Raw genomic sequence first — 57,671 nt, forward strand, 5'->3', positions numbered from 1 at the left:
AAATCCCGCAAGCAGATTTCAATATCATTGGCTTTATTAATATGCTCTTGGTTTTCGATGTCAAAAATATCTTTTGTCGTAATAATCAATGGACCTTTTTTGTCATTTTTATCAGAAACAGGTATTATTTCTTCCGCCATTGGAATTAAAGTTGGGTCTATTTCTATTGGTAAATAGAGCATCCAGCCGGCACTTAAACGATCTGGGAAGACTTGTTTTCTTTTTATTCTATATGCATTGTTTTCTACCATAATATAAGGCGAATTATGAGTGGAAATCAGAAAGTTAATAAAGTTGATTAATCGTGATAACTGAAATTCATTTTCTTTAATAGATATATGAAAATCTATTTGGGTTTGTCCTAACCGATCTCGACGATAATTCATATAACAAATTGAACATGAGTGGTCATCATCTTCACCATCCCAAATCCCTTTAATAACTATAGGATTTTCTTCTGTATAATCTTCTTCGAACTCTTTTATTGCTTCTTTTGTTGCTCCTTGCTGATCAAAAGCAATATGTTGTAAAGATTCTTGACGAGTATCTCCTGGTAAATACCAAGTTTTATGGCGTCCAAAAAATATATCTACTTGTTGTGTAATTTTATATAAATCGGTAAGAACTATTGTTGGAGTTAATGGTTCTTTCCAATCTGTATATAATTTCATATTTAGTGATAACGTAGTCATTTATTTTCACCCTTGCTTAAATGTTAGTTAGGTCGTTTAATTGGATAACTGCTTTGCTTGCCATAGTTATATCTCTGTTATCAGAGGTAATATTTGTAGATCCCGCAAGCAGATTTCAATATCATTGGCTTTATTAATATGCTCTTGGTTTTCGATGTCAAAAATATCTTTTGTCGTAATAATCAATGGACCTTTTTTGTCATTTTTATCAGAAACAGGTATTATTTCTTCTGCCATTGGGACTAAAGTCGGGTCTATTTCTATTGGTAAATAGAGCATCCAGCCGGCACTTAAACGATCTGGAAAGACCTGTTTTCTTTTTATTCTATAATTATTAGTTTCTACCATAATATAAGGTGAATTATGGCTAAAAACCAGAAAATTGATAAAATCAATCAACTTAAGAAAGTGAAACTCTTTTTCTTTAATGGATATATTAATCTCTATTTTTGTTTGGCCTTGTCTTTCAACATGATAATTAAAGTAACTAATTGAACATGCTTGCCCATCCTCACCTCCATCCCAGACACCTGATATAACTGTAGGATCTTCTTCTGTATAATTTTCTTTAAAGTCGCTTATACATTCGTCTGTTATTCCTCTATCATCAAACGCTATCCGAGTTAATGCTTCTTCGCGGCTATTTCCGCCTAAGTACCATATTTTAGAGTATCCAAAGAAGATATCTTCTAATTGTTTTACGATTTTATAGGTATCATTAACTGCAATATCTGGAGTTAATGGATTTTTCCAATCTGTATATATTTCTATATCTAAAGATAAAGTAGTCATTAATTTTTCCTATTAGAAATTACTTGGTTAACAAGGGGGTGTGAAATACTTTAATATTGGAATAAATAGATGATTTTTCTAAATAGGTTAAGTCGTTTAAACGGATTACAGCTCTGTTTATCATATTTATAACTCTGTCATCAATGGTAATATTTGTAGGTCCCGCAAGCAGGTTTCAATATCATTGGCTTTATTAATATGCTCTTGGTTTTCAATATCAAAGATATATTTTGTCGTAATAATCAATGAGCCTTTTTTGTCATTTTTATCAGAAATAGATATTATTTTTTCCGCCATTGGGACTAAAGTCGGATCTATTTCAATTGGTAAGTAGAGCATCCAACCGGCATAAACCCTATCTGGAAAAACTTGTTTTTGTTTTAGCGAGTAACCTCTTATATCTACTAAAACAAATGGAGATTTACAATTAGATATTAAATTTTTAATGAATACTATGAATTTCTCAAAGCTAACATCTTCTTTTTTAAGACTAATGTTAATTGATATATTGGTTTTCCCTAACCGAATAGGATTATTATAAATTTCATCTTCGCTTGTATATAAAATACTATTATTGTCTTCATCATTTCCATCTGATAAAAATTTAACAATAAGTTTAGACTTTTCATCAAAAGTTGCTTCAAAATGTTTTAATGCGTACTCAGTAGGTCCATTTTCATCAAATGCTCGGTACAACAATCTCTCTTCTAAAGAATTCTCAGGTAAATGCCAACCACTTTGCTTATTTGATAATTTATTTACTTGTTGCACCACCGGATATAAATCATTCAATGCCTCTTTAGGTGTTATGCTCTCGTTTAGATCGTGAAATAGCTCTATTCTTGGGTATATTATTGTCATATCTTTACCTTTTTACGCAAAATTAATATAATCAAAAAACTATCAAATCACAGTATTAAATAATTTAATGTTATTAAATTTAGTAAATGCTCTAGAGAAATACGCATAAATTAGGTCGTTTAATCGGATTACGGCTCTGTTTGTCATATTTATAACTCTGTCATCAATGGTAGTATTTGTAAATCCCGTAAACATATTTCAATATCATTGGCTTTATTGATATGCTCCTGGTTTTCAATATCAAAAATATCTTTTGTCGTAATAATCAATGAGCCTTTTTTGTCATTTTTATCAGAAATAGATATTATTTCTTCTGCCATTGGAACTAAAGTCGGATCTATTTCAATTGGTAAGTAGAGCATCCAACCTGCACTTATTCTGTCTGGGAAAATTTGTTTTTGATTTAATCTATAGCCTCTAGTATCTATCATAATAAATGGAGAATATCTATGAGAAACTAAATGTTTAATAAAATCGATAAAGTTTTTAGTGTTGAATTTTTCTTTTTCAAGTGCAAGGTTAATAGATATATTAGTTTTCCCCAATCTATTATGGTTGGAATGAATATCATCTTGGCCAATATATGTAATATTATTTTCTAATTTTCCACTTTCAGAGTTATCAATTATAGGATTATCAAATAGTGACACTATAATAGATCTTCCGCCATCCTCATAAATTCCCCTGAATTCTTTTAAAGCATACTCAGTAATGCCATTTTCATTAAATACGTTATTTTCTCTAATTTCTTCTTCACTATATCTAGGTAAATGCCAACCACTTGAATTATTACTGAGGTTATTGATGTGGTTCATTAACTGATACGTATCGGCCAACGCTAATTCCGGTGTGATGGCTTCTCTAAGATCATAAAATAATTTTATTCTTGGGTGTATAATGAACATATTTCAATTCTCCTATAAGTTATTCTGGTTATTAAGACATCATAGTATTAAAAGTTTTAATATTGAGATATGGAGAAAAAGCCTCTTTAAAATATGAATAAGATACAGGTTGTAGAAAATGCCAGTGAGATTTTGGAATGTTATTTAATGCGATACATACTTCGTTTTGTTTTCTGGCTTGCTTCAACATACTATCGTATCCAGATAGTTTTTTCTTACCTAACTTTACCTTACGATAAAAACCATTAGGTTCCCCATTTTTAAAAAATTGATCGTAATTCGCCTTAGCTTCAAGAAATAAGCATTGTGCAGGTTTCCAACCATCAAAATTTGTATCCATGCATAACCAAGTTTCAATTAGGTTTAATTCAGGATTGTATATTGTCCCGGCAATTTTTGTTTGGTAGGCAATGGTTATTTCTGAATACGATGTGGTTTTTTCCCAAACCATCGTAACGTTGCCAATTGCCGGACATTTCTCACATTCGGTACGGGACGAAGCAATTGTTTGTGTATCCGCTTTTGCCTTGTCTTGTTCACCTTCTTTATCTTTGGTGCTTTCCATCACACCAACGGCGGCTAATCCTGTTGCACAAGCAGCCAGTGTCCATTCAGCCGCAGCTAAAAGAGCAGGAGCCGCTGGCGCAAGAAGTGGTAATGGCATGTCAATTTCTCCTTTTCAATAAATTATCCATAACCCGCAAATAATCACGGTATTGTTGTTCCGGGTTATCTCCGGTGTTCAACATATTTTGGATTGCTGGCGAGCCGTGAAAATCACGGTTAAACGCAACGAAATATAAATAAGAGCGGATCAATGCTTCATCCTTGAACCCCATCTCAACCAAGTCCAGATAAGCCTTCTTTAATCGTTCGTGCAGGCTATGTTCGCTTTCATTTTCGACTAACCCACTGTGCTCAGCCAGAATACGTTGTCGGATCTGGGTCACATAAGCCTCATCTTCCGCATCAATAAATTTAGCGACCTGCTCCTTGCTGAGTTTTATCATCGTTAGGCCCCTTTTACGAAATGATCATTATTATCAAAAGAATACACCCACTCATGAATACCGTCAGTGAGTGCCGACAATTGCTCTGGGCTGAAAATATCCCGGATTTGATGCAAGATGCGGGGATCGTAAAAACGCAGCAATGCTGTTTCCCCCGTTTCCAGCTCAACATTCAGGTAGTTTTCAAGGTGACGGGTTAGTTTGTCCAAAGATAGCGTGGTGTGTAGCCAGGACACCGAAGGTGCAACCTTTTCCAGCGCAGATAACTTTTCTTCCCATGATTTCGCATAAGCCATATCAAACAACCACGGCCCCGCGAACGCAATTTTGGCATCCGGGTATTGCCGGAACAGGGGATTATTCGTGCCGACGATATACTTAATCTCCTCAGCAAAATGACGTTCATACTGTAGGCCGCTGACTAAGGCATACCATTTCATTTCGGGATGTATTTCTCTGTATTCACTCCATTTTTTCTGTAATTCCGGTGTCATGACTGCCCCCTGATAACCATTGCCGTGCCATCCTGTTCTGCTTTCAGCAGACAGGTCAGACAGATTTCTTTCAACGGCACCGTCAGGGCTTTTTCTGCCTGTATGACACTTGTCTGTTTCAGTTTATCCAGCCTATCCGGTAGCTTGCCACCCCAACCTGAGCCGCTGCCGGGTGCTCCACTGCCAAAGTTAATACTCGCACTGCTGGTAATACCGCCAGCATCGATTTTAAGGAAGTGCCCGGCGGCCTGTAGGGTCAGTTCACTGCCGGCATCAATCACGACTTTAGCACCGGAACTTAGGTGAATTTCATTACCGCTTTGAGTTAACAGGGCGTCATCTGCTTTGATATGGAGTTTTTGCCCCGTAGATAGGGAAATGTCATTTCCCGTCTGTACGCGGTATTCATTATCAATGCGTAAATGGGCATCATGTTTAATATGATGTGTCCGGTTATGCCCAATATTATGGGTTTCATCATTCAGAACCTGCGTATTCATATCCCGTTGAGCATGAATAAACACTTCTTCACTGCCGTTTGCGTCCTCAAAACGTAATTCGTTAAAGCCGTTACCTTTATGCGTCTTGGTTCTGAACGTGGTGCGCGTCTTTTCCGCGGGTAAATTCAACGGCGGGCGGTTAAGGCCGTTGTAAGTACATCCGGTAATAATAGGCCGGTCAATATCGCCGTTGAGATAGGAGATAATCACTTCCTGACCTACTCGCGGTGTTGCCAGAAAACCAAATCCGTTGCCATTCCACCCTTGTGCAACCCGCACCCAGCAAGAAGCTTGGTCGTCAGGCGCATCATAACGGTTCCAGTGAAAATGAACGCGAACCGCGCCATCTTTGTTGACGTAAATTTCTTCAGTGCCGGGCCCGACAACCGTTGCAACTTCGTCGCCGTCGGCCAATGGTTTATAGCGGTATGGCGGACGCCAATCGTTGCGGCCTGGAATGAACTGGGTGTGTGAATTCAGGGTAGTGCCGGTTCCGTTATCGCCTAAAACGGCGGGGACATGCCCGGTATGTTGGGAAGAGACGACTTGCCAGCGGTCATTCATGGCGTCAATCGGGTGGTTGGTCAATGTAAAGATTCTGCCGGGCATTAACCGAATACAATTACTGTCCGCTTGCCCTGATTTGCTATCAACACGCAAAGCCTATTTCAAGCATAGGATGGCGGTAAAAGGCCATATTCTGCTTGAAATAGGGGGAGTTGATTCAAGTACGGGTGCTCAGTGCTTCATTGTCTTACAAACTACCCGGTTGACGTGGCGGATTGCGGCCTGACATATTGGTCGTCGCGCTGCGGATATTTTGACCCATTATATCAATGCTAGCCTGAAATGGTGGGAATGGCAGCGTAATGCCATGCTTATGAAATTCTTGCAGAATAAGCTGGTGTACTTCATGGCGAACAGGCATGCGATGCCCCATTTCAGCGGCATAAATACGTAATTCAAATATCTGAATACCGTGTTGAAGATCAACCAGATAGGCTTCGGGTGCCGGGTTATCAAGGATAAGAGTGCTGCGTTTAGCGGCGGTTAACAGGATTTGGGTGACCTCTTCACAGCTAGCTTCTGCCGGTGCAGGAATTGTCAGTACAACACGAGTGATGGTGTCAGATAATGACCAGTTAATAAACTGTTCAGTAATAAAGGCTTTGTTAGGAACAATGATCTCTTTTCTGTCCCAGTCTGACAGGGTTGTTGCTCGGGTATTGATCTTGGTGATGCTGCCGGTCAGGTTGCGAATAGTCACGGTATCGCCGATACGGATCGGTTTTTCAAACAGTATCATCAGGCCGGAAACAATATTGGCGAAGATTTCCTGTAAGCCAAAGCCTAATCCAACCCCTAGCGCAGCAACAAGCCATTGTAATTTTGACCATTCAATACCAATCAGAGAGAAACCCACTAGACCACCAATCAAAGTAATGGTGTATTTGGTGAGTGTGGTGATGGCAAAGCCGGTACCGGGTGTAAGTTCCAAATGCTGTAGTAAGGCCAACTCAAGTAGTGCGGGTAGGTTACGTACCAGTTGAGTGGTGACAATAATCACCAAGATAGCAATCAAGACAGAACCTACGGTGATGGGTTGAACAGTCTCTACATTGTTTATTGTCGTGGTGACATCCCACAGTCGAATATTTTCTAGAAACGAGAAGGCGGAATGAAGTTCTGACCAGAGCCAAATGAGTGAAACCAAGGCAAGCAGAGTCAGAATTGAACGGACCAATCCCAATGACTGAGCGCTGATGGCATCCAGATCAATAATGGGTTCCTCAACTTCAATGGCACCTTCGATACTGCTTGAACTCGTTGAGTCATCCTCGCTTTTGGCCCGTTGAGCCAGAATTTCTGCTCGCCGTTGTTTGGCCCGGTCAAAGGCGATCCGGCGTCGCTGAATCAGCATCCAACGACGGATAATATGGTAAATAACTAGCAGGAAGAACCAGATAGCAACGGAAGTTTCTAAACGCCCTAGCAATGCTTGTGATGTGCTGAAATATCCCAGTATGGAAGCTAGCGCGGCGACTATCGGCGCAGAGAGTAAAATCCACCAGAGAGCGGTATTGATAACATTTTCACCGTAGCCATGTTTATCCAGATAGAGCGGGATTTTTGCCCGTTTCAGGCTATGAGTGATCAGGCTTAAGGAGACGCACAGGATGAGAAAGCAGAGTCTGCCGAGTGTGGAAGCAAATTCTCGATCACTGTAATGTTCAAAAGTTATCAATGCCATGACCAACGGCACAATGGCGAAGATAGATAGCTGATAGAATCGTAAAGCCCGTTTGACGCGTTCTTCCGGCCAACGGAAATGGGCAATGAATAATCCATTTGGATGGGCGAAGGTGGCGCTTAGCATGAAGATCCATAGTACGGGCGTCGTAGCGCTGACGCCATAACCGATAGCCGTCGCCATAGGGTACTGCCAGGCGCTTTGTAATCCATAGCCAATTGCGGACCAGAGCATTGGCAAAGGTAACGCGACCACAACCGACCAGAATACGGTACGTAAAGTGAGGGAAAAGTGATCATAGGTGACTTTGCCGATACGGTTACTCGCGCGTTCAAGGAATGCGTGATAATGGCGGAGAGAGCCGATGCTGAATATAACCAGGAATAGTGTACCAAACAGATACAGCAGCGTATCCTGAGTGGTCAGCATGACGATCAGGGCACCGCTTAACTGGGAGAAAGTATCCAGTGATAATAGACGAGTCAGATCCTGTACAACATTGATTGGGTAATTGAGCGAAACGGGATTAACATCCGCGACCCAGAATAGATAACGGTGTGTGGCTTCTTTAACTTCTGTTAGCGCATCATTTAGCTGACTGGTAGCGACTTTCAGTTTGGTCAATTCAAGGATTTCACTGTCATAGCCAGATAATAATGAATTGAGTAATTCTTTGCGGGTGCGGGTAAGAGAATCATAAATCCGCTCTTGTTCGGCAGTTAACGCAACGTTGCTTTGCTGTACGGGTTTTGTGTCTTTTTGTAACTGATCCAGCATGTCTTCGTATTTCAGGCGATCAACCCTGAATTTGACAATATTCCGATCAAGTTGCTGTGGTTTAGACATGTCAGGCAAGCGGGCAAGTTGAGTTTGGAGCGCTTCTCCAAGCGTTGTGGAACCACCGAGCCATTGTGCTTGTTCACGAATGGTATTCAATGCTTGCCGGACCTGAATGATATCACTGGCCGCTTGTCGCTGCTTTGAGCCGATGATATTCATTCGCTGTGCTTGCTGATTTAATTCCTGAGATAAATTCCGGTTCAGTTGTAATTCATCAAGCAGAAATTTTGGTAGCTGATCACTCTGTTCCGCCAGCATCTCGGTATGTTCTAAGGCTAATTCTGCTTTTTGCTGGCGTTGTGCGTTAAGTTGGCTGCGAAGTTGTTGCAGCTCAAGATCAAGTCGATGATAGCGCTTTTTGAACAGTTCAACCCGCATACGGGAAATTTCCTGCCGATTGTTAGCGGAAAGTTGAGCTATTTCCAGTTCATTGACTGTTGCTTTGTGGGCATTGACTTCGGCTTGAGCTAAGGCAAATTGAGCTTCTGCTAATGGAGTGGATGGTGTTCCTAACGATTGCAGGCGAGAGGATGCATCAGTTAGCAGGCGTCGCGCTTCTGATTGTTGTTGCGGTAATAGTACGAGAGAATCGCTGATTTCCCGTCCTTTGTCCTGCTCTTGCTGTAATTGTCCCGCTTGTTCTAGCAACCGACTGCTGACTTGAATGATCTGTTGCTCAATGTTTGCAATGGGTTGGTTAGCAGGAATTGGACGGGGAGTATCACTTTCAGAGAGTAATTTTTGACGAAGTTCTTTCGTGATTTTAGGAAAATCATCAATGGCAGTCTGATATTTCTGTGTTCTGTCATTAGCAGATTTAGTATCAGCAATCCAATTGAGAGCGCCTTGTAACGCCTGAGCAACTTCTGCATCCTGCGGGTTTTTGCTGGATTCGATTTGTTTCAGTTCTTGTTTGAGCTGGTTCTCATCAAGCGGAATCGCAGCAAAAACCGGGCTAATAATGATCAGGCTAAGCAGTAAGCTGATAATCAGGCGCACGATAAAGGGCTCTCCTCGGAAAGGGGTTAGCTTATGTTGTCAGTAGGTTCTTCGGACAAAATAGCTTGGGCTAACAGTTCACCCATGCGGGTGGTTGAGCCACTGCTTAAATGCCCGGCTAACTGTATCTGATTTGGTGCAAACAGGTTAATGACGGTAGAACCCAATTTGAAACGCCCCATTTCTTCACCTTTCTTGAAAGAAATTGCGCCAGTTGCACCGGCTTCGGGGTAAGTCCAACGTTTGATAATGCCTTCCCGTGGTGGTGTAACCGTACCACACCAAGCCATTTCAATACTGCCGACGATAGTTGCACCAACCAGAATCTGTATCATTGGCCCAAATTGAGTATCAAACAGACAGATAACTCTTTCATTACGAGCGAACAGATTTGGCACATTGGCGGCAGTCAATGGATTGACAGAGAATAGATCTCCAGGGACATAGATCATCTCTTTCAGTAATCCATCGCAAGGCATATGTACACGGTGATAATCTTTAGGTGATAAGTAAGTCGTTACAAACTGCCCATCACGGAATATCTCTGCCAATTGATGATTACCGGCGAGTAGAGCTTCAAGCGTGTAGTGATGTCCTTTGGCTTGAAGGAGCTGGTATGTTCGGATATTGCCTAACTGACTGATAGTACCATCAGCAGGTAGCGCTAATTGGTGTTCATTGCTGACAATTGGGCGAATATCATCTTTTAATGGGCGGATAAAGAACTCATTAAATGTGGTGTATGCTGAGAACTCGGGCGCTTTCGCTTCATTCATATTCACTTTATAAACACGGGCAAACGCCTTGATTGCCAGTTGAGTCAACCAGCCAGCTTTTTTGTTAGCAAACCAGCCTGCAAGGTGAGTTATTCCCTGTTTAGGCAGTAAATAATGCAACCTGATTTTGATGTTATCCAGCACGTCAACCTCTTGGATTCTATTGGCAAAATTAGACAAAAGGGGGTATTGTACCCGTCCTTTCATTTGATGTCAGTTAGCTATCGTGATCTGTAAAAGTTTTGCGTGGTTTAATTTGATCCATACTGTCGAGAATACGGTGATAATTCTCAAAGCGTTCTTGAGTTATTTCGTTATCTTCCACTGCCTTCCGTAACGCACATTCTGGATCGTCCCGATGTTTACAATCACGGAATTTACAACCGCCCAGATAATCACGGAATTCGATAAAACCTTGAGTTATCTGCTCTGGTGTTAAGTGCCACAGGCCAAACTCCCGAACACCGGGAGAATCAATAACATCACCGCCATGTGGAAAATGATAAAGACGGGACGTTGTTGTGGTGTGCTGACCTAAACCGGAAACATCTGAAACCTGATTGACCAGAATCTCTGCTTCATCTTCTGGCAGGAGTGTATTGAGTAAACTTGATTTACCTACACCAGACTGACCGGCAAAAATAGTGATTCGACCTGCGAGCATTTTCGTTAATTCTTCCATACCTTCGCCGGTATGGTTTGAGAGTTTCAATACTCTGTAACCAATGTTGTGGTATGTGGACATGATTTCGTTGACCCATTCACGGCTTTCTTCGTCCAGCAGATCAATTTTATTCAATACGATCAATGGTTCAATGCCCAGTGTTTCACAGGCGACAAGATAGCGATCAATAATATTGAGTGACAGTTCAGGAAGAATCGCTGATACAACCACTATCTGGTTAATATTGGCGGCGATAGGTTTAATACCATCATAATAGTCAGGCCGTGTGAGTACGGAAGTACGCTCGTGAACGGCTTCAACAATACCATTTACTTTAACATCTGCTTGTGTTTGCAGCGCAGGACGCCATACCACCCGATCGCCGGTTACCAATGAGCGGATAGTTCTGCGAATATTACAACGTTGTATAGAACCGTCTTCTGCCTCGACATCAGCATGTTGGCCGAAACGGCTGATAACGAGCCCTTCCTGAGGTTCACCTAACTGGCTATCATCCATTTCAGGTTTATTATCCTGTTTTTTCAGCCTGCGCTGATGATTTGCCTGTACCCGCCGTTGCTGGCCTTTGGATAGTTTATGTTTAGCCACCGAACCTCACTTGTTCCACATTTATACCCGTCATCTTTCAAGTTGCCTCTTTGTTGGCTGCACTCACTCACCCCGGTCACATAGTTACCTATGCTCCCGAGGATTCGCTCTCTTGCCGTCGCGATGCATCTTGAAATCCATAGGGTATATCGCTGTTATTGCTTAAAAGCGCTATGATACACCATTAATAAGAACTATCTCTCCAATCTAGGATATAACATGTCAAAAAGTGAGCACAATCTTATCTGGATAGATCTGGAAATGACGGGCTTAGATCCAGAGCGGGATCGCATTATTGAAATTGCGACAATTGTCACCGATGCAAATCTGAATATCCTGGCGGAAGGGCCAGTCATTGCGGTTCATCAGTCTGATGAACAACTTGCTCTGATGGATAAATGGAATGTGCGCACTCATACGGGCAGTGGGCTGGTTGAACGTGTTAAAGCAAGTAAAATTGATGATCGTGAGGCAGAGAAGGCGACGATTGAATTTTTGGAAAAATGGGTTCCGGCAGGTGCTTCTCCTATTTGTGGTAACAGCGTTAGTCAGGATCGGCGTTTCTTGTTCCGCTATATGCCAGAGTTGGAAGCTTATTTTCATTACCGCTACTTGGATGTCAGTACACTTAAAGAATTAGCCCGTCGCTGGAAGCCGGAAATCCTTGCTGGGTTTAAGAAACAGAATACTCATCAGGCGCTGGATGATATCCGTGAATCAGTTGCTGAGTTAGCCTATTATCGGGAACATTTTATTCAACTGTGAGTCAGAAAGTTTTATTTTCTGTTGGCATGATAACGCCAGCTCGGCGTGGCGATTAATCAATCTGTTCTGGCGTTTAAATCGTCATTTGACCGAAAAGTTTGTTTTTTTGCGTTGAAAGGCTTGCGGGCGCAACGATTTCTCGTATAATGCGCACCCCATACCGATGATGAATTTCATAAGGTATGGATGGCATACTAAAAGGTATGCGGGAATAGCTCAGTTGGTAGAGCACGACCTTGCCAAGGTCGGGGTCGCGAGTTCGAGTCTCGTTTCCCGCTCCAAATTTTGATTTGGAATCAGTATGTTGTTCATGGTTGTTATTAGCCAGTCAGTGACGCGGGAATAGCTCAGTTGGTAGAGCACAACCTTGCCAAGGTTGGGGTCGCGAGTTCGAGTCTCGTTTCCCGCTCCAAGTTTAGATTCGCAATTGATTTCTTGGGATTGATATATTATTTCAGGTGATCACCAGTCAGTAATGCGGGAATAGCTCAGTTGGTAGAGCACGACCTTGCCAAGGTCGGGGTCGCGAGTTCGAGTCTCGTTTCCCGCTCCAATCCTCAGAATTTAGGTAGTCAATAAAGTCTGAAAATGATTTAAAATCAAAGTATTAAAATTTTATTAATCCAAGGATGCCATTCACATCTCCTTAATTACTATGTACTTTAAGTACATCACTTTTCCAAATAAGTATATCGTCATGTTACCTGTACCTATTCTTATACCTCGTCCATGCATTGGCTTTCCTTGCCCGGTTTAGACTCTTGATATTTTCCGATCTACACATTTGAAATATTAAAGATTAGCGAGGTTTATCATTACGAATGAACCACATAGCGTTGAATTAGGGCTTACTGGTAGGGGAAACCCAGAGATGGGTTCTTTAAGTCCCCGTTTAGTAAAAGCTGAATGAACATCCACATGTGCTTTAACTCCTACTAACATGTGGGCTGTTACCTAATACAGCAGAGGGTGTTTATATTATTAGCCTAATAAGTTTGTGAGTATTGAAAACATAAAGGTTACTTATATAAATCCTGAATATTATTTTCACCAAAAAACTCAGCTAATTGATATAAAGCATTAGAAGAAAGCTCTTGAGTAAATAAAAGGGAAAGATTGGTTTTTGCTCTTGAACAAGAAACATAAAATAGGTTTCTATTCTTTTCATAAATATCTTGTTTATCTATAGGTACATTATTTGTCCTAGACCAAATTAAAAAATTATCCCAATTATACTTATTCCAACCTCTGCCTAAAACAATCAGAACATTTTCATACTCTTCTCCTTTGACACCATGTTGTGTACTAAATGGTGTTAAATTATCAATATAATTAAGCGCATTAATCACTTCTTGATAATTAATTACAGACATGTTTTTATATGTTTTTTGATTTGTTGATAATTCTGTTTCATTTAAATCCAATTGTGATTTTATTAAAATATGTGTTTGTTCTAATTCATCTGGCAATTTGGGGAATGGAACAGGTTGATTTATAAGTGTATCTATAACATCAAAAATAGTTTTTTCTCTTGATTCTAATAACAATTGCAAATAGTTATTTAGTTTTTCTTTATCTCTATTGCTTTTCATTGGAGGAGTAAAATAATTATCTTGAATTGCAAACATTTCTCCATATCGTTTATTTTGATATGCTAAACAAACAGGTTCTAGTACACTAGAGAAAAAATTTATAAATTTATTATTCTTTTTTAATAAATCATCTGGATATTTAAAGCACTTTAATAAATTGTGGTAACTACCATATTTAGAAATAATGTTGTTTGTTAACAATAAAATTTTTGTATTTTCTGTATCATCAAAATTCCAATTTAATTTTTCCTTTATCATTTCTAAAGCATTAGTCGCTTCTTGTTCAGGTAAGTCATTAGTCCAATGTCCTCCACCAGTACCATCACGTCTTTTTCCGTTAAAATTATTAGTATGAAAAATATTGATTATTCCAGATCTATTATTATTACCAAATTGTCCTAAGTCTGGCCTTATATTATTTAAAACATTTATAATCAATCCATTGGAACGAAAATTAGATTGTTTGTCGATTTTAGTTATGTATGATGATTTTATTTCACCTATACCATCATCATATATTTTTTGCCATGAATCCCCATAAAAACCTATTGTAGGTGATATGTTATTGTTTTCTATTTCAGATATTAAAGCTTCTACTAAATACTTATTAGTATCCTGATATTCATCAATTAAGATAAAAGGATAGGCAGATCTTAATATAATTCTAAATTTTTCTCTTTTTAAAAGAAGTGTAGAAAAAGAAATAATATCATCATGATGTAAAATAATTAATTTATTCTTAGGGTCAACAATTCTATTTGCCATGATAGTATATTGAATAGAGTAATCTTTTATATTTTCAATACTCCAGGAAGAAGGGAAATTACTATCATTAAAAGTGGCATATTTTGAATCCCAACGTTTTCTCCAATCCGGGGAATTAATAACGTAATGTTTAAGTTCTTTTTGAAAGGGTTGAATTACTGACCAAAAAAAACTATGAATTGTATTGACCAAAACTATAGGGTTAAATTTTATTTTGCTTTCAATATTATCCTTTGATCTATTGGTATATGTTATACATGCTATTTTTTTCCTGTTCTTTTATATTCATTCTCATTATTTTCTATAAGAAATTTTAATGTTTCGATCAGTGCATATGTTTTTCCTGCACCAGCTCCAGCTTCCAATACAAAGGATTCATGTTGAGTTATCTTTTTATAAACTTCTTCTTGAGCCTTTTGAGCTGCAATTTCGGCATCAGTCGTTGTCATGATGAACTCCTTGTTGTTCTAACCAAGTCAGGCCCTCTTTAATATATTTTGGAATATTCCAGTTATCTTTTTTGAATGCATATTCAAAAGCTAAGGCTATTTTTTTCTTACTATTTAAATTCTGTGTTTTATTCCAGATTATTTCTTCTAATTTAACAACATCTGTTTCGTTAATATTTAATAAATCCAAGTTAGCAAGCATTAAGGCAGATTCAAAGCTACGACCACATGGTAAATCCTCTTTTTCTGGAATTTGATAAGTTATTTTTTTATATCCGTTTATTTTCTCTTCTGATTTACATTTAATTAGTGAACTTGGTGAATAACCATTATATTTTAGTTTGGTATTATTTTTAAACCAATTTTTTATACAATAGTTTGAAGTGCTTTTTCCTTTACTGACACAACAAGTTTTTCCGGCAGAATTAATTGAATCCAAATCGGTAATAATTAATGCTGGAATTTGTAAAAAATCTATTAAATTGTAAAAAGTATCTGCATGTACCCCACCAATTTCTAAAGTAGCAATATATTGACTTGAAAGAAAACTTTGTTTTTTTTCTTCTTCAAAAAGTTTGACCAATTTGGGAAATAAAATTCTTTCTGTGCTTCCTTCAACTAAAACTAGTTTGTCGGCAAAAAATAAATCACAAACTGTTAATGTTAAATATTGCCTTAGGAAATCAAGGTTTTTAGATGATTCAGAAAAGAGGCTTAAATCTTTAATAATTGTTTTTCTGTTTATATTTGTATCGTTAACAGATTTAAAATAACGAATGTTTTGAAAATTCTCTTTATTAGCGATATGAGGTGAATGTGTTGTAATTATAAATTGCACAGGCCATTTTTCGTTTTTTAAATATTCTTTCTCTAATTCTTCTTTATAGGAAAACAACATTTTTATAAATGTTTCTTGCATTTGAGGATGAAAATAAGCTTCAGGTTCTTCTATAAAAATAATATTTATATCGGAATGTTTGTCATTAAATTTATGATCTTGTATATATTCAACTAATTTAATGCTGATAAGTAATAAATTTCTCCTACCTAAGCCATTATAATGTTCTGGTAATTTCATTCCACAATTACCCTGCAAGTAATTCATACTTAAGTGAGGGGAAAAATTATTAATATTTAACTGTACGTCAACGGTAATCTCTTCTGTATGATCAGAGCCTAGAAAAGCGATTTTTGGGATCATTTTGTCTATTTCTTGTTGAGAAATTTGAGTTAATTTCCCTTGTGTAATATTAAGTTCTTTTGCTAAAGCACTTTTCGACTTCTCTGATTCGGGTCTTTTAGTTATCAAGGATTTTATGACACTACCAATAGAATCTTTTTCACTGCTTTGATAATCACCTAAAGAACGTTGAGCTGAAATAAAATAACCACATATTAAACTTGATAATTTACTAAAGTCTAATGATCTTATATCTAATTTGTCATTAGGATTAATAGTAACAATGCTCCATGAATAATATTTTTGAATTAATTCAGATAATGAATCTAGAAAAGTAGCCTTAGCTTCTTTATCCTGTTTTGCAATGTTTTTTAGATTGCTTATAAACTCCAGTAAGTTATCAGAACTAGGAATATTATATGAGGCTTTTATTTTTGCTAATGTTGTTTCTGCCTCAATATCAATAAGAAAAGGTAACAAAGAAACAGGATAGTCATCTTGGTTATCAGAGTAGTCAATCACTAAATCGATAGTAATTTGAGGGAATATAGAAAGAATTCTATCAACAGATATTTCTTTTTGACAGAAAGCTATTTTCTTAAATATTTCGATGCAGCTAATAGAAAAATCACATAAAGTTAATTTTTTAGGTGTTTTATCAGAAAAGACATAGCCTAATAGATGGGTGAAAGAAGTTTTTCCACTATTGTTTCTACCAACAATTAGAGTGATATTTTTCTCTAACTTAATAGAAATGTCCTCCAATAAGCGGAAGTTTTTTATTGCAATTTCCGATAAATACACTATTTTCACTCCTTTATCTATTTTGTCTTACTGATAATCCTATCAACTGCTTTTCGAGTAGTCTCCACAATATTAGCGATATTTTCAATAGAAATGTTTTTATTAAGAAATGCTGTTAGCATTGGCGGTTCTAATTTTTGTCTTCTTTTTTGTTCTAATCTGGCTTTTTCTTTAGCCTCGTATTTTTACCGGTTGATCTCTTATTACAGATCAGGATGCCTCCGATGACGAGAGCACCGCCGATGAACATTGGGAATGTTAATTTCTCGTCTAATAGTACTGCGCCGAGCAATACTGCGGTCAAAGGGTTAAGCGCAATGAATACGCCAGAGCGAGTGGAACCAATTCTTTGGATTCCGTCGTAATACCAGATGTAGGCCACCGCTGAACCTATTGCACCAAGATAAAGTAAGCTGGAGAGATCAGTCATGGGTAATGCATGTATTGCGGATAAACTCATTTGACCTGTGAAAATGGCCGTTACAGTTAGCATGATAGCGCCTGCCAGGATGGAGTATGTAACGGTGTGTAGCGGGCCGATTTGGCTCACAATGTTCTTGCAGAAGACGCTATAAGCAACCCAGCTTAAAACACAGCCAAATATCAAAGTGTCGCCCAACCAGTTACCTTCTTCTCCAACCGTCAGTTGTGGCGTTTTGCTAAAAATCACGATCATTGCACCAAGCAGACAAAGAATAATTCCCAGTATTTTCAATGATGATTGTTTTTCCTTATAAAAGAAATATGAAAAAATCGCCATTACTGCTGGATTCAGTGCCACGATAAGTGAAGCTCTGGATGCGGTTGTGTGATGCAGACCATAAAAGAAGAAAAGGTTGTAGGCGTATATTCCGCAAAGGCCAAGTCCAATGATTTTCAATAGTTGGGATAGATTAATCTTGACGAACATTTTTCCTGATAAAACGAGGAAAATAATTAGCGTCATGCCCGCAAGAATAAATCTGAGGCTTGCTGATAACAAGGGCGGTGTCTCGACAGAAATATATCGACCTGCAACAAATGTTCCGCCCCAGATGATAGCCACAAGAGACAGCTTGATATAGGTTGAGTAGTTGTTGACCGACTGCGTTGATGCGTGGTTGCTTTTCATGTTTGTCAATGTCGCAATTTATAGGGTGGAAGAGGCTTTCAAGGCGGCGTATTCCATCGTCTGTTCCAATATTTCACGTTGAGCGCGGCTACCTCCCAATAATGGCCATTTCTCATGGCTGAGACGAAGTTTATTTAGACACTCCTCATAGTGCCTGGATGTAAATAATAAGATCGCTTTAAGGACGTCTATCCCTGTGGAATGTGTGTCTGGTTCGATGCCAAATCCATCACTTTCCGCGATTAACTTTTCAATAAGAAAAGACTGATTTGTCGCAGAAAAAGCGAGTGCTGCATGTATCTTATGGAAGTAAGAGGTGGATGAGCTGATGCTGCCTGTCCAAAGAACGGCAAGACGTTCCCATATTGGTTGGAAGTTAGTGTCAGCAGATTTGAGCCTGAGTTGCCACAGGAATTCTACAGCGTCCAAATCTTGTTTAGCAAATGGATTGTCTTTTAGCGCATATAATTCATCAAAAGCTTGCAATGCCAGCGTGATCTCATCGGATCGTTCATACGCAATGGCGAGATGCCAGTATACATGCATTCCCATTCCGGCATTGGTTATCCAATGTTCTTTGCAGTTGGTCAAGAAGTGGCAAAGTTCTTTCCAGCGACCTAGCTCATGCAGGGCATGTGCGACAGCATGAATGCCATAGATATTGTCCGGCATTAATTTAACAGATTTAAAACCAACCTCTAAGGCATCATCAAAACATTGAGCTTCACAAAGGACGAATGATTTTATGGAAAGATAATATGGATAGAGGTAGTGAGTGCCAGGAATGTGTTCGTCGCAATAAAGCAGAAGAGACCTCAAGTTGGTTGTTTTGCCAGTGCAGAAATCAAGCATGTGAATAAAGAAGAGCGCGACAATATCCGATGGGTATGCTCGAATATGTTGGGTCAGAAGCGATCTCGCGTTATCGTAATCAAATTTCACCCATGCGCTGAATGCCTTATGGATAAGGCAAAGCTCAGGGAGAGAAAGGTCGTGTTCGTTCATTTGAGTTAATGTGATTTTGAATTTATAAAGTTCTTTCATCTCGCAAGAGGTGATTGCATCAAATCCCATCAGGAGTTTTTTGTAAGTTCGCTGAGTGTCATTCATTGGAATAAATTCGTCTGAAAATCCACGGAGGGATAAGAACGTGCTGTTTATTTCCGGCCATATGGAAGATGAACCATCAGAAAGCCATTGGTAACTCATAAAATCCCCTTTTTTAATTAATTATGGTTTGGAAACTCTGTTGAGCGTTTGGCGAGCATGCCTCGCCTACTGTTTTATATCCGCATTGCATATACTTATTCAGATGTATGATCATGCGGAAATGAGTGATTACTCAAGGGGGAGATAATGACTTTAACTCAGCTCGAAATTTTTGCTGTTGTTGCTGAACGGAAGGGCTTTACCTTAGCTGCGGCCCAGCTCAAGATATCTCAGTCTGGGGTTTCCCATGCCATCAGACTCCTTGAACAAGAGCTTGGCGTAGAGCTGCTACATCGGCATCAGGGAGTTGTCGAACTGACAGATATAGGAGAAAGTTTGCTACAAAAAGCCCAGGCCATTCTTGGTCTGGCTGAGACCATGCGGCAAGAGGCCGCGGATGCTCGGGGGATGAAACGAGGTACGTTGCGAATCGGGTCGTTTGGACCGACTTCATCCTTGTGGCTGCTGCCAACGGTACTGGCCGATTATCGCAGGCTTTACCCCGGCATTCAGGTCCATATTGATGAGGGACCAGATAGACAGGTAGTGCAATGGCTTATGGATAGGCGAGTGGATGTGGGATTTGTGACCTTGCCGGAAGATCAATTCGATACTTATCCGATTCTTGAAGACCAAATGGTGGCTTTATTGCCGGTAGATCACCCTTTAGTATTGCAGGATACGGTGACGTTGAAAGATCTGTGTGTTGGACCATTCGCGTTGACAGAAGCGGGATCGGCTGAACTGGTTTCCAGACTTTTTTTATCGGCAAGATTGCGACCTAATATTCGCTATCGGACGTCTCAATTGTTAAGTACTTTGGCTGCGGTTGAACGTGGGGATGCGGTGACGATTGTTGCCGAGTCATCTCTGCCGCCGACTCGTGATGTTCACTATGTCAAGAAAGCGCTGAATCCAAAAGTGAAACGACATGTCGGGTTGGCTGTGTTTGATGAACGTCAATCGTCACCGGCCGCTAAAGCATTTATCGCATTGGCGACTAAAAAGTTTCGCGTGATGAGTTCGGCTGTCTCCTTGGCTTTCAGGGAGCTCGTTGACCTGAGGCCATGAGGCTTCAGGTCGGGTTGCTTAATACTGAAAATCAACTTTGATCATATTGTAATGGGACGGGTAAACGGGGTAAGTACCTCCGTTGAGAATCCCACTAATTCTAAAGGAACCTCTGGCATCATAGCCGCTAAAGGCATTTGTAGAGCCATTTAGGTTACCGGAGACATCCAGGCACGACGATGGGGTGGATGAATATGGTGAGGTGTGACAAATGTGGAAAGTCTGAGTTGTCGCACCATTGTTATATAAACCGATATTCCAAGATACTGTCGTGATAGTTGCCTTTGTCGGTACCGAAGAGGGTGTGTTAAAGAAATTTGAGTTGGTGTAACCGGCAGCATAAACACTTGGGGCTCGGCTCGTTTGTGACCAAGTGCTGGTAGTGGCAAAGGCGATCTGAGCCGTTGTTAACGCTAGAAAACCTACTGCAATTTTGGTAAATCTTTTCATTCTTCAATCCTCATTGCTAGTGAGTTATCTTACTGTTATTTGCATGCAACCGTTGCGCGACATTCAATATGATTGGCGCACATGAAAATTGCTTGCTTATTGATTCCTATGGTTGTTCAAATCTTCCTTGATCGAATAAAAAGAATCTCACTGGAATAACAGTGGATCAAGCGAAGTCTTTGGCTGAATGTCTGAATCTGTGCGCTAGCTTCATCGACATTGTGTGATGTTTATGCCTAAAGGGGTATTGTTTGGTTGTGGATTTTTTGTCTTTCTCGACATTGGTAGTCGTGTATTTCGATTGTGTTTAGTTCATCGTGTAGTATTTATAGGGATGAAGAAAGTACTATTCTTTAATTGCAAAATATTTTTTCAACTTCTGCTTGCCAAATGTTTTTGGGTAGTACATAATGCACTCCTTTCGTCAATGAGGTATGGGAAAAATATCTTTTGAATCAATGAATTAGCTGATATTCAAAGAATTTATCTCCCGCTCCAAGTTTCTTCTTCAGTAGTTGTACTCACTTATTTTAGATTTGATTTTTGGGTTATATCTTCATAGTACAGATTTCTATTTCTTATCCACAGCTCGGAAGCTTGTTTCTCAGTAAATAAGTATGATGCTTTAGAATTATCACACAGACTTATCCACAGGCTGTTGCGTCTGAATTTTTCTGATTTTGAATGTTATAAAATAAGTATTCCTTTTGTAACTCGTTGATAGTTTTTCGGAATGATCCTTTGTTAAGAAATGTCATACTGATCACTTGCGCTTTTTTTGAGCATTGATCAACAAGGGGTTTTTATTTTATTCACAGGAAAATTATCTGAATCTTTTTATACGTTATAAAGATGGCTAATAATTAAGCATCTCTGGGCAAGCCTTTGGTTATTGCTCTAATAAGTCGTTTCTGTTGTGGTGTTTGTACATTAATAGTATTCGTTTTACGGCGAATGATTTGCTGTTCAATAGCCCAATGAATATGTTCATCTAGCATGGTGTTTAATCCGAGTTTTTGTTGCAGAGCCAGAACGATATCGTACTGATACGGTGCATTTCCTAAAGCAACAGTAATATTACGTAGCCAGCGTAAATAACCGATGCGACGAATTGCAGAACCTTCCGTTATTCGTAAGAATTTATCTTCATTCCAATTGAACAAGTCCAATAGCTTTGGTGTATGTAATGTTGCACGAGGGCTGAAATCATCTTCATCTGTCAATTGGGAAAAACGATTCCAAGGACAAATAATCTGGCAGTCATCACAACCGTAAATACGATTTCCCATCAGGGGACGAAATTCCTCAGGAATAATGCCTTCTAACTCAATGGTGAGGTAGGAAATACAACGGCGGGCATCAATAATATAAGGGGCGATAATTGCACCGGTTGGGCAGGTTGTCATGCAGGCGACACAGCGTCCACACTGTTCTTCTTGTGGAGGATCTATCGGCAGGGGAAGATTAATCAGCAACTCCCCGAGGAAAAACCATGAACCAGCTTCTCTATTAAGGATAAGTGAGTGTTTGCCAACCCAACCTAATCCGGCTTTGGCGGCGAGTGAGCGTTCCATTATGGGGGCGGAATCAACAAAAGGTCGAAAATTAAGGACTCCCTGATATGCGAAGTCATGGCAATAGTTTTGGATCTGTTCCCCGAGTTTCTTAAGACGTTGGCGTAGCAGTTTGTGATAATCTCTTCCCAAGGCATAACGGCTGATATAACCGAGTTCAGCGTCGTTTAGTGTGCTGGCAAAAGAAGCTTTAGCAGGGAGGTAATTCATTCTTACGCTAATAACCCTCAATGTCCCTGGCAAAAGTTCATCCGGGCGAGCACGCATCATGCCGTGGCGTTTCATCCATGCCATTTCCCCGTGATATTGTTTATCCAGCCATTCCTGAAGTTTTGGCTCTTCTACTGATAAATCAGTATCACAAATGCCAACTTGTTGGAAACCAAGAGAAAGACCCCATTGTTTGATGTTGGTGGCTAAAAGGTTAAGATCGAGAGGCGTTGTCATGGTGGAGATCGGTTTATACTGCAAGGCGTTGCAGTGTAGCATAATTTGTTTCAGGCCAAAAATAGTGGATTTGATAATGAAACTGAGCAGAAGATGTTAAATGTTGATAATAGAAGTGTGTTAGGGTTATCGTTTTGGCTGATGAATTAATAAAATAACAGATATTATTCGATGAAAGAACTTGTTTTATCACTTAAAGATGAAGATGCGACAGTTTCTCTTGGGAGCGCGGTTGCTGCTGCCTGTAATAGTGGTAGTGTAATTTATTTATATGGTGATTTGGGGGCTGGTAAGACTACGTTTAGCCGTGGTTTTTTGCACTCCTTAGGTCATAAAGGGCATGTAAAAAGCCCAACTTATACTTTGGTTGAGCCTTATGCTTTAACACCGAGGTCGGTTTACCATTTCGATCTTTACCGATTGGCAGATCCGGAAGAGTTGGAATTTATGGGAATACGTGATTATTTCCATCAAGATGCTATTTGTCTGGTGGAATGGCCTCAGCAAGGAGAAGGGGTGTTACCGGATGCAGATCTTGAATTACATTTGAGTTACCAGCCAGAAGGGCGACAGGCACATTTTATTGCTTTGTCTAAATATGGTGAGAGCCTGTTAGATAATTTGAAATATTTATAAGAGATCACCTGACCATGACGCGTCCTTTAGTCGCAAAAATGATAAAGAAATGGCAAGTCAGTTTTATGGTAATGTGCTGGCTGTTTATTATGATAAGCAGTTTAGTGGTAACAACGGCAACAGCGGCGACTTTATCCGATATTCACGTCAGTAACAGCATAAATGAATCTAAAGTGACGATGGTTTTTTCAGGTGATCGCCCTAACTACAGTTTTTTCTCATTGCATTCGCCAGAGCGTTTAGTGGTAGATATCCATCAATCAGAAAAAATTGTTGGTTTACCTATGCATCTACCGGGGCAGGATTTAGTAAGGAAAATCCGTTCCAGCCAATCACCTGATCGACAAAAAAAACGAATTGTATTTGAACTAAATAATAAAGTTAAAGTCAATTCTATAGTACAGCAGTCGGGTAGTGAATATCGGGTGATTTTTACCCTACGGGCTTCTGGGGTATCGACGAGTAAGCCTGTTTTTAGGGAGAGTTCACAAATAGCCACAAGTAAGTCATCACTTACTAACAACAAATTGCAGACGACAAAGCAGACTGCTTTGCAAGCAACTTCCAAGGGCAGTCAGCGAGTGGTTGTTGCTATTGATGCAGGACATGGTGGTCAAGACCCCGGTGCGATTGGGCAACGTGGATTGAAAGAAAAGAATGTGACTATCAGTGTGGCACGCAAACTTGAGGCACTGTTACGTAATGATCCTATGTTCAAACCTGTTCTGACCCGTAACGGAGACTATTTTATTTCTGTTGCTGGTCGTTCTGAGGTTGCGCGTAAACATAGCGCGAATATGTTGGTTTCTATTCATGCAGATGCTGCCCCTAATCGTAGTGCGCGTGGTGCTTCTGTCTGGGTGTTGTCAAACAAGCGTGCAAACAGTGAATTGGGTAATTGGCTTGAGCAGCATGAGAAACAGTCTGAGTTACTGGGCGGCGCAGGGGATGCATTGGCAAATGGTGCCGATCCCTACCTAAGTCAGGCGGTGCTGGATCTGCAATTTGGCCACTCCCAACGGGTGGGTTATAACGTTGCAGTACAGGTTATCAGTGAGTTGCGCAAAGTCGGCTTATTACATAAACGTTCACCAGAGCATGCCAGCTTAGGTGTGTTACGTTCACCGGATATTCCTTCAATCTTAGTGGAAACGGGATTTATCAGTAACTCAGCAGAAGAAGCATTACTTGGTTCCAATGATTTTCAGGATAAGCTGGCAAACGCTATCCATCGGGGGCTGCGCAACTATTTTCTAGCGAATCCATTACAGGCGGCACCTAAAACAGCCAAAAAGTAAAGGTTAAATATGGCGATTAAGATCCTACCTCCTCAATTAGCAAACCAAATTGCGGCTGGCGAAGTCGTAGAACGTCCTGCATCAGTAGTAAAAGAGTTGGTGGAGAATAGCCTTGATGCTGGCGCTAGCCGTATTGATATTGAAATTGAGCGCGGTGGGGTAAAACTTATTCGTGTCCGTGATAATGGCTGTGGCATTAACCATCAAGATCTTGCGCTAGCGTTGGCTCGTCATGCTACCAGTAAGATTGCTACACTCGATGATTTGGAAGCCATTATTAGTATGGGATTCCGTGGGGAGGCGCTGGCGAGTATCAGCTCAGTTTCGCGTCTGACATTGACTTCCCGTACGGAAGAACAGCATGAGGCTTGGCAAGCCTATGCGGAAGGGCGGGATATGGCGGTGACGGTGAAGCCGGCGGCACATCCGGTAGGCAGTACTGTCGAAGTGCTGGATCTGTTTTATAACACACCCGCGCGGCGCAAATTTCTGCGAACAGAAAAAACAGAATTTGGTCATATTGATGAAGTTGTCAGACGTATTGCACTGGCGCGTTTGGATGTATTAATCAATTTGCATCATAACGGTAAATTAGTGCGCCAATACCGGCCAGCGAAAGATGAATCACAATACGAGCGGCGGTTAGCCTCCATTTGCGGTACCGCTTTTATGCAACGGGCACTTTCTCTTTCCTGGCAGCATGACGATTTATCGATTAAAGGATGGGTTGTTGACCCGATGAATGCTGAGGTGAGTGGCGATATTCAATATTGTTATGTAAACGGACGTATGATGCGTGATCGCTTAATTAATCATGCTATCCGTCAGGCTTATCAAGATTTGCTCCGAGGAGAACAACAGCCTGCTTATGTTTTATATTTGGAGGTTGATCCGCATCAGGTCGATGTGAATGTGCATCCCGCTAAGCATGAAGTTCGCTTCCATCAAGCTCGTTTGGTTCATGATTTTATCTATCAAGGTGTAACGGCCGTATTAAAACAGCGCGGAAGCGGCGCTGAATTGGATCTGGCTTGTTGTGAACCTGCTCCGGCATGGGAGCCGGAAAACCGTCCATCAGCGGGGGAAAACCATTTTTCCCGGCAAAACAATGCTACATCCACGACAACATCGTCACCGAAAGAGGTTTTGTCAAGTAAAGGGAGTGCAGGGAGCTCTCGCGGTGGTGAAAATCGCCAATATCATGGAGACCATTATCAGAAACGTCAGGGTGAGGTGTATCAGAAACTGATGCAATCTGTTCCTGAATCCGAAGAGAAAAGGGAGCTGTTTCCGGCAAGAATCGCTCCGGTTATGGCAAAAAAGGTTACTTCGGCACCTATTCAGGCTAAAAATAGCAGCCATAGTTTTGGTAAGGTATTGAGTATATATTCATCGTGCTATGCTCTGATTGAATCTCCATTGGGAATTGGGTTGTTATCTTTGCCGGTAGCTGAATGTTGGTTAAGGCGAGCACAGTTAACACCAACAGAGCAAGGGCTGAAATCGCAGCCACTGTTGATACCGCTGAAACTCGCTCTTAGCAAAGAGGAAGCTGATACTTTAAATCGTTACAGTGACTTATTGGGTTCTTTTGGGATTGAAGCCTCTATATCTCATGGAAAAGCTACCCTACGTGCGGTATCGTTACCATTACGTCAACAAAATCTGCCTAAATTAATTCCTGAGTTGCTAGGTTATTTAGCACAACAGCCATCAGTATCGACAGAACAGGTTGTAACTTGGCTTGCTCGTCATATCGGCAGTGAATATGAAACGTGGAATGTTGCGCAGGCGGTACAGTTATTAGCTGATGTTGAGCGTCTTTGCCCACAACTGGTAAAATCTCCACCAGATGGGTTATTACAATTAATTGATTTACAAGCAGTGGTGGCATCTCTTACTCATGAGTGATCAGAAAACTCAACATCTACCAATGGCAATTTTTGTTATGGGGCCGACGGCCTCGGGCAAAACAGCTTTATCTATCGCTTTACGCCAGCATCTTCCGGTGGAACTGATCAGCGTTGATTCTGCACTGATTTATCGTGGCATGGATATAGGCACCGCTAAACCAACAACCGAAGAGCAAGCGTTGGCACCTCATCGTTTAATCGATATTCTGGACCCTTCTCAGCCTTATTCTGCTGCTGATTTCCGTCGTGATGCATTGAAGGAAATGGCAGAAATTACCGCTTCTGGTCGTATTCCTCTGCTGGTTGGAGGAACGATGCTCTATTTCAAGGCGTTACTTGAAGGTTTATCGCCTTTGCCTTCTGCTGATCCAGTTATTCGGATGCAAATAGAACAGCAAGCGGTAGAACAGGGATGGGATGCATTGCATCAGCAATTACAGAAGATTGATCCGGTAGCGGCGTTAAGAATTCATCCTAATGATCCACAGAGGCTTTCTCGGGCACTGGAAGTTTTTCTTATTTCAGGTAAGACTCTCACTGAATTGACTAAATTGTCAGGAGAATCGTTGCCTTATCGTGTTCATCAATTTGCTATTGCACCGGTGAAACGTGAGATCCTTCATCAACGTATCGAAGCGCGTTTTCATCAAATGCTTGAATCAGGGTTTGAAGAGGAAGTTAAAGCACTTTATGCTCGTCATGATTTGCATGTGGATTTACCTTCTATTCGTTGTGTTGGTTATCGTCAGATGTGGTCTTATCTTTCCGGCGAAATTGACTATGATGAAATGATTTATCGCGGTATTTGTGCGACGCGCCAGTTGGCAAAGCGTCAGATAACTTGGCTCAGAGGTTGGAAGCCGGTTCATTGGTTGGATAGTTCTCAACCAGAGCAAGCTTTAAGCACAGTTATGCAGGTTGTTAGTGCATAGGTTTATTGATTGTGTACAATTGATGAGTACCAAAGCGCAATTTTTGAGTAGTTCATTTTTTCGAACCTTTAGGTTCTTAGTTAAAAACAACAAAATAAGGAAAATATAGAATGGCTAAGGGGCAATCTTTGCAAGATCCGTTCCTGAACGCATTGCGGCGTGAAAGGGTCCCGGTTTCTATTTATTTGGTTAACGGCATCAAATTGCAGGGTCAGATTGAATCTTTTGACCAGTTTGTCATTTTACTGAAAAATACGGTTAGCCAGATGGTTTATAAACATGCCATCTCTACTGTTGTACCTTCCCGCCCAGTTTCTCATCACAGTAGCAATACAAGTGTTGGAGCGAGCGTAGGTAATTATCATTCTGGTGGCGTTTCTGCTCCGGCAGCACAACAGGAAAGTGATGGTACTGAATAAGCTTGAGAGCGGTAATAGAATGAAGAAAAACATAGGTAGGGGGTTTTACCTATGTTTTTTCCTGTAGTTTTTTACTCAGCCTGAGAGGTCGCACCTTTGTTTGAACGTTATGAAGGCGGCGAACAAGCCGTTGTGGTGCATGTTTTTTTCTCGCAGGATAAAGACACAGATAATCTCAGTGAGTTTGAATCACTGGTAACTTCTGCTGGTGTAGTTCCTGTGCAAATTGTCACGGGGAGCAGGAAAGCCCCTCATCCGAAATATTTTGTTGGAGAAGGTAAGGCGGAAGAGATTGCTGAGGCGGTGCAGGCTAGTGGTGCTGATGTTGTGTTGTTTAATCATGCACTCAGTCCTGCACAGGAACGCAATCTTGAGCGGCTCTGTCAGTGTCGAGTTATCGACCGCACCGGTGTGATTCTGGATATTTTTGCTCAACGGGCGCGGACTCACGAAGGGAAGTTACAGGTAGAGTTGGCGCAGTTACGTCATCTTTCTACCCGTCTTGTCCGGGGATGGACTCACCTTGAACGTCAGAAAGGTGGGATTGGTTTGAGAGGGCCGGGGGAAACGCAGCTTGAGACGGATCGGCGTTTATTACGGGATAAAATCCGTCAGATTCTGAGTCGTCTGAGCCGGGTTGAGAAACAGCGTGAACAGGGGCGTCAAGCGCGAAATAAAGCGGATATACCGACGGTTTCATTGGTGGGATATACCAACGCCGGTAAATCGAGCTTGTTTAATCGCATGACGGCGGCTGAGGTTTATGCGGCTGATCAATTGTTCGCTACGCTGGACCCAACGTTGCGCCGGATTGAAGTTAATGATGTTGGTACGGTGGTACTGGCTGATACGGTTGGCTTTATTCGCCATCTGCCTCATGATCTGGTGGCGGCATTTAAAGCAACATTGCAAGAAACCCGGCAGGCAACATTGTTGCTGCATATTGTTGATGCTGCGGATAGCCGCATCGACGAAAATATTGCCGCTGTTGACAGCGTACTGGAAGAAATTGAAGCGCATCAAATTCCGGTACTGTTGGTGATGAATAAGATTGATATGCTGGAAAGCTTCACACCGCGTATTGATCGCAACGAAGATAACTTACCGGTTAGAGTTTGGTTGTCTGCGCAAACCGGTGAAGGTATCCCGTTATTGTTACAAGCGTTAACGGAGCGTCTTTCGGGTGAAATTGCACATTACGAATTGCTTTTGCCGCCAGAAGCTGGTCGTTTACGCAGCCGCTTCTATCAACTGCAAGCAATAGAGAAAGAGTGGATAGAAGAGGACGGTAAAGTTGGTATCGAAGTGAGAATGCCGATTGTTGACTGGCACCGTCTATGCAAACAAGAACAGGATTTGTTTGATTATGTTGTCTGATATACCTGTCAGGTGGATATCAGAAAACTTATGTGATTGAGAGTCGGCTTATTTATAAGAGGCTCTTGGCCTGAAAAACCAATCATAAAAGAATGGAGCTAAAACATGGCGTGGAATCAGCCCGGGAACAACGGACAAGACCGCGACCCGTGGGGGAGCAGCAATAATAGCGGCAATTCCGGCGGGAACAAAAGTGGTCGAAACCGTGGGGCATCTGATCTCGACGATCTGTTCCGTAAGCTGAGCAGTAAACTCGGGGGCTTTGGTGGGAACAAGGGCGGTAATGGTTCTGACCAAGGGACAAAATTTGGCGGGCGTATTGTTAGCCTTGTCGCTGTTGCTGTCGTCGTGATCTGGGCCGCTAGCGGTTTTTATACGATTAAAGAAACAGAACGTGGTGTTGTTACCCGCTTAGGTAAGTTTAACCATATTGTGCAGCCAGGTCTGAACTGGAAACCCACATTCATTGATGAAGTTGTTCCAGTTAACGTGGAATCTGTTCGTGAATTGGCAACCGCCGGCGTGATGCTGACATCAGATGAAAGCGTTGTTCGCGTGGAGATGAACGTGCAGTATCGTGTGACTGATCCTGCCGCTTATCTTTACAGCGTGACAAGTCCTGATAATAGCTTGCGTCAGGCAACGGATAGCGCGGTACGTGGTGTTGTTGGTAAATATACGATGGATAAAATTTTGACGGCAAACCGCATGATTGTCCGTGATGACACTCAGCGTGAGTTGGAAAAGACGATTCTTCCGTATCGAATGGGAATAACCTTATTGGATGTTAACTTCCAGGCTGCTCGTCCGCCGGAAGAAGTTAAGGCTGCCTTTGACGATGTTATTGCTGCCCGTGAAAATGAACAGCAGTCTATTCGTGAAGCAGAGGCTTATTCGAACGAGGTCTTGCCACGCGCGAAAGGTGATGCGCAACGTATCATTGAAGAGGCGAAAGCGTATAAAGCTCGCGTAGTTTTGGAAGCGCAGGGGGAAGTGGCAAGCTTTGCCAAAATGTTGCCTAGGTATAAAGAGGCACCTGAAATTACCCGTGAACGTCTGTACATTGAAACGATGGAAAAAGTGTTGAGCCGTACCCGTAAAGTTATTGTTAATGATAACAACAATAATTTGTTGGTATTGCCATTGGAGCAAATGTTACGTGGCGATGCTTCTGGTGTTAAAAAAGAGGGAACAGTGCAATCAGATAATTCGGTAGCTTCTGATCTGCGGGTTACCCGTCCAACTTTGCCTACAAATTCAGGCCGGGGCGCGAATTATAACCGAACAGATAATCTGCGTAATGACATTATCAGGGTAGGGAGATAATAATCATGCGTAAATCATTAGGCTTTGTTATTGTCGCAGTATTAGTTGCTCTCTATGTCTCTCTATTTATTGTGCAGGAAGGACAGCGTGGCATTGTACTGCGTTTTGGTAAGGTTCTGCGTGATGCGGGAAATAAACCGATTGTTTATGAGCCGGGGCTACATTTCAAAATACCTTTTGTTGAAACGGTAAAAACTCTGGATGCTCGTATTCAGACTATGGATATTCAGGCCGACCGTTTCTTGACCAGTGAAAATAAGGACCTGATAGTTGATTCTTACCTGAAATGGCGGATTAACGATTTCAGCCGTTATTATCTGGCAACCGGCAATGGTGATATTTCTCAAGCGGAAGTATTGTTAAAGCGTAAATTCAGTGACCGTCTGCGTTCTGAGATTGGCCGTAAGGATGTTCGTGGTATCGTAACGGATTCCCGTGGTCAATTAACTACGGATGTTCGCGATGCTCTGAACAAAGGTACAACGGATAAAGAAACAGCGACTACAACTGAAGCAGATGATGCTATTGCATCGGCGGCGGCTCGTGTAGAGCAAGAAACAGCAGATAAACAACTTGCTATCAATCCGAACAGTATGGCGGCATTGGGTATTGAAGTTGTTGATGTACGTATCAAACAGATCAATTTACCATTGGAAGTTTCAGAAGCGATTTACCAGCGTATGCGCGCTGAGCGTGAAGCGGTAGCTCGTCGTCATCGTTCACAAGGTTTGGAAGAAGCAGAGAAACTGCGTGCAGCAGCAGATAAACAAGTTATTGAAATCCGTGCAAAAGCGGAGCGTGAAGCGCTGACTTTGCGTGGTTCTGGTGATGCGGAAGCCGCTAAACTGTTTGCTGATGCATTCAGCCAAGCGCCAGATTTCTATGCCTTTATCCGTAGCTTACGTGCTTATGAGAGAAGCTTTAGTGAAGATGGGAAAGATGTTCTGGTATTAAGCCCAGAAGCTGATTTCTTCCGCTATATGAAAGCACCTGAAAAGCGTGCAGGTCAGCACTAATAGATGCTGAATCAGTCACAGGCCCGCATCAGGCGGGCCTTATCGTGTCTGGTGGCTAACAAAAATAACGGATGTGATAAAAATTACTGAAAGGTGTGGGATGAGATGTTAGAATCCATTTTTAAGCAACCGAGTGAATTTTGAAATGGGTAAGAACGTTGTCGTATTGGGCACCCAATGGGGTGACGAGGGCAAGGGCAAGATCGTCGACTTGCTGACTGAACGAGCTAAGTATGTTGTTCGTTATCAAGGGGGCCATAATGCTGGTCATACACTGGTTATCAACGGTGAAAAAACCGTTCTCCACTTAATCCCATCAGGGATTCTGCGTGAAAATGTTATCAGTATCATTGCAAATGGTGTCGTATTAGCGCCTGATGCGTTGATGAAAGAGATGAACGCATTAGAATCTCGTGGTATTCCTGTTCGCGAGCGTCTGCTCATTTCAGAAGCCTGTCCACTTATTCTGCCATACCATGTTGCATTAGATAATGCCCGTGAAAAAGCGCGCGGTGCAAAAGCAATTGGTACAACCGGCCGTGGTATTGGTCCTGCGTATGAAGACAAAGTTGCTCGTCGTGGTCTGCGGGTTGGTGATTTGTTTGATAAAGAAACATTCGCGGTTAAGCTGAAAGAAATTATCGAATATCACAATTTCCAACTGGTTAACTACTACAAAGAACCGGCGGTTGATTACCAGAAAACTCTGGATGAAATCATGGCTGTTGCCGATATTCTGACGGATATGGTCGTCGATGTTTCTGATTTGTTGTATAAAGCAACTCAGAAAGGTGAATTGGTTATGTTCGAAGGGGCACAGGGCACGTTGTTGGATATTGACCACGGTACCTACCCATATGTGACCTCTTCTAACACTACGGCGGGTGGCGTTGCAACAGGTTCCGGTTTAGGTCCATGCTATGTTGATTATGTTTTGGGGATCATCAAAGCATACTCTACTCGTGTCGGCGCGGGTCCATTCCCAACTGAACTGTTTGATGAAACTGGCAGTTACTTGCGCGAAAAAGGCCAAGAGTTTGGCGCGACTACGGGGCGTAGCCGCCGCACTGGTTGGCTGGATATCATTGCCATCCGTCGTGCAGTACAGATCAACTCACTGTCAGGTTTCTGTATGACCAAATTGGACGTATTGGATGGCTTGAAAGAAGTGAAAATCTGTGTTGGTTACCGTATGCCTGATGGCAGTGTGATTGAAACGACACCTATGGCTGCGGATGACTGGGAAGGTATTGAGCCTGTTTATGAGACTATGCCAGGCTGGAATGAAAGCACTTTCGGCGTGAAAGAGCATAGCAAATTGCCTCAGGCAGCATTGAACTATATCAAACGTGTAGAAGAGTTGACCGGTGTTCCGGTTGATATTATTTCTACAGGCCCGGATCGTTCAGAAACTATCATTCTGCGTGATCCGTTTGATGCCTGATGGTACTTATGATCAGGTAAAGCCGGGCTTTTCAGCCCGGTTTTTTGCTATTTATTGTGGCCTTTTTGGCTTAATGATTAGGAGATCAATATGATTTTGGCCGATTCATGGTATATAAGTTGAACAAGTGCTTATTTTTTCAGTTTGTTCTCGGATATATTAATTTATATCTTATTACCCAGAGGTTGATGTGCAGTTAACGAGTTTTACAGATTATGGCTTGCGCGCGCTAATTTATATGGCTGCTTTACCGCAAAGCCGGATGACCAGTATTTCTGAAGTCACTGATATTTATGGTGTTTCTCGTAACCACATGGTAAAAATCATTAACCAATTGAGCCACTTAGGATTAGTGGATGCTGTTCGTGGTAAAAACGGCGGTATCCGTTTAGGTAAGCCAGCGAAAGATATCAGAATTGGCGATGTCGTTCGCGCTCTTGAACCATTATCGTTGGTTAACTGTAGTCAGGAATCTTGCCATATCACGTCTGCATGTCGTCTGAAGGTGGTCTTAAATCAGGCAATAGAAAGGTTTTTAGAAGAGCTGGATAAGCATACTTTAGCTGATATGATTGAAGATAATATCCCCCTTTATAAGCTGCTTCTGACCGAATGAATAAATGGCGCAAACAGCCTGCTGATGACAACGGAGGAACAGCCATGTCACAAGATCCTTTTTTGGGGCGCGAAGCAGAAAAATACGAATCACCTATTCCAAGCCGCGAGTACATCTTAGATATTATTGCTAAACATACTGTACCGGTAAGTCGCCAGGAACTGGCGCAAGAACTGAATCTGATTAACGATGAAGATATTGAAGCGTTACGTCGTCGTTTACGGGCTATGGAACGGGATGGTCAACTGGTTTTCACTCGTCGCCAATGCTATGCCTTGCCGGAAAGGTTAGATTTATTGAAAGGTACGGTTATTGGGCATAGAGATGGTTATGGTTTTCTGCGAGTAGAAGGCCACAAAGATGATTTTTATCTCTCTGCTGAGCAGTTAAAGGCAGCTATTCATGGTGATGTTGTGTTGGCACAACCATTGCCTATGAATCGCAAAGGGCGTAATGAAGCGCGTATCGTTCGTGTATTGGAGCCTAAGGACAGCCAGATTGTTGGTCGCTATTTTCTTGATTCTGGTATGGGATTTGTCGTGCCAGATGATAGCCGTTTAAGCTTTGATATCCTGATCCCGCAAGATGAAAGCGGTGGTGCTCGCATGGGGAATGTGGTGGTGGTTGAGTTGATCACACGCCCGGCGCGCCGCACAAAAGCTGTTGGTAAAATTGTTGAAGTATTGGGTGAAAAGATGGGAACGAACATGGCAGTGGAAATTGCTCTACGTACCCATGAAATCCCCCACAGTTGGCCGCTACAGGTGGAAAATCAGGTTGCTTCCTTGGATGAGCAGGTACCAGAATCGGCGAAAAAAGGCCGTGTTGATCTGCGCGCTCTGCCGCTAGTGACAATTGATGGTGAAGATGCCCGTGATTTTGATGATGCCGTTTATTGTGAAAGGAAGCGAAGCGGTGGTTGGCGTTTATGGGTTGCCATTGCTGATGTCAGTTACTATGTGCGTCCACAAACGGCGTTAGATACCGAGGCACGTAATCGGAGTAACTCGGTTTACTTCCCATCTCAGGTTGTCCCCATGCTGCCGGAGGTGCTTTCTAATGGCCTCTGTTCTTTGAACCCGCAGGTTGATCGTCTATGTATGGTGTGTGAGATGACGGTTTCAGCACAGGGGCGATTATCATCCTATAAATTTTACGAAGCTGTCATGAATTCTCACGCTCGTCTGACATATACCAAGGTATGGCGAATGTTGCAGGGTGACGAAGAGCTGCGTGAGCACTACAAGCCACTGGTTAAGCATATTGAGCATTTACATGAGTTGTATCAGGCATTGGAAACTGCCCGTGAACAACGTGGCGCAATCTCGTTTGAGTCAGAAGAGGCGAAGTTTATCTTTAATGCTGAACGTCGTATCGAGCGAATTGAACCGATTGTTCGCAATGATGCTCATAAGTTGATTGAAGAGTGCATGATTCTGGCGAATATTGCTGCGGCGCGTTTCGTGGAAAAAAATGGGGAACCGGTACTTTACCGTATTCATGATCGGCCAAAAGAAGAGAGCATTGTTAACCTGCGCACGGTTTTCGGCGAATTGGGATTGACGTTGCCTGGTGGTATGCAACCAACACCAAAGGATTATGCTCAATTGATGCATCAAGTGGCTGAACGCCCGGATCATGAACTATTGCAAACCTTATTGCTACGCTCAATGAAACAGGCAATTTATGATCCGGAAAACCGGGGTCACTTTGGTCTGTCATTAAATTCTTATGCGCATTTTACCTCACCTATTCGTCGTTACCCTGATCTAGTATTGCATCGAGCGATTAAATATCTGCTGGCGAAACAGCAAGATATTGTTGAGCAATGTGGAACACCGACCGGGGGATGGCACAGTGATATGGAACAGATGTTGCAACTGGGCCAACACTGTTCCATGACAGAGCGCCGTGCAGATGAAGCGACGAGAGACGTTGCCGATTGGCTTAAGTGTGATTTTATGCAGGATCAGGTGGGCAATGTTTTTACTGGGATTATCACGAGTGTGACAGGTTTTGGTTTCTTTGTTCGCTTGAATGATCTGTTTATTGACGGCTTGGTGCATGTTTCCACATTGAGTAATGATTATTATCATTTCGATAATGTCGGTCAGCGTTTAGTGGGTGAACACTCGGGTAAAACTTTCCGGTTAGGGGATGAAGTTGAAATTCGTGTGGAAGCGGTTCATATGGATGAACGTAATATTGACTTTAAGCTGCTTTCTACCACCCGAAAAGCCCAGAATGTAGGCAAAACAGAGCGTGATAGAGCGAAAAAAATAGAATCTGGCCGCAGAAACAGTAAGAAAAAAGGGCGTGGTTATCGCAAAGAAACTCACTTTGAGCTTGATGGTGCTGTCCGTAAAAAGAGATCGGCGGATAAACCTAAAGTGGAGAAGAAAAAGGGTAAAACGCTTTCTGCCAAGACTCAGAAAATTGCCGCTAAATTCAAAGCCAAGCGGGCTAAGAAAAGCGCAGATAAATAATCAAAGGGCTATCCTATTGCAGGATAGCCTGAATATTTTAATCTCCCCCTGAATAGATGGAGCTTACCGAATAGGCTCACAGTATTCGTCAGTGCTGTATGACAGTGAAAATAAGAAGATTATGAGTGAAATTATCTACGGTATTCATGCCGTTAAAGCTTTACTGGAGCGCGATCCTCAACGTTTTATCGAAGTTTATGTCCTGAAAGGACGTGAAGATCGCCGCCTGACACCATTGATTCATGCGCTGGAAAGCATCGGGATGACTATCCAACTGGCAAATCGTCAGTGGCTGGATAATCAAACGGAAGGCGCGGTGCATCAGGGAATTATTGCTAAAGTGAAACCAGGGCGTCAGTACCAAGAAAACGACCTGCCAGATTTACTGGCACAAGTGGAAACCCCTTTCTTGTTGGTGCTTGATGGTGTAACAGATCCCCATAATCTGGGGGCTTGTTTGCGTAGTGCTGATGCAGCAGGTGTACATGCTGTTATTGTTCCTCGTGACCGCTCCGCTCAGCTTAATGCCACGGCGAAGAAAGTGGCATGTGGTGCTGCGGAAAGCGTACCACTTATTCGAGTCACCAACCTTGCCCGGACTTTGCGTTTATTGCAGGAGTACAATATTTGGGTGGTAGGCACAGCAGGCGAAGCTGACCATACGCTATATCAGAGCAAACTAACCAGTCCTATGGCGTTGGTGATGGGAGCGGAAGGTGAAGGTATGCGTCGTCTGACTCGCGAACACTGTGATGAATTGATTAGCATCCCAATGGCGGGTTCTGTCTCATCGTTGAATGTGTCTGTTGCCACCGGAATTTGCCTGTTTGAAGCGGTGCGTCAGCGTAGCTCGTTATAACTCACCTATCTGACATTATGAAACAAAAGTATTTTTGCATTGTTCATTCCTTGAGTTTTTGATGTAGGGTAGGTATAGTTACGCGTCAATTTTTCAGCCGCACTTAAACAAGTTCCTTGCCTCCACGGGCCGCGGTTGACCCTGACAGGAGGCTGAATAATCCGTAAGGAGCAATTCTAATGCGTCATTACGAAATCGTTTTTATGGTCCATCCTGACCAAAGCGAACAGGTTCCGGGCATGATCGAGCGTTACAGTGCGACTATCGCTAGCGCGCAAGGTCAGATTCACCGTCTGGAAGACTGGGGCCGCCGTCAACTGGCTTACCCAATCAACAAACTGCACAAAGCTCACTATGTTCTGATGAACGTTGAAGCGCCGCAGGAAGTGATTGATGAGCTGGAAACTAACTTCCGCTTCAACGATGCCGTTATCCGCAGCATGATTATGCGCGTTAAGCACGCGGTAACTGAAGCATCTCCAATGGTTAAAGCCAAAGATGAACGTCGCAGCCGTGACTTCTCTCTGGAAGACGCCAATATGGATGCTGAAGAAGCTGGGGATTCTGAAGAGTAATAACTGTGACAACGAATCGTTTGGTGCTTTCTGGCACAGTGTGCAAAGTTCCCATTCGAAAAGTCAGTCCTGCCGGCATTCCTCATTGCCAGTTTGTACTTGAACACCGTTCACAGCAACAGGAAGCCGGTCTGAGCAGGCAAGCATGGTGCAGAATGCCCGTTATTGCCAGCGGACAATTGTTACAAGTTTTAACTCACAGTATAACGGTCGGCAGTCGATTAACCGTTTCGGGATTCATTAGTTGCCATCAAGGTCGCAATGGTCTTAACAAACTGGTTCTTCATGCCGAGCAGATTGAATTGATAGATTCTGGAGACTAGCCAAATGGCACGTTATTTCCGTCGTCGCAAGTTCTGCCGTTTCACCGCGGAAGGCGTTCAAGAGATTGATTATAAAGACATCGCTACGCTGAAAAACTACATCACCGAGAGCGGTAAAATTGTACCAAGCCGTATCACTGGCACCCGTGCAAAATACCAGCGTCAGCTCGCTCGTGCTATCAAGCGCGCGCGCTACCTGTCTTTGTTGCCTTACACTGATCGTCATCAGTAATCGGCACAGTCCATTAACGACTCTGAGAGGATAAGGTAATGCAAATTATTCTGCTTGATAAAGTAGCAAACCTGGGTAGCCTGGGTGATCAAGTTAACGTTAAACCGGGTTATGCCCGTAACTACTTAGTACCACAGGGCAAAGCTGTTCCTGCAACTAAGAAAAACATCGAATTCTTCGAAGCACGCCGCGCTGAACTGGAAGCTAAATTGGCTGACGTTCTGGCAGCAGCACAAGCTCGCGCTGAGAAAATTAATGCACTGGGTTCCGTTACTATCGCTTCTAAAGCGGGTGACGAAGGTAAACTGTTCGGTTCTGTCGGTACTCGTGATATCGCTGATGCAGTTACTGCTGCGGGCGTTGAAGTCTCTAAGAGCGAAGTGCGTCTGCCTAATGGCGTTCTGCGTACTACTGGTGAACACGAAGTTAACTTCCAGGTACACAGCGATGTATTCGCTAAATTGAACGTTAACATTGTTGCTGAAGCTTAATCTCTGATTAACTGATGCTAACAAGTAAAAAACGCTGGCAATGCCGGCGTTTTTTATTGGTGCGCCGGGTAAGGCGCAGTCTCTTAACCAAGGGGGATTAAGAGATGACTTCCTCTGCATACCCGGTAGCATGAAGAGCTGAACATGATTAACCGTAATGAGAACACGGATACTCGGTGTTGATTAATGACACATAAGTGCAAAACATTTCAGCCATAGAGAGAAATAGCGGACAGTATTCGCAAGGGCTACTTAGGGGGATGAAATCAACCCGGCGGTCAGTGCGAGCGAAAGCGGAAAAGTTGTTGACAATGGAAACGGTGATAGAAAGAGCTAGCTTAATCGAGGAGAAAGTTGTCTCCGCTACAATACGGACATATTAACATGCAGGGACGTTACTTCTTCACAGTTCCGGAAGTCGTCAGCAGAAAGGAGCTAAGGCCATTTAATGAAGATGATAACGCTATGATTTATAATTAAATGGCTATGTAAAATGACCGCTTAACGGCGTTTACTATTCCATTGCTCCCCAAGCCCCAACATCTATCATGCCTGTTGCACTTAATATGTTAATTTGGCTTTAGTTTTTGTGAAGCGTGATTTTTATCTTCATGATATTTAATCCTCATCATTAATTAGTGTTTGTGCATATAAAAGATCTGCGGCACGATGACAAAGTTCTGTAAATATGGCTATTTCACTTTGGGACATATTAGATTCCACAATATCAGCCATATTGTGTCTGTTGGACTCGACTCGCTGCAAAAACATTAGCCCCTTTGGACTCAATTTAGTGACCAACTCGCGTTTATCGTTTTCTCCTGTTTCTTGTTTAATAAATTCGTTATCTTTTAGCAATCTCAGAATCTTAGACATTTTAGAGCGAGTAAAGCCGAGTTTTTCGCCAATCGCAGTAGGATTCATAGATTGATATTGTCGAAGTAAATGTAAAGTATCATATTCTGCCCATGAAATACCCTCTGGGTTTGTGATGGCCCTTCTTGCGACAAGGACACACTGAAGCCTGCTCAATGCATCTTCAAAAGGTGTTACGGTAGTATCACAAGTATCTTGATTATCTGTTGTCATGTCGGCTCTTTTATAATCTGAATGTTGAATAATAAATCGAGTTAACTGCCTGTCCCATAAATAAAAATTTATAAAGAAAAGTGATTTTTTATAGAACAGGCTTATAAGTATCTACTTAATTTACGATTAAAAACAGCCAAAATTAAGAGAAAATGGCTGCTCGATTAAGAACATCTTCATAGTCATGTAATTCTTTGATCTTACCGTTGTTCAATTTAAATACATTAATATATAAACAATAAAAATCTTTTTTATCTGGCAAGGTTTTACCATTTAGTCGATATTCAACGATAAAAATATCAGGATTATCTGTAGAGTACAGTTCTACATCCTGAACAGAAGTAAAAATCAGAGGTGCCTGACCAAAACTTGCTGAATAATGCTCAAGTATCTGTGACTGGCTCTCAATTGTATCGCGACTGGTACGAAATGGTAACTTCAGAATGCCATCGTTACAAAATAGAGCAGCAAGTTTTGTTGGTGATTTTTCCAAAACTGCTTCTATATATTTATCGAACACAGCTTTAAACATCATTTCTCCTTAGTGTCTTACCTATTGTTTGCTTTCAGGGTTATATGACCGTATGATTTCTTTATTCTTAAAATAAGAAATTAGTTTTGAGAAAGTTTTTACATTAATATCTGGAAAATCGAGACCCAGGATTTTAATGGCTTCGCGTGTATTTCAGTTGTTATAATCCGCATACAGTAAAATTTGGCGTTCTTCGGCAGAGTAATCGGCAATTTTCTTATTATTATCAAACAAACCAGGGTGAGTATACCGGCTCCATCGCCAGGTGCCTGGTGCAAATATGGTATATTCAATTGCACCGTCATTCAGCGATTTGTTTTCATTCACTAGCTTATTAACATCTATTGTGCTGGTAATGCCTAATCCTTCGCAATGTGGACACATTCCTGACGGATGATTGAAAGAGAAAATGTTGGAATACCCGATGAATGGTGTGCCTATTCGGGAAAATAAGAGGCGCAGTAAGGTATAAATATCTGATGCTGTACCAACCGTTGAACGGATATTTTCACCAATGCGCTTTTGGTTGATGATAATTGCGGTAGTGAGGTTATTTATTTCATCCACATCCGGTTGGCTATAGTATGGTAAGCGATGCTGTATATAAGGTGGAAAAGTGTCATTAAGTTGTCGTTGGGATTCCGCTGCAATTGTATCGAATACCAAAGAGCTTTTACCTGAACCAGAAACACCGGTAAATACTGTGATGACATTTTTAGGAATACGTAAATCAATTCCTTTAAGATTATTTTGCCTAGCACCAAGAATTTCAATCGTGTTTTGTTTATGATCCCTCACTTCATTTATCTCCTTGCACGTACTAATATTAAGGATAATAGAGTCATAATCCCACATCCGATTAATACAATAGATACAGGAAACAGAGACACAGATTTGCCAAGACCAGTTAAAAATGCCGTCAAAGAAGCTGTTCCAAACTGAAGAGCACCAAGGACAGCAGAGCCTGCCCCCTTTAAATCAGGAACCGCTGTTAATGCCAAACTGGCTGCATTGCCGAAAATTAACGCCATCGTAAACATAAGCATCATGAAAATGGCCGTAGTTAACTCAAGTTGATAAACACTGAGATAATTTACAATCAGTAGCAAACAAGATAAGACAAAAGTTGTTACAACACCAATCATGACAAGCATTTTAGCGCCGATCCGTTCAACCCATCGGGCACTTAATATGCTGCTGAACATCATAATTCCGGCATTAATTGCGAACACAACAGAAAAAAATCCTGGGGTGAAATTAAACATGGACTGGTATATAAAAGGTGATGCTGAAATGTAGGCGAACAGTGCTCCAAAGGTGGCCGAGAATACTAACGTATATCCCATATAGACTCTATTTCTGAACAGCTTGAAAAACTGTTTAACTAAGCTGTTCTTAATCCCGCTATATGCTGATTTATTTGGCAAACTTTCTGGCACATAAGCAAACGTTAAGACGGTGAGTATCAGTGAAATAACAGTTAAAAAGACAAATACAACTGGCCACGGAAAATGTGCAGCAATGCCTCCTATTAATGGTGCAATTATCGGCGCTACACCTTGTATCGCTAGCATCAGATTGAAATAGTATGCGGCTTTGTTACCAAAACTAAGGTCAGAAACAATGGCTCGTGTCAAAACAATACCTGATGCACCACCAGCACCTTGAAAAAAACGGCTAATGGTTAGCATCTCAATACTTGAAGAAAATGAACAAGCAATTGATGCTACAGTTAGCAAAACCATACCGCCTAATAGAAGGTTTCTCCTGCCAATCACATCCGACCAAGGACCAATAATTAATTGTCCAATCGCTAGGCCAAACATAAATGACGTTAGACTTAATTGAACACCAGCTTGAGTTGTGGTTAGTGCGTGAGACATAGCGGGAAATAAGGGGAGGTACATGTCAGTCGAAAGAGCGCCAATAGCACTCAACATTCCCAGAACCAAAACAAGTTTGAATCCCAGTACGCCTTTTTGGTAAGACGAAACATTTAAATCTAAACAATTGTTATTTAGTATATTTTCTGATTTTTTCACTGTCATTCATCTCATCTAATCAATATGTCATGAAGACTGTAGCACCATAGAAAAATGATTTCCATTTAGAAATCATTTTTCTTGTTTACTTGGTGTTACTATTGAAAGTGCTATATTTCCGATAGTAAAGCCTTGTTTCAAGGCGGGGTGTTGAGAGGAAACCGGGTTGTATTACCGATTAAAATCGGCAATTTGATAGGTTTCATTGGATAATTAACGCACTCACGTTGCTTAGGATAATTTAATAGAGCAGGTAATAACTGAAGCATTTTGTTGTTTATAGAATCAGAGTTTTCTTGTCTATTCTTTGTAATATTGCCTTTTGGTTGGTTTTTATATTATTGATTTCACATTTTTTATATTGAAAATATTATTCATTATCAGATTATTATCTAAAAATAATCGAATTCGTATTTATTATTATTAGATAATATCGATATTGTTAATTTTGTTGTAATTTGTGAATTTTCCATCGAATATTTTTATATATATGCGTGTAAATCTTGTTAATTACATGCGTGATTATTTTATAATAATTAAAAAATATATTCTTATGTGATCACGGTTATTTATAATGATAATTTATTTCACATGATTTTATATAAGAAGATTTAATGATGGCAATATATATCCTTATTATTAAATGATAATATCAAAAATTTATATAAAACTTTAATGATATAACTGTCAGAGTTGACAGTAGACTTTTAAGTGTAATTTTATAATTATCATTTTTGTTAATTAACCCTTGTGTGAGAACACAAATAAAAGCTCTTATTGTTAATAGGCATGAGGTTATTCTCCATAGTTATTTATAAACTGAATGATTTCATTAACAAATTAATAGGTACATTAAATATTGAATTGATTTACTTATTTGTTAATAAAAATACCTTATCATCATTATATGTTCTTCATATTAACCCAGACATAGAGATAAAACTGGTATGAAACTTGCTAAAAACATATTACAAACTATAGGCAATACCCCAGTAGTTATGTTGAATGATAGATATACTAAAGGTATTCATGTCTTTCTCAAAATGGAGAATATTAACCCCAGTGGGAGTATTAAAGATCGTATCGCTGTTGCTATGTTGGAAAGGGCTGAGGCTCAGGGAGAATTAAAACCAGGAATGGTGGTTATTGAGCCATCATCGGGTAATACGGCAATTGGTCTGGCGATGGCGTGTGCTGTTAAAGGTTATCGATTCATTGCGGTTTTGGACCGTATGGTACCGGTAGCGAAACGCGATAAAATAAAAGCATTTGGTGCGGAAATCATTTTTCTGCCAGAATTTGAAGCGGGAACGGATACTGTCAAATATCGCATTGATTTAACTAAAGAGATTATAAAAGCCTATCCGAATGCGTTTAGTCCCATGCAATTTGAAAATCAGGTTAATCCTGATGAGCATTATCATTCCACGGGGCGTGAGTTGTATGAAACCTTTGGCAATAATTTGGCGGCTTGTTTTGCGACGGCAGGGAGTTGTGGAACACTGACTGGGATTTCCCGTTATTTGAAAGAAAAAAATCCACAGGTGCGAATTTATGGTGTTGAACCTGTCGGGTCAGTTATTTTCGGTGGTGAATCAGGAAAATACTTAGTACAAGGCGCGGGATTGACGTTTATACCTTCTATTCTGGATCGTAGCAACATCGATATTACCTTGAAAGTTGCAGATATTGATGCATTTCGTACCGCAAGAAAATTAGCCAGAAATGAAGGTATCTTAATTGGTGGAACGGGAGGTTGCGCGGTAAGCGCAGCATTAGATCACTTGGATGATTTTAAACCTGGAGATAATATTGTTGTCATTATTCCTGATAGTGGAGAACGTTATATCGACACAATTTATAATGATACTTGGTTATTTGAAAATAATTTCTCAGAATTAGTTGAGGAAAGTAGAACAGAACCTCAGCTAGAAGAAATTATTACAAACATGGGGTGCGTATTAAATGAGTTCTGATCGTGTTTTGGTGATTTACTATAATCGCCTCTATAATCCTCTTATCATAAGAAGTCTTAAATCTAAGTATAAAGAGGTGATAGCTCTTTATATTGATGAAGGACAGGTAAGAGACATTGAAGATATTGAATTGGAATGCATGGTTGCCGGTGCTGATAAGTTTATCTATAAAGATTATCGAGCGCAATATGCTGAACATTTCCTTACAAAAGCGATAAAAGCGAATGCTATTTATCAAAATGGTTATTTTCTCAGTGCTGCACTTTCCCGGCCTGCGATTGCAGAGGCGGCAGTTGAAGTAGCCAATGAGCTCAATATTGATTATATTGCCCATCAATTCAGAGGTAATGATCAAGTCAGAATGGATATGAATATAGAAATTCTGAATAAGATACCTATTGCTTCGTTGAGAGATTTTAAATACGATGAAAGTGTCGTAAATAGTTATGCTATGAATTATGGTATTCCCCAGGAATTTGGTTGTAATAACCCTTATTCTACCAGTGAAAATATATGGGGATTCAGTGTCGAATGTGGTCCATTGGCAGAACCAGAAATGTTAATTCCTGAGAATGTCAAAGAGAAATTATTTGAGCATGCACTATCGGCCACTGAACCAATATTTTTATCATTGGGTTTTGAGAATGGCATACCGATATCGATCGACGGCGAAAATAAATCATTATATGAAATCATTGAAAAATTAAATGAAATTGGTAAAAAACTGTCAATTGGCATTTTTGATATTGTTGAAGATGGCATTGTTGGTTTGAAAACACGCGCAATTTATCAATCACCTGCTGCACATATCTTAATTACCGCTCATCGTGATTTGGAATGTTACTGTAGTAATCGTAACGAGAATTGGTTCAAAGAAATAATCGATAAAAAATGGGTTGAATTAGTTTATTCCGGGCTTTGGTATGATCCCTTATTAACTCATTTAAACCATTTTATTGATAGCATGAATCAACATGTCAATGGTGAGATTAAGCTTGAATTAGGCTATAAATATGCCAACGTTTGTTCCCGTACTTCAAAGACAACTATCTATGATGATAATTTAGCAATATATAATTGTGGGCATTTGTATAGCCAAAACGATGCGGAAGGATTTGCAAAAATATTTAATATTCATACTAAGCAAAGTGCTAAATCTAAGATGAGGCAAAAGTTATGATTAAAGAATTATTAATGTGTAAACCTGACTTTTACGATATTGAATACGTTATCAATGATTGGATGGACCCTAATAATAGAGTCAATAAAGAATTGGCACAGCAACAATGGGATTTTCTTTATGAACGGTTGACTGAACGAGGCGTTAGTATTCGCACTATTGATCCTGTGAATGGTTTGCCTGATATGACGTTTTCAGGTGATTGTGGTATGGTGCATAATAATAAATTCCTTGCTAGTAATTTCCGGCACGCTGAACGCCAAGGGGAAAGTCAGTATTATATCGATTATCTGGCAAATCTAGGTTATGAGATACATCGTGTTGATGAGGATATCTATTTTGAAGGGCTTGGAGATGTTATCTATTGGGAGAATGATATCATATTTGGTTATGGTCCTCGCTCAGATAAAGAAGCAATAAATACAATTCAGAGAGTCTATCCAGAACTTAAGGTTAAAGGTGAACTGCATATTCAGGATAAGACTTTCTTCCATGTGGCTCTGGCATTCTCATTTATTGATCAAGATACCGTTATTTACTATCCAGAGGCATTTACTAAAGAGAGCCAAGATTATATTATTAAAACGTTTGAACGCCGGATATCAATATCAGAACATGACGCTAGGGAATTATTTTCATGTAATAATATTCCCATAGGTAAAGATATTCTCATGCATGATTGTTCTGTAGAAGTTGAACGTCAATTACATAATTATGGTTATAATGTCGTTAAATGTGATATGAGCGAATTTTTAAAGAGTGGTGGTAGTCTGCGCTGCTTAGTATTAAAAATTAAATAATTATAATGGGAGGATAATAAGCCATGTATATTTTAGGTATAAATTCAGTCTACCATGAGTCAGCAGTTTGCTTATTAAAAGATGGAGAAACGATTTTTGCCATCGAAGAAGAGCGTTTAAATAGAAGAAAACACGGAAAACCAGCAAATATTGATAATCCTGATGAGCTGCCATTGGCTTCTATTGAAGTTGCATTAGACTTTGCGGGTATTAGCCTGGAAGATGTGAGTCATATTGGGTTTTCTATCGATCCGATAGAACGAAGAAAATCAATCTTTATTGATGAAGTCACCCATGAAGGAAGTTGGGGAAGTGTATCGGGTGAATCTATTTTCTATCGCAAAACCACTTCAGTACCAGAAATTTTGCAATCAATGGGATTCCGTGGTCAATTTCATTGGGTTCCACACCACACAGCTCATGCTGCATCTGCTTATTTTGTTTCGCCATTTGATAAAGCTCTGACCTTATCACTTGATGGTGTTGGCGAGGATAATACCGCAGGGGTATATCTGGGCGATGGCAATAGTTTGGAAAAAATTAAAACCATTGAATACCCTCATTCAATTGGTTTTATGTGGGAAAAATTGGCAGAATTCTTGGGTTTCTCTGTATACGATGCCTGCAAGGTGATGGGAATGTCTGCTTATGGTAAACCTGACGGTTTTATGTCGGCGTTCCAGCAATTCGTCAAAATTTATGAGAAAGGTGAGTTTACGATCGATAACTCCATTCTCAATTTCCGTACCCAAGAATTTTCTCAATTGGAATCCTTGTTTGGTATTGTGAAAAGAGTCCCAGGTGGAGAGGTGGCGCAAGAATATTATGATATTGCTGCTTCTCTCCAGCAAATAACTGATGAAATAGTGTTAAATATGGCTCGTCATTATTTGCAGGAAACAGCAACGAATAAGCTTTGCCTGGCAGGTGGTGTTGCATTGAATTGCATAACGAATAAACGATTATATGAAGAGTTAGATATCGAAGATATCTTTGTTCAGCCTGCTGCACATGATGGCGGGACTGCCACAGGTGCCGCGCTATTTATTTGGCATCATATTCTTGAAAATAATCAACGTTATCCTCTGACTCATACCTATTGGGGTCTGGAATATAGTGAAGATGATTACCAACGTAGTTTGAAAGCTCATGGTTTGGACTGGACATATGAAGAGAATATTCATGAAGTTGTCGCAGACTTGTTGGCTGAAAATAATGTTGTTGGTTGGTTCCAGGGGAGGATGGAGTTTGGGCCGCGGGCATTAGGTAATCGTAGTTTGTTAGCCGATCCGAGAAATAAAGATATTCGGGATTTAATGAATCGTAAAGTTAAACATCGTGAAATGTTTAGACCATTTGCGCCTAGTGTATTGCGTCAACATGTTGCTGACTGGTTCCATGTTCGGAAAGAATTACCGGAAGCTGCAAAATATATGTTGCTAGCGATGGATGCTAAAGTAGATCAAGCATCGAAAATTCCGGCAGTGGTTCACGAAGATGGTACTGCCAGAGTTCAGGTGGTAGATAGTGCATCAAATCCAGATTATGCCCGATTGATTGAGGCATTTTATCTGAAAACCGGTGTGCCTTTGCTGCTGAACACCTCTTATAACGATAGTGAGCCGATCGTTTGTTCTCCTGATGATGCCATTAAAACTTTCATGAAAACAAATATTGATTATTTAGTTTTGGGGAATTATTTGATTAAATCTATTCATTAATTATTGCATAGTAAAAATCTATCCCAGTAGGCGTAGTGGATGTAATCAGTTTGAGCCTTGCTCAGTGCCAAATTGATAAATAGAATAGCCTATTGGGATAGATATACCTTATGGATTTCAAGATGCATTGCAACGGCAAAGGAGCGAATCCCCGGGAGCATAGATAACTATGTGACCGGGGTGAGCGAGTGCAGCCAACAAAGAGGCAGCTTGAAAGATGACGGGTATAATAAGGTTGAGGTAATATTAATGATACATAGAATCATACTGGCTCGCTTTTTTTCTGTTTTTTCAGAGGCATTTGTTATGTTTGCTGTGCCTGTATTAGTATATACCTCAACTAATAGCGCTTCACTTTCATCTTTTGCTTTTGGGCTTGAACGGTTATTCAGGGTGATTTCACTCCCCATTTCTGGTTGGATGGGCGACAGGATGCATACGTTGGTTATGTTATTCCTGAGTGATATTCTTAGATCATTAGTTTGCTTATTTCTTTTTATCCTTTCATTTATATATTCTGATAATAGCATCGTATATATCATTATTCCTCTCTCATGTGTTTTATCCTTTTTTAGTGGAGCGGGATATGTCAACCTTGAAGGCTTTGTTTCTAAGAACATGAGTGCAGTAGAATTACCTTCTGTTAACTCTCGTTTACAATTTGTTGAACAGTTTACTTATATTGCGGCCCCGGTGGTTGTCGGTGTGCTGGTTTATAAATTCAGTGTTTATGCGGTATTTGCATTTGCGTTTTTTCCTTTCCTGATTAGTAGCTTGATGTGGTTTCAGTTACAAAGGAAAAATCAGATTGAAGAACACACTAATAGAGAAAGTTATAATCTGCCGGCCATTTTTAAATTCCTGATGGGAAACCCATCCTTGTTACGCGTCATTAGCCTGACATTTCTGATGAATGTGATGCAAGGTGCTATTCTGTCAACGGCAGTTTATGTTATCACCAGTGTTTTTTCACAGCCGGAAGGAAGTTATGCTCAGCTTTTGGCTTATGCGGGGTTGGTGAACTGTTGTGTATTTTTTATTGCGCCAAAATTGTGCCGAATTTTTGATGTACGTGTCGTTGGTGTAACGGCTTTTCTGATTGCATTATGTGGTTTAACACTATTTGCTACCGGTCCGTTATTTGTGGTTTACACATTAGGTTTCTTACTGGTCATTGGCGCGGAAGGTTGTTTTAATCTTTTTTCCCGTTCTTATCGAGCAAGTCTTATTCCGAAGCAGCGTTTTTCTCAGTATCTTGGTGTGGTGCTAGTTTTGAATCAATTAGCGATACCTTTAACTAGTTTCATTTGTGCTAATTTGCTGAACTATTTTTCCTACAATAGTATTTATCTGATATTCTCTGCATTTGTTTTATTGATGTTTGTCATTATTAATCCTTATCGTTCGCTTAAATTTAATCTGCATAATAGTCAATAATGGGGGAAATATGAGTTCAAAAAAATATTTGTTAGTGCTTGATTATCTTCCTGCAAGGCTAAGTGAAGTCGTTAATATTCGTGACTATATTCGAGATCGTTACTCCCTTGAGTTGGTGATTATTAGCGATATGTTGTCCGGTGAGGAGAAAGGTATCACACCATTTGTCTATCATATTCCTGTACGAACAGAAAATTATGTTGATGACAATTATGTTGATCGTGTGATGGCAGTTCTTGGTGAACTTAATATGACATGTGCGGCTATTCTCCCCTTTATGGATGCGGTATCTGGGTATGCGGCTGTTATCGCGAAAAAATTAAACGTTTATGGTGATGATCCAGAATTAAGTTTTGCAGGTATTGAAAAATATCAATTCCGCCAACAAGAAACTCGGATATTACCACTGCTTGCGGCACAACATATTAAAACGCCTCGATATACTTTCATTAATGAGATGAAAGAATTAGAGGAATTTTATGACTCTGTTCCATATGGTGTGATTATTAAACCTAATTGTGGTCGGGCAAATATAGGCGTGGTAGCGGTTAAAGATAGAAGTAACATCCCGACGGCTTTTACTCAATCTGTTGAGCAATCTGGTGGTAATCAAATTCTTGCAGAAGAGCTTATTATTTTCGATACAGAATATTCGTATGATGGTATTGGTTGTATGGCATTTTTAACGCAAAAAGTTTCCCAGAAAGGGGAATATCCTGTTGAAATAGGGCAAATAGTGCCGGCGCAATGTGATGGCAGAAATATGATTGCATTACATAAAGCAGGGCAGGCAATGAATTTGATTTCAGGACAGACTCTTGGTGCATTCCATAATGAGATTAAGCAAGATAGTAAAACTGGAGAAACTTTTCTGGTTGAAACTAATCGTAGACCTGCGGGTATGCGTATTTGGGATATGGCTAATCGGGTATATGGTATAAGTTTGCAGGAAATTTGGGTTGACCATTTAGTCAAAGGATTTAGTGATCGAATGATATTGCCTGAAGCGAAGGGAAGAGCATTTTTGATTAATTTACTGGCGGGTAAAGATGGAAGGATTAATGATAAATTCGATAAAACGGAAGTTAATGAAGTATTATTAGTATCTGTTGATAATATTCTGAGTAAATTATATTACGAAATTATTGCAATGAAAATTAATTTAGAGAAGAATTCATTGGTTTACGAAACACCAAAAAGTAATAATGATTTCTGTGGTTACGTTTGTGTGCACATTAATGATGAGCACATCGAATGTGAATCCCTGATGAATGAAATTAATGGTGTATGGAGGGATATATTGTCTAATTATATTTTATAATTTCGTATAGTTAGAGACTTATTTCGGCTTTAATTATTATATAATTAGATTATATGCTATTGCTTTAGCAACTGCTGCGACTTTATTGGGAACCACTAATTTCTCCATGACATTGTTAATGTGGAAATTAACGGTTCTTGTTGAAATATCCAGTATATCGGCTATTTCAGCAGAAGTTTTTCCTTCACAAGTCCATCTTATGACTTCAACCTCTCTGGTAGAGAGCGTTGGAACAATGATTTTGTCTTTTTTATTTTTTAGGTTATTAAATGTTTTTATGCATTCATTTGCCAGTATGCCTAACATTCCGGCTTTGTTAAGTATTTCATTGTGGGAAATAGCGCCTTCTTTTCTGGCAACTGAAAAAATTGACCTTTCGCCATGATAACCTTTAATTTTGATTGAAAGACTATTTTTAACTTCATTTTTATTTGGATTTGATTCTTCAATCATAAAATCAGCGTTTTCTGATATTTTATCATTACAAACTGATGGAATAGAGAAAGTGTAATCACCATTCATTAGTTGGTCGCTATCGTGATTATTATCTTGATTATAATTGTTTACGGTTTCTATATTTAAGTTGGTTATTAGAACATATTTTTTTGTCGTGAATGGGTATTTCTCTTCCTGGTAAATTGAGTAGAATTCAAAACCCAGATAATTTATCGCGTTTAACAGTTTTTTTTCTAATTCGGGCATGGTTTTGGACTTTTTAATTTCAGATAAAATCTCATTAAATAATGTATTCATAAGATTTTCCTCGTCATATAATATTTGCAATAAAATTAATTTTATATAAAAAATATTTTATTTATATAATCAATTATAAGTAAAAAGATATAAAAATTGAATTTTTATATTGTAACCTTTAAGGAATGAATATGCTACTTAGAATTATATCGATTATTAGCTCTTATATATTTTGACGACATCTATTTTTCTAGTGATATCTTCGGTTTACCCTGCTGCATAGCGCTGTTATGCTTACAGACCTAATTTAATTTGATCACAGGTATTTTCATGGCAAAACTTTCTTTTGATTCTATCGAAGCACAAGCAAGTTATGGGGTTGGCTTGCAAGTTGGTCAGCAATTACTGGAGTCTGGCCTGCAAGGTCTGGAACCTGAAGCGCTGTTAGCAGGGTTGTGTGATGCGCTGGAAAATCATTCTCCAGCGGTACCGGTTGATATACTACATCGTGCTTTACGTGAAATGCATGAGCGCGCAGATGGTGTGCGTCGTGAACGTCAGCAAGCTATGGCAGAAGAGGGGCAGAAGTTTCTGGCAGAAAACGCTCAGCGTGACGGTATAAGCACCACAGAATCTGGTTTACAGTTCTCTGTACTGAAACAGGGGGATGGTGAAATTCCTGCCCGTACTGATCGCGTGCGTGTTCATTATACGGGGCGTTTGATTGATGGCACCGTGTTTGATAGTTCAGTACAACGTGGCGAACCTGCTGAATTCCCTGTGAATGGTGTGATTGCTGGATGGATTGAAGCATTGACGTTGATGCCTGTCGGCTCTAAATGGGAACTTTATATCCCTTATAATTTGGCTTATGGTGAGCGTGGTGCTGGTGCATCGATTCCTCCATATAGCACTCTGATTTTCGAAGTGGAATTATTGGATATTCTGTAAGTTTTATCCAGAAGTAGGATTAAAAATAGCCGGTATATTCGCCTCAAGCTGCTGATAAACCCATTCAAAAAGTGGGCAGTGTTTTCAGATTATCGAAAATTTCAGCTAGCATGTTGCCGATTAACTGGCTTTCTCTTGATGTCTCAGTTATTTCTTTAAATAGGGTTTTTGGCCTGGTCAATTTTCGCTTTTGCCTAAAAAATAGATGGTAATGCTATTTTCCTGATATTCTGTGCTGTTGCCACCAGCGTTTGGGTTCTCTCTGATCTTAATCGTGGTCATAGTGCTGTTTCGCACTGGCAAAGCTAGGTTCCACTTTCTCATTTTTCTTGTTAACTCTTTTTTACTTTATTTTTGGCTGAATTTCAGCATTTTAAAGTATTTTTTATGTCTTTAGTCACTTTAATAACAAATAAACAATGTTTTGCTTGTTTTTATTATAAAGATAATGTTGATTTATTAAATATATTGAATAGTAGTGTGACTGCTTCATTACATCAACGATTGTAAAAGGTCTAGCGGCTTAATAAGCTATGAATATTATCTTGATATAAAGGAAATAGAAATAATAATATTGAAGCGGGCTTAATATGATTTGAAGAAACACTGCGAAATATATTGGCTGAGATTGGTTCCGTGCCAGTAAAGATGATTGTCGATCCTTTTGGTCTGGCATTAACGGATAATGGGCAATGGGGTGTACGGGATAATAACGGTAATTTTGATAAGGAACAGACTTATAATTTGTTGGAAAAAGTGGGTTTTATCCTTTCGCGAAACCATGTTCATGGAGTGGTTACATTGGGGCGTTTACCAGAGGAAGTGATGTTGACGGAAAAAGGGATTAGTAAGGCGGGGAATTATACGAAAATTTATTCGTTTTCCCAAAATAGTGAGACCAGCACTGCCTATGTTTATTTGGACGCTGTAAGCCATAACACCGGCCAGAAAATCATGCCAGGCAATGTCAAAGGGATGGATCTGTGGGCACTCGTCGATATTTGGCATGGCACCGATGTTTCGGTGATTAAATCGATGGAAATTAACTTAAAGGAATAAATTGTTGGTGGTATAACGAGTTGGATAACGGCATCATATTGGGTGAAAGTGCTTGGTGAGAACATGAAGATCACAGTGCTTGCATCAGATTGTCAATAACTTGAGCAGGTATATCCAGTTGTTTTTGTTTTAAGAAGGGTAATAGAATTCTTACCGTTCCAATAAAAGATCAATTGGTAATATAGTCTAAAATGATAACAGATGACTAACCGCAGAGGTGTATGATGCTAGAACAAATTTGCCAACTGGCTCAGGAAGCTGGTGCGGCTATTATGACAATTTATCAGGATGAACATCCTCTGAAAGTTGATCATAAGCAAGATGATTCACCGGTTACTATGGCTGATATTGTGGCTCATAAAATCATTAAAGCCGGATTATCCCGTATCGCTCCGGAAATTCCACTGTTGTCGGAAGAAGAGCTTCCCACTTGGGAAGAGAGGCGTGATTGGAAGCGCTATTGGTTAGTTGATCCTCTGGATGGCACTAAGGAATTTATTAATCGTAACGGTGAATTTACGGTTAATATCGCCTTGATTGATGAGGGTGTTCCTGTGATGGGGGTCATATATGCTCCTGTGCAGGATACGCTTTATTCCGGGCAAGGGCGGCAGGCATGGAAAAAAGCCTGTGGTGGTCAATGTTTGCCGATTAAAATTCGTGATGCTAATCCGCCAATGGTAGTTGTTAGTCGCTCTCATATGGATACAGAATTAGAAGATTATCTCAATCAGTTAGGTGAACATCAGACGGTTTCTGTAGGGTCTTCATTGAAGTTCTGTTTGGTGGCGGAAGGAAAAGCGCAACTTTATCCTCGCTTTGGACCCACTCATATCTGGGATACTGCGGCGGGTCACGCTATAGCTATTGCTGCTGGTGCTCACGTGACGAACTGGAAAGGTCAGACTCTAGATTATACGCCTCGTGAATCATTCCTAAATCCGGGGTTTAGAGTAACAATTTTTTAATCGTGGTTGTTTTTCAGTAGAATTGCTTTTTAGCAGAATTGTGGTGATAAGGGCAAACGAAAACATACCTGCAAGTCGTTATCACCACCGATGTTTTTACTGTAGTTCTTTACGAACTAATTCAATTACCTGTTTGATTTCGCTATTGTTTAGCGCACCTTCTTTGGCAAACTTCGCGGCACCATTTTTGTCCAGAACAATAATGGCAGAACTTTTCGCTTCCAATTGCCAAGCTTTTTTGACCACACCGTTGCTGTCAGCGATAAACTGGGACCACGGAAACTCTTTTTTGCTATCTTCAATACTACTGCGGACAAATGGTCCAGTACCGAATATGGCATCATTGACATTGATAATAGTGGTTGTTTGGTATTTTTCTTTTGAAAAATCAGCACGTTTTATTTCTTCTATCAGTGGAGCATTCATCTCTTTAGCTGCACTACGACCTGCAATATGTTGTATGACTCTCACTTTGCCAATCAGTTTTCCACTATCCCAATTTTGGTAGCTAAACTTGTTATTATTGAGTAGCAACTCACCTTTATCAGAGACACTGATCGTAGGAACTTGTTGTTCCAGAGTGATGTTGTGAGCGAATGCTAAAGCAGGAGAACAAAGTAGCACAGTATATAGCATAAAGTTCTTTATCATAATTTTTCCTTTGTAGGTTAATGTGACAATGCATGGATCTCTAGCATAGCGGGTATTAACCGATTTATCTCTTTAAAGAAGATCAAATTTTTAACATTAAGTAAGAGATAAAGTTACATAGTTATGTATATCTAAATATCTGTCATTTTATGTAAATTCGGTGCATAAAACTAAAAATGGAGGGAACAAAATCGGATAAATTCAGTCTATTATTCTACATAACGGTATGGTGTATGGAGTTGGTTCACCAAACGTAACCGTAAGAAGCATTTAGGAGGAAAAAAGCAGAGATGAAAATTTTTCACCGATATAACCCACTGAAAATTGCTCTCTACGTTAAAACTTTATTCCGTGGACGTTTATACATTAAAGATATGGGGGCTTTTGAATTCGACTGTGGCAAAATTTTACCGCCGAAGGTAAGAGATAAGCGCCATTTTAGTGTAATGAGCGAAGTCAATCAGCAAGTGTTACGTTTGCAGGCCGAAATAGGATAGATAACGAAAAAGAGTCGGGTTGCATACTGATGTAATCTGCGCCACAAAATAACAATGAGTGGCGCTTAACGAGAATATTAAACGGCCTTAGTTCAAGAATAGGCCGTTTTTATTTATTTTCACTGATAAGTAGGTTTTGTGTTGGCGTCACGGTGGGAATATCAGTGACTTTTGTGACTAGTAGCTGATCGATTTTGTAGTTATCAATATCGACAACTTCAAACTTGTAACCAGCAAACTTGACTGAATCGGTACACTTTGGAATTTTACGCAGCCGGAACATCATGAAACCGGCAATGGTTTCATAATTACTTGAATCAGGGAAGTCATCAATATCCAGTACCCGTTGTACATCATCGATAGGTGTTCCCCCTTCTACTAACCATGAATTTTCGTCACGGATGATAATCTGCTCTTCCTGCCCTTGGCCGACTAAATCACCCATCAGGGTAGTCATAACATCATTAAGGGTAATCACACCCATTACCAGCGCATATTCATTCAGGATAATAGCGAAATCTTCACCTGCTGCTTTAAAGCTTTCTAAAGCATCGGAAAGCGTTAAAGTATCTGGAATGATCAGCGCGTTGCGGATCTGGACACCTTTATTGAAGCTTAGGTTTTGACCACTCAGGACACGGTTGAGCAAGTCTTTGGAATCTACATAACCGATAACGTGGTCAATATCTCCATCACATATTAGGTATTTGGAGTGTGGCTGGCTGGAAACCTGTTGTTTGATACTTTCTTCACTTTCATTCTTATCGAAGTAGATGATACTTTCCCTTGAGGTCATGGCAGAGGGCACTGTGCGGGATTCGAGTTCGAACACGTTTTCAATCAGTTCATGCTCTTGTTTACGCAGCACACCAGCAACAGCACCTGCTTCCACAACCGCGAAAATATCATCAGATGTGATGTCTTCATTACGCGCTGTCGGAATTTTAAAGAGCTTAAAAATAAGATCAGACAGGCCATTAAACAACCAAACTAATGGGCGGCAGACTGTCAGGCAAAAACGCATTGGGTTTACGATTTTCACTGCGACAGCTTCAGGCTTGATCATGCCGATACGTTTTGGTGTCAAATCAGCGAGCAAAATGAATATACTGGTTACAATGGTAAATGAGCAGATAAAGCCCAACTGTTCTGCCCATTCGGGGCGCATAAATTTCATGAAAAAAGCTTTCAGTGAAGGAGAGAATGCGGATTCACCGACAACACCTGCCAAAATTGCCACTGCGTTTAGGCCGATTTGCACCACGGTAAAAAACATTCCCGGTGTTTCTTGTAATTTGAGGACATGGGCTGCGTTGACATTGCCCTCATCAACCATCAGTTTTAGTTTGATTCGCCTGGAGGCAGCAAGAGAGATTTCAGATAACGAGAAAAAGGCGCTTATCGCGCACAATAGAAACACTATTAAGAGACTATTTAGCATAAGGAATCCGTGTTTTACCTCCGGTGGTAGGGTAGGTTGTCATTTAGAAGAGCACCGGAGGAAACAATAAAAATCATATAAAATAAAAAGTGACAACAAACACTTAGAAAGCCATTGATTAGCGTAGTAATTATAACATTAATAAGATATAACGACTAGTTTTTGTTCATTTGGGTAGGCAAACACCAATACCGCCTAGTCCACAGTACCCCTCAGGATTCTTAAATAGATACTGTTGATGATAGTCTTCAGCGAAATAGAATGGCCCCGCTTCTGTGATCTCCGTTGTAATAGGGCGATTATCCCCTTGTTGTTGCATTGCTTGTTGGAAACGTTCAAGGCTGGCTAATGCCAGTTCATGTTGCTGAGGTGACACAGTATAAATCGCAGAGCGATACTGAGTACCAATATCCCCGCCCTGGCGCATCCCTTGAGCGGGATCGTGGTTTTCCCAGAAAAGTTTTAATAAGTTTTCGTAGCTGTTTTTTGCTGGATCGTAAACAATTCTAACAACCTCCGCATGTCCGGTCAGGCCGCTACAAACTTCTTCGTAAGTTGGA

54 protein-coding genes, 3 tRNA genes and 1 pseudogene (1 of these 58 only partly in view) are annotated in these 57,671 nt (G+C 40.5%); 32 read left to right on the top strand and 26 right to left on the bottom strand.

Translation table 11 applies throughout. The annotated features are described in order from the left end of the window. From EAE91_RS02570 to tssI, 8 genes and pseudogenes are all read right to left on the bottom strand, one after another. On the bottom strand, positions 1–692 hold a 692-nt coding region (locus EAE91_RS02570), incomplete at its 3' end, for an immunity 52 family protein (protein WP_214087127.1). 66 nt (positions 693–758) lie between these two features. Continuing rightward, complete coding sequence (locus tag EAE91_RS02575; protein ID WP_214087128.1) at positions 759–1,484, bottom strand: immunity 52 family protein; 726 nt, start codon at positions 1,482–1,484, stop codon at positions 759–761. Between the two features lie 126 nt (positions 1,485–1,610). Beyond that, entirely contained in the window at positions 1,611–2,345 is a 735-nt protein-coding gene (locus EAE91_RS02580) for an Imm52 family immunity protein (protein WP_214087129.1), read from the bottom strand. A 149-nt stretch (positions 2,346–2,494) separates the two neighbouring features. Beyond that, a complete protein-coding gene (locus EAE91_RS02585) occupies positions 2,495–3,250 on the bottom strand; it encodes an immunity 52 family protein (RefSeq protein WP_214087130.1) in 756 nt (251 codons plus the stop codon). 31 nt (positions 3,251–3,281) lie between these two features. Then, positions 3,282–3,914: a restriction endonuclease fold toxin 5 domain-containing protein gene (locus EAE91_RS02590; protein ID WP_214087131.1), complete on the bottom strand. Its 633-nt coding sequence runs from the start codon at positions 3,912–3,914 to the stop codon at positions 3,282–3,284. Between the two features lies 1 nt (position 3,915). After that, positions 3,916–4,260 (bottom strand): hypothetical protein, encoded by a 345-nt coding sequence (locus EAE91_RS02595; RefSeq protein WP_214087132.1) that lies wholly within the window; start codon positions 4,258–4,260, stop codon positions 3,916–3,918. 2 nt (positions 4,261–4,262) lie between these two features. After that, the gene (locus EAE91_RS02600) at positions 4,263–4,754 is read right to left on the bottom strand and encodes a DUF4123 domain-containing protein (RefSeq protein ID WP_214087133.1); all 492 of its coding nucleotides are present in this window, start codon (positions 4,752–4,754) and stop codon (positions 4,263–4,265) included. Next, a pseudogene (gene tssI / locus EAE91_RS02605) lies at positions 4,751–5,917 on the bottom strand (type VI secretion system tip protein TssI/VgrG); the annotation flags it as partial. The gene EAE91_RS02600 and the pseudogene tssI, both read right to left, overlap by 4 nt. Here tssI and EAE91_RS02610 point away from each other — a divergent pair. Further along, a complete protein-coding gene (locus EAE91_RS02610; RefSeq protein ID WP_214087134.1) occupies positions 5,817–6,047 on the top strand; it encodes a hypothetical protein in 231 nt (76 codons plus the stop codon). The pseudogene tssI and the gene EAE91_RS02610 sit on opposite strands and share 101 nt — an antisense overlap. Here EAE91_RS02610 and mscM read toward each other — a convergent pair. The 3 genes from mscM to rsgA all read right to left on the bottom strand — a co-directional run bounded on the left by mscM (position 6,009) and on the right by rsgA (position 11,393). Further along, positions 6,009–9,344 (bottom strand): miniconductance mechanosensitive channel MscM, encoded by a 3,336-nt coding sequence (gene mscM / locus EAE91_RS02615; protein WP_214087135.1) that lies wholly within the window; start codon positions 9,342–9,344, stop codon positions 6,009–6,011. The genes EAE91_RS02610 and mscM overlap by 39 nt on opposite strands. A 26-nt stretch (positions 9,345–9,370) precedes the next feature. Then, positions 9,371–10,264, bottom strand: coding sequence for an archaetidylserine decarboxylase (gene asd, locus EAE91_RS02620; RefSeq protein ID WP_214087136.1), 894 nt, complete (start codon positions 10,262–10,264; stop codon positions 9,371–9,373). 73 nt (positions 10,265–10,337) lie between these two features. Continuing rightward, entirely contained in the window at positions 10,338–11,393 is a 1,056-nt protein-coding gene (rsgA, locus tag EAE91_RS02625; protein ID WP_214087137.1) for a small ribosomal subunit biogenesis GTPase RsgA, read from the bottom strand. 219 nt (positions 11,394–11,612) lie between these two features. Here rsgA and orn point away from each other — a divergent pair, with 219 nt between their 5' ends. The 4 genes from orn (at position 11,613) to EAE91_RS02645 (ending at position 12,711) form a co-directional block, all read left to right on the top strand. Further along, positions 11,613–12,158 carry an oligoribonuclease gene (gene orn, locus EAE91_RS02630; RefSeq protein ID WP_040151115.1) on the top strand — a complete coding sequence of 182 codons (546 nt, stop codon included), beginning with the start codon at positions 11,613–11,615 and terminating at the stop codon, positions 12,156–12,158. Between the two features lie 205 nt (positions 12,159–12,363). Further along, positions 12,364–12,439: transfer RNA gene (locus EAE91_RS02635), tRNA-Gly, on the top strand. 55 nt (positions 12,440–12,494) lie between these two features. Continuing rightward, a tRNA-Gly gene (locus EAE91_RS02640) sits at positions 12,495–12,570 on the top strand. 65 nt (positions 12,571–12,635) lie between these two features. Beyond that, positions 12,636–12,711 (top strand) — tRNA-Gly (locus tag EAE91_RS02645). Positions 12,712–13,177: 466 nt separating this feature from the next. Here the strand turns inward: EAE91_RS02645 and EAE91_RS02650 are convergent. The 5 genes from EAE91_RS02650 to EAE91_RS02670 all read right to left on the bottom strand — a co-directional run bounded on the left by EAE91_RS02650 (position 13,178) and on the right by EAE91_RS02670 (position 19,268). Next, complete coding sequence (locus EAE91_RS02650) at positions 13,178–14,779, bottom strand: UvrD-helicase domain-containing protein (RefSeq protein WP_214087266.1); 1,602 nt, start codon at positions 14,777–14,779, stop codon at positions 13,178–13,180. Next, the gene (locus EAE91_RS02655) at positions 14,776–14,964 is read right to left on the bottom strand and encodes a hypothetical protein (RefSeq protein ID WP_214087138.1); all 189 of its coding nucleotides are present in this window, start codon (positions 14,962–14,964) and stop codon (positions 14,776–14,778) included. The genes EAE91_RS02650 and EAE91_RS02655 overlap by 4 nt, the downstream gene beginning before the upstream one ends. Further along, a complete protein-coding gene (locus EAE91_RS02660) occupies positions 14,951–16,948 on the bottom strand; it encodes an ATP-dependent nuclease (protein ID WP_214087139.1) in 1,998 nt (665 codons plus the stop codon). Before EAE91_RS02660 ends, EAE91_RS02655 begins: the two co-directional genes overlap by 14 nt. A 154-nt stretch (positions 16,949–17,102) precedes the next feature. Next, positions 17,103–18,059 (bottom strand): DMT family transporter, encoded by a 957-nt coding sequence (locus EAE91_RS02665; protein ID WP_214087140.1) that lies wholly within the window; start codon positions 18,057–18,059, stop codon positions 17,103–17,105. 18 nt (positions 18,060–18,077) lie between these two features. Beyond that, positions 18,078–19,268: a tetratricopeptide repeat protein gene (locus EAE91_RS02670; protein WP_214087141.1), complete on the bottom strand. Its 1,191-nt coding sequence runs from the start codon at positions 19,266–19,268 to the stop codon at positions 18,078–18,080. A 147-nt stretch (positions 19,269–19,415) separates the two neighbouring features. On the opposite strand from EAE91_RS02670, the gene EAE91_RS02675 reads away from it, so the two are divergent. Further along, on the top strand, positions 19,416–20,339 hold the full coding sequence (locus tag EAE91_RS02675) for a LysR family transcriptional regulator (protein ID WP_214087142.1): 924 nt from the start codon (positions 19,416–19,418) through the stop codon (positions 20,337–20,339). Between the two features lie 18 nt (positions 20,340–20,357). Here the strand turns inward: EAE91_RS02675 and EAE91_RS02680 are convergent, their stop codons facing one another. Further along, positions 20,358–20,789 (bottom strand): flagellar protein FlhE, encoded by a 432-nt coding sequence (locus tag EAE91_RS02680; protein ID WP_214087143.1) that lies wholly within the window; start codon positions 20,787–20,789, stop codon positions 20,358–20,360. A gap of 863 nt (positions 20,790–21,652) precedes the next feature. After that, positions 21,653–22,810, bottom strand: coding sequence for a tRNA epoxyqueuosine(34) reductase QueG (queG, locus tag EAE91_RS02685; protein ID WP_214087267.1), 1,158 nt, complete (start codon positions 22,808–22,810; stop codon positions 21,653–21,655). A gap of 171 nt (positions 22,811–22,981) precedes the next feature. Between queG and tsaE the strand changes: the two genes are divergently transcribed. From tsaE to rplI, 16 genes are all read left to right on the top strand, one after another. Further along, positions 22,982–23,446, top strand: a complete 465-nt coding sequence (tsaE, locus tag EAE91_RS02690; protein ID WP_214087144.1) for a tRNA (adenosine(37)-N6)-threonylcarbamoyltransferase complex ATPase subunit type 1 TsaE — start codon at positions 22,982–22,984, stop codon at positions 23,444–23,446. A gap of 14 nt (positions 23,447–23,460) precedes the next feature. Next, positions 23,461–24,744, top strand: a complete 1,284-nt coding sequence (amiB, locus tag EAE91_RS02695) for an N-acetylmuramoyl-L-alanine amidase AmiB (RefSeq protein ID WP_244868631.1) — start codon at positions 23,461–23,463, stop codon at positions 24,742–24,744. Positions 24,745–24,753: 9 nt separating this feature from the next. Beyond that, positions 24,754–26,655: a DNA mismatch repair endonuclease MutL gene (gene mutL, locus EAE91_RS02700; protein WP_214087145.1), complete on the top strand. Its 1,902-nt coding sequence runs from the start codon at positions 24,754–24,756 to the stop codon at positions 26,653–26,655. Further along, entirely contained in the window at positions 26,648–27,589 is a 942-nt protein-coding gene (miaA, locus tag EAE91_RS02705) for a tRNA (adenosine(37)-N6)-dimethylallyltransferase MiaA (RefSeq protein WP_214087146.1), read from the top strand. The genes mutL and miaA overlap by 8 nt, the downstream gene beginning before the upstream one ends. Before the next feature lie 110 nt (positions 27,590–27,699). After that, entirely contained in the window at positions 27,700–28,008 is a 309-nt protein-coding gene (gene hfq, locus EAE91_RS02710) for an RNA chaperone Hfq (RefSeq protein WP_011148654.1), read from the top strand. Positions 28,009–28,104: 96 nt separating this feature from the next. Beyond that, complete coding sequence (gene hflX, locus EAE91_RS02715) at positions 28,105–29,385, top strand: ribosome rescue GTPase HflX (protein ID WP_214087147.1); 1,281 nt, start codon at positions 28,105–28,107, stop codon at positions 29,383–29,385. A 105-nt stretch (positions 29,386–29,490) separates the two neighbouring features. Then, positions 29,491–30,711 (top strand): FtsH protease activity modulator HflK, encoded by a 1,221-nt coding sequence (gene hflK / locus EAE91_RS02720; protein WP_214087148.1) that lies wholly within the window; start codon positions 29,491–29,493, stop codon positions 30,709–30,711. A gap of 5 nt (positions 30,712–30,716) precedes the next feature. After that, positions 30,717–31,727 (top strand): protease modulator HflC, encoded by a 1,011-nt coding sequence (hflC, locus tag EAE91_RS02725; RefSeq protein WP_214087149.1) that lies wholly within the window; start codon positions 30,717–30,719, stop codon positions 31,725–31,727. A gap of 145 nt (positions 31,728–31,872) precedes the next feature. Then, the gene (locus EAE91_RS02730; protein ID WP_214087150.1) at positions 31,873–33,171 is read left to right on the top strand and encodes an adenylosuccinate synthase; all 1,299 of its coding nucleotides are present in this window, start codon (positions 31,873–31,875) and stop codon (positions 33,169–33,171) included. A gap of 190 nt (positions 33,172–33,361) precedes the next feature. After that, positions 33,362–33,787 carry a nitric oxide-sensing transcriptional repressor NsrR gene (gene nsrR, locus EAE91_RS02735; RefSeq protein ID WP_214087151.1) on the top strand — a complete coding sequence of 142 codons (426 nt, stop codon included), beginning with the start codon at positions 33,362–33,364 and terminating at the stop codon, positions 33,785–33,787. A 44-nt stretch (positions 33,788–33,831) separates the two neighbouring features. Further along, positions 33,832–36,273, top strand: a complete 2,442-nt coding sequence (gene rnr, locus EAE91_RS02740) for a ribonuclease R (protein ID WP_214087269.1) — start codon at positions 33,832–33,834, stop codon at positions 36,271–36,273. Positions 36,274–36,394: 121 nt separating this feature from the next. Continuing rightward, positions 36,395–37,132 carry a 23S rRNA (guanosine(2251)-2'-O)-methyltransferase RlmB gene (gene rlmB / locus EAE91_RS02745; RefSeq protein WP_214087152.1) on the top strand — a complete coding sequence of 246 codons (738 nt, stop codon included), beginning with the start codon at positions 36,395–36,397 and terminating at the stop codon, positions 37,130–37,132. A 179-nt stretch (positions 37,133–37,311) separates the two neighbouring features. Beyond that, positions 37,312–37,707, top strand: coding sequence for a 30S ribosomal protein S6 (rpsF, locus tag EAE91_RS02750; protein ID WP_214087153.1), 396 nt, complete (start codon positions 37,312–37,314; stop codon positions 37,705–37,707). 5 nt (positions 37,708–37,712) lie between these two features. Next, positions 37,713–38,030, top strand: a complete 318-nt coding sequence (gene priB / locus EAE91_RS02755; protein ID WP_011148645.1) for a primosomal replication protein N — start codon at positions 37,713–37,715, stop codon at positions 38,028–38,030. Positions 38,031–38,034: 4 nt separating this feature from the next. Then, complete coding sequence (rpsR, locus tag EAE91_RS02760; RefSeq protein ID WP_000135199.1) at positions 38,035–38,262, top strand: 30S ribosomal protein S18; 228 nt, start codon at positions 38,035–38,037, stop codon at positions 38,260–38,262. 38 nt (positions 38,263–38,300) lie between these two features. Next, positions 38,301–38,753: a 50S ribosomal protein L9 gene (gene rplI / locus EAE91_RS02765; protein ID WP_036810089.1), complete on the top strand. Its 453-nt coding sequence runs from the start codon at positions 38,301–38,303 to the stop codon at positions 38,751–38,753. Positions 38,754–39,371: 618 nt separating this feature from the next. Here the strand turns inward: rplI and EAE91_RS02770 are convergent. The 4 genes from EAE91_RS02770 to EAE91_RS02785 form a co-directional block, all read right to left on the bottom strand. After that, positions 39,372–39,842: a MarR family transcriptional regulator gene (locus EAE91_RS02770; protein WP_214087154.1), complete on the bottom strand. Its 471-nt coding sequence runs from the start codon at positions 39,840–39,842 to the stop codon at positions 39,372–39,374. 142 nt (positions 39,843–39,984) lie between these two features. Beyond that, positions 39,985–40,374, bottom strand: coding sequence for a nuclear transport factor 2 family protein (locus EAE91_RS02775; RefSeq protein WP_214087155.1), 390 nt, complete (start codon positions 40,372–40,374; stop codon positions 39,985–39,987). A gap of 153 nt (positions 40,375–40,527) precedes the next feature. Next, on the bottom strand, positions 40,528–41,172 hold the full coding sequence (locus EAE91_RS02780) for an excinuclease ABC subunit UvrA (RefSeq protein ID WP_244868632.1): 645 nt from the start codon (positions 41,170–41,172) through the stop codon (positions 40,528–40,530). A gap of 5 nt (positions 41,173–41,177) precedes the next feature. Beyond that, positions 41,178–42,422, bottom strand: a complete 1,245-nt coding sequence (locus tag EAE91_RS02785) for a multidrug effflux MFS transporter (RefSeq protein ID WP_214087156.1) — start codon at positions 42,420–42,422, stop codon at positions 41,178–41,180. 941 nt (positions 42,423–43,363) lie between these two features. Here EAE91_RS02785 and EAE91_RS02790 point away from each other — a divergent pair. From EAE91_RS02790 to EAE91_RS02815, 6 genes are all read left to right on the top strand, one after another. Then, the gene (locus EAE91_RS02790) at positions 43,364–44,392 is read left to right on the top strand and encodes a PLP-dependent cysteine synthase family protein (RefSeq protein WP_214087157.1); all 1,029 of its coding nucleotides are present in this window, start codon (positions 43,364–43,366) and stop codon (positions 44,390–44,392) included. Then, the gene (gene argG / locus EAE91_RS02795; protein WP_214087158.1) at positions 44,382–45,572 is read left to right on the top strand and encodes an argininosuccinate synthase; all 1,191 of its coding nucleotides are present in this window, start codon (positions 44,382–44,384) and stop codon (positions 45,570–45,572) included. Before EAE91_RS02790 ends, argG begins: the two co-directional genes overlap by 11 nt. Further along, the gene (locus tag EAE91_RS02800) at positions 45,569–46,372 is read left to right on the top strand and encodes a dimethylarginine dimethylaminohydrolase family protein (protein WP_214087159.1); all 804 of its coding nucleotides are present in this window, start codon (positions 45,569–45,571) and stop codon (positions 46,370–46,372) included. Before argG ends, EAE91_RS02800 begins: the two co-directional genes overlap by 4 nt. A 23-nt stretch (positions 46,373–46,395) precedes the next feature. Continuing rightward, positions 46,396–48,093 carry a carbamoyltransferase family protein gene (locus EAE91_RS02805; RefSeq protein WP_214087160.1) on the top strand — a complete coding sequence of 566 codons (1,698 nt, stop codon included), beginning with the start codon at positions 46,396–46,398 and terminating at the stop codon, positions 48,091–48,093. Between the two features lie 249 nt (positions 48,094–48,342). Continuing rightward, on the top strand, positions 48,343–49,530 hold the full coding sequence (locus tag EAE91_RS02810; RefSeq protein ID WP_214087161.1) for an MFS transporter: 1,188 nt from the start codon (positions 48,343–48,345) through the stop codon (positions 49,528–49,530). 10 nt (positions 49,531–49,540) lie between these two features. After that, a complete protein-coding gene (locus EAE91_RS02815; protein ID WP_214087162.1) occupies positions 49,541–50,851 on the top strand; it encodes an ATP-grasp domain-containing protein in 1,311 nt (436 codons plus the stop codon). Between the two features lie 36 nt (positions 50,852–50,887). Here the strand turns inward: EAE91_RS02815 and EAE91_RS02820 are convergent, their stop codons facing one another. Continuing rightward, complete coding sequence (locus EAE91_RS02820) at positions 50,888–51,604, bottom strand: helix-turn-helix transcriptional regulator (protein ID WP_214087163.1); 717 nt, start codon at positions 51,602–51,604, stop codon at positions 50,888–50,890. A 270-nt stretch (positions 51,605–51,874) separates the two neighbouring features. Here EAE91_RS02820 and bamJ point away from each other — a divergent pair, with 270 nt between their 5' ends. The 3 genes from bamJ to cysQ all read left to right on the top strand — a co-directional run bounded on the left by bamJ (position 51,875) and on the right by cysQ (position 54,522). After that, entirely contained in the window at positions 51,875–52,495 is a 621-nt protein-coding gene (gene bamJ, locus EAE91_RS02825; protein ID WP_214087164.1) for a BamJ family beta-barrel-assembly machinery protein, read from the top strand. Between the two features lie 618 nt (positions 52,496–53,113). After that, positions 53,114–53,554 (top strand): hypothetical protein, encoded by a 441-nt coding sequence (locus EAE91_RS02830; RefSeq protein WP_214087165.1) that lies wholly within the window; start codon positions 53,114–53,116, stop codon positions 53,552–53,554. Between the two features lie 224 nt (positions 53,555–53,778). Further along, complete coding sequence (cysQ, locus tag EAE91_RS02835; protein WP_011148635.1) at positions 53,779–54,522, top strand: 3'(2'),5'-bisphosphate nucleotidase CysQ; 744 nt, start codon at positions 53,779–53,781, stop codon at positions 54,520–54,522. A 96-nt stretch (positions 54,523–54,618) separates the two neighbouring features. Here the strand turns inward: cysQ and EAE91_RS02840 are convergent, their stop codons facing one another. Next, entirely contained in the window at positions 54,619–55,173 is a 555-nt protein-coding gene (locus EAE91_RS02840; protein ID WP_214087166.1) for a YtfJ family protein, read from the bottom strand. A gap of 290 nt (positions 55,174–55,463) precedes the next feature. On the opposite strand from EAE91_RS02840, the gene EAE91_RS02845 reads away from it, so the two are divergent. Then, a complete protein-coding gene (locus EAE91_RS02845) occupies positions 55,464–55,670 on the top strand; it encodes a DUF1107 domain-containing protein (RefSeq protein ID WP_011148633.1) in 207 nt (68 codons plus the stop codon). Positions 55,671–55,779: 109 nt separating this feature from the next. On the opposite strand, the gene paeA is transcribed toward EAE91_RS02845, so the two are convergent. Together paeA and msrA are read right to left on the bottom strand one after the other, a co-directional pair. Further along, positions 55,780–57,111, bottom strand: coding sequence for a polyamine export protein PaeA (paeA, locus tag EAE91_RS02850; protein WP_214087167.1), 1,332 nt, complete (start codon positions 57,109–57,111; stop codon positions 55,780–55,782). A 166-nt stretch (positions 57,112–57,277) separates the two neighbouring features. Beyond that, positions 57,278–57,671 carry the 3' portion of a peptide-methionine (S)-S-oxide reductase MsrA gene (gene msrA, locus EAE91_RS02855; RefSeq protein ID WP_214087168.1) on the bottom strand. The gene runs 242 nt beyond the window's last position, so the window shows 394 of its 636 coding nt (coding positions 243–636); the start codon falls outside the window, past its right edge — the gene reads right to left on this strand; the stop codon is at positions 57,278–57,280.

It is taken from the genome of Photorhabdus noenieputensis, assembly GCF_018448935.1.
Taxonomy (GTDB): domain Bacteria; phylum Pseudomonadota; class Gammaproteobacteria; order Enterobacterales; family Enterobacteriaceae; genus Photorhabdus; species Photorhabdus noenieputensis.

Bases quoted from the DNA above. Each gene is read 5' to 3' on its own strand.
- EAE91_RS02575 (WP_214087128.1), bottom strand. From the start codon at position 1,484: ATGACTACTTTATCTTTAGATATAGAAATATATACAGATTGGAAAAAT.
- EAE91_RS02580 (WP_214087129.1), bottom strand. From the start codon at position 2,345: ATGACAATAATATACCCAAGAATAGAGCTATTTCACGATCTAAACGAG.
- EAE91_RS02585 (WP_214087130.1), bottom strand. From the start codon at position 3,250: ATGTTCATTATACACCCAAGAATAAAATTATTTTATGATCTTAGAGAA.
- EAE91_RS02590 (WP_214087131.1), bottom strand. From the start codon at position 3,914: ATGCCATTACCACTTCTTGCGCCAGCGGCTCCTGCTCTTTTAGCTGCG.
- EAE91_RS02595 (WP_214087132.1), bottom strand. From the start codon at position 4,260: ATGATAAAACTCAGCAAGGAGCAGGTCGCTAAATTTATTGATGCGGAA.
- EAE91_RS02600 (WP_214087133.1), bottom strand. From the start codon at position 4,754: ATGACACCGGAATTACAGAAAAAATGGAGTGAATACAGAGAAATACAT.
- EAE91_RS02610 (WP_214087134.1), top strand. From the start codon at position 5,817: ATGGCGTCAATCGGGTGGTTGGTCAATGTAAAGATTCTGCCGGGCATT.
- orn (WP_040151115.1), top strand. From the start codon at position 11,613: ATGTCAAAAAGTGAGCACAATCTTATCTGGATAGATCTGGAAATGACG.
- EAE91_RS02655 (WP_214087138.1), bottom strand. From the start codon at position 14,964: ATGACAACGACTGATGCCGAAATTGCAGCTCAAAAGGCTCAAGAAGAA.
- EAE91_RS02665 (WP_214087140.1), bottom strand. From the start codon at position 18,059: ATGAAAAGCAACCACGCATCAACGCAGTCGGTCAACAACTACTCAACC.
- EAE91_RS02670 (WP_214087141.1), bottom strand. From the start codon at position 19,268: ATGAGTTACCAATGGCTTTCTGATGGTTCATCTTCCATATGGCCGGAA.
- EAE91_RS02675 (WP_214087142.1), top strand. From the start codon at position 19,416: ATGACTTTAACTCAGCTCGAAATTTTTGCTGTTGTTGCTGAACGGAAG.
- EAE91_RS02680 (WP_214087143.1), bottom strand. From the start codon at position 20,789: ATGAAAAGATTTACCAAAATTGCAGTAGGTTTTCTAGCGTTAACAACG.
- queG (WP_214087267.1), bottom strand. From the start codon at position 22,810: ATGACAACGCCTCTCGATCTTAACCTTTTAGCCACCAACATCAAACAA.
- tsaE (WP_214087144.1), top strand. From the start codon at position 22,982: ATGAAAGAACTTGTTTTATCACTTAAAGATGAAGATGCGACAGTTTCT.
- amiB (WP_244868631.1), top strand. From the start codon at position 23,461: ATGACGCGTCCTTTAGTCGCAAAAATGATAAAGAAATGGCAAGTCAGT.
- mutL (WP_214087145.1), top strand. From the start codon at position 24,754: ATGGCGATTAAGATCCTACCTCCTCAATTAGCAAACCAAATTGCGGCT.
- miaA (WP_214087146.1), top strand. From the start codon at position 26,648: ATGAGTGATCAGAAAACTCAACATCTACCAATGGCAATTTTTGTTATG.
- hfq (WP_011148654.1), top strand. From the start codon at position 27,700: ATGGCTAAGGGGCAATCTTTGCAAGATCCGTTCCTGAACGCATTGCGG.
- hflK (WP_214087148.1), top strand. From the start codon at position 29,491: ATGGCGTGGAATCAGCCCGGGAACAACGGACAAGACCGCGACCCGTGG.
- hflC (WP_214087149.1), top strand. From the start codon at position 30,717: ATGCGTAAATCATTAGGCTTTGTTATTGTCGCAGTATTAGTTGCTCTC.
- EAE91_RS02730 (WP_214087150.1), top strand. From the start codon at position 31,873: ATGGGTAAGAACGTTGTCGTATTGGGCACCCAATGGGGTGACGAGGGC.
- rnr (WP_214087269.1), top strand. From the start codon at position 33,832: ATGTCACAAGATCCTTTTTTGGGGCGCGAAGCAGAAAAATACGAATCA.
- rlmB (WP_214087152.1), top strand. From the start codon at position 36,395: ATGAGTGAAATTATCTACGGTATTCATGCCGTTAAAGCTTTACTGGAG.
- rpsF (WP_214087153.1), top strand. From the start codon at position 37,312: ATGCGTCATTACGAAATCGTTTTTATGGTCCATCCTGACCAAAGCGAA.
- rpsR (WP_000135199.1), top strand. From the start codon at position 38,035: ATGGCACGTTATTTCCGTCGTCGCAAGTTCTGCCGTTTCACCGCGGAA.
- rplI (WP_036810089.1), top strand. From the start codon at position 38,301: ATGCAAATTATTCTGCTTGATAAAGTAGCAAACCTGGGTAGCCTGGGT.
- EAE91_RS02770 (WP_214087154.1), bottom strand. From the start codon at position 39,842: ATGACAACAGATAATCAAGATACTTGTGATACTACCGTAACACCTTTT.
- EAE91_RS02775 (WP_214087155.1), bottom strand. From the start codon at position 40,374: ATGTTTAAAGCTGTGTTCGATAAATATATAGAAGCAGTTTTGGAAAAA.
- EAE91_RS02785 (WP_214087156.1), bottom strand. From the start codon at position 42,422: ATGACAGTGAAAAAATCAGAAAATATACTAAATAACAATTGTTTAGAT.
- EAE91_RS02790 (WP_214087157.1), top strand. From the start codon at position 43,364: ATGAAACTTGCTAAAAACATATTACAAACTATAGGCAATACCCCAGTA.
- argG (WP_214087158.1), top strand. From the start codon at position 44,382: ATGAGTTCTGATCGTGTTTTGGTGATTTACTATAATCGCCTCTATAAT.
- EAE91_RS02800 (WP_214087159.1), top strand. From the start codon at position 45,569: ATGATTAAAGAATTATTAATGTGTAAACCTGACTTTTACGATATTGAA.
- EAE91_RS02805 (WP_214087160.1), top strand. From the start codon at position 46,396: ATGTATATTTTAGGTATAAATTCAGTCTACCATGAGTCAGCAGTTTGC.
- EAE91_RS02810 (WP_214087161.1), top strand. From the start codon at position 48,343: ATGATACATAGAATCATACTGGCTCGCTTTTTTTCTGTTTTTTCAGAG.
- EAE91_RS02815 (WP_214087162.1), top strand. From the start codon at position 49,541: ATGAGTTCAAAAAAATATTTGTTAGTGCTTGATTATCTTCCTGCAAGG.
- EAE91_RS02820 (WP_214087163.1), bottom strand. From the start codon at position 51,604: ATGAATACATTATTTAATGAGATTTTATCTGAAATTAAAAAGTCCAAA.
- bamJ (WP_214087164.1), top strand. From the start codon at position 51,875: ATGGCAAAACTTTCTTTTGATTCTATCGAAGCACAAGCAAGTTATGGG.
- cysQ (WP_011148635.1), top strand. From the start codon at position 53,779: ATGCTAGAACAAATTTGCCAACTGGCTCAGGAAGCTGGTGCGGCTATT.
- EAE91_RS02840 (WP_214087166.1), bottom strand. From the start codon at position 55,173: ATGATAAAGAACTTTATGCTATATACTGTGCTACTTTGTTCTCCTGCT.
- EAE91_RS02845 (WP_011148633.1), top strand. From the start codon at position 55,464: ATGAAAATTTTTCACCGATATAACCCACTGAAAATTGCTCTCTACGTT.
- paeA (WP_214087167.1), bottom strand. From the start codon at position 57,111: ATGCTAAATAGTCTCTTAATAGTGTTTCTATTGTGCGCGATAAGCGCC.